This window comes from Candidatus Clostridium stratigraminis, assembly GCF_045310675.1.
Taxonomy (GTDB): Bacteria; Bacillota; Clostridia; order Clostridiales; family Clostridiaceae; genus Clostridium_AT; species Clostridium_AT stratigraminis.
On sequence record NZ_JBJHZZ010000003.1, the window covers coordinates 115344 to 173014 of the forward strand.

Below are 57671 nucleotides of genomic sequence, written 5' to 3' on the forward strand. Positions count from 1 at the left end.
ACAGTCTCTCTCATGAGCTTTATGTCTTCTTCAGTTGCTCCGCCCTTATTAAAGCCTGTAGAAGTTTTTACGAAGTCAGCTCCAGCTTCCTTAGCGAGTTTGCAAGCAGTTACCTTTTCATCTTCTGAAAGCAGACAGGTTTCTAAAATAACCTTTGTTAATGCCTTGCCCTTAGCAGCATCAACTACTGCCTTAATATCAGCTTTTACATAGTCTAAATTCTTATCCTTTAACTTTCCTACATTAATGACCATATCCACTTCTTCGGCACCTTCCTTAATAGCCTCAGTAGCTTCAAAAGCTTTAACTGCCGTTGTGTTTGCCCCTAAAGGGAAGCCAATAACAGTACAAACCTTTACCTGTGAACCTTTTAATAATTCATAAGCAAGGGCAACATGAACAGGGTTTACACAAACTGATGCAAAACCATATTGCTTTGCTTCTTCACATAAAGTTTTGATTTGCTTAGCAGTTGCTTCTGGTTTAAGTAAAGTATGATCAATCATCTTTGCGATTTCTTCTTTTGTCATTTAAATCTCTCCTCGTATAATAAGTTTATAATGATTAAAATCACTGCTATAGACTTATTTATTTTTTTATGTATGCCTTAATATAATCAATAACTCCATCTAATCCCTGACCCTTAGCAGAATTTACTTTGAATATATTAATTGAATCATTAAGTTTCTTTGCATTTTCAATAACTCTATTTTCATCAAAGTTGAAATATTCCTTCATGTCATATTTAGAAATTATGAGAGCATTTGATCTAGTGAACATCAATGGGTATTTCTCTACTTTATCGTCTCCTTCCGGAACACTTAAAAGAGATATTTTCAGATCTTCTCCTATATCAAATTCTGCTGGACAGACTAAGTTTCCTATGTTTTCAATTATAAGCAAATCTAGTTTATCCAAGTCGAAATAAGGAAGCATATTCTTAATAGACATGGCTTCAGTATGACAGGCTCCATCAGTATTAAGCTGAACAACTGGAATTCCCATTTCCTGCATTTTCTCAGCATCAATCTGGCCTGCTATATCAGCCTCTATTACACCTATATTATAATCTGATCTTAAAGCTTCAATAACCCTTGTAATAAATGTAGTTTTTCCACCTCCTGGTGAACCCATAACATTTAATACTAATATTTTTTTCTCATTAAATAACTGCTGAAGCTCTTTATGACAATCTTCATTCCATTCTAGAATTTGTCTTACAACTTTAATCTCCATTTTCGTCTTCCACCTCCATACTATCTATATAAAATTCATTTCCTCCTGCTCGAATAACTTTCGCACTACTGCAAACCGGACACTTGCTATTTATAAAACTGCTAGGTTCACCACTGAAATCACAGCTTGTGCATTTCATGGTAATAGGTATTTTAGTAATTATTATTTTGGCACCTTCTGCAGCGGTTCCTTTACTTGCAAAATCAAAATATTGTTGTATACATTCTGGTACTAAACCAGAAAGTTCTCCAATTTTAAGTCTTATTTCATTAATTTTTCTAATGTTATGTCTTTCTGCTTCCTCAGCTGCAATTCTCACAATACTTTGAGTAATAGGTAATTCATGCATAAAATTCTACCTCTCTAACATATTCTCGGAAGTATATCATAACTAAGCTTATCTAATATTCTTCTTCCACCTAACATACTCTTTAAAAGCACTTTAGAGGGCATGTAATCTACTACTTCACCAATGATGGCAGCATCTTTTCCAAGTTCTGTACCTTTAAGCTCCTTAAGAGCCACATCAACAATTTTCGCATCCACCACTGCTAGTATTTTTCCTTCATTAGCACTATAAAGCGGATCTAATCCAAGTAAATCACAGGCAGTTTTTACATTACTGGCTATAGGAATGGCACTTTCTTCAATTTCAATTGAAAAGTTACTTTTCTCCACAAATTCATTTAAAGTTGTAGCAACTCCGCCTCGAGTTGGATCTCTCAATATTTTAATATTTTCCTTAAATTTTAGTAATGCTCGAGTAGGCTCATTTAAAACTGCACAATCGGATATAATATTTGTATCTAGAAGTTTTTCTCTTTCACAAAGAATAGCAACTCCATGATTACCTACATTTCCAGATACAATAACCTTATCACCCTTATTAATTCTATGTTTTCCAAGCTCTATATTTGGAACTTTCTCACCAATTCCAGCCGTATTAATATAAATACCATGACCATGACCTTTATCTACAACCTTTGTGTCACCAGTTACAACCTTAACCCCGGCACTTAAAGCAGTCTCAGCTATAGACTTTATAATGCTTTCCAAGTCAGAAAGTTTAAGTCCCTCTTCTAAAATTAATCCTAAGCTTATATATTTAGGTATACTTCCACACATTAGTAAATCATTTACGGTTCCGCAAATACTTAGCTTCCCAATATTTCCTCCAGGAAAAAAATATGGATCTATAACAAAACTATCAGTCGAAAATGCTATATCACCGCTTACGTTTAACAGTGCTCCATCACCTAACTCAATTAACTCCTTATTGTTGAAATAAGGTACTATCATTTCATCTATAAGTTTTGAGGTTTTTTTACCTCCATTTCCATGAGATATGGATATAATACCTTCCATTTAAATTCTCCTTTCTGCTTCATATTATGCATTAGCTTAAAGAGAGGGCGCTAGAAGGTGCTGTATTTATAGTATGCTGCACAGCTGCCTTCTCCAGATACCATACACGGCCCAATTGGATTTTCTGGAGTACATACCTTCTCAAATAGCGGACATTCATTGGGTCTTAGTTTCCCTTTAAGGATATCACCACATTTGCAGCCATTATTTCTATTTGTATCTTTTACATTAATTGGATATGTGTTTTCTATATCAAATTGCTTATACTCATTATTAAGCTTTAGCCCGCTTTTAGAAACTGTTCCTATTCCTCTCCAAGGGTCATCTACTTCAATAAAGGTACTATTAATCAGGTCTTTAGCTACTCGATTCCCCTCATGCTTTACCAGTTTAGAATATGGATTCTTTATTTTAAAATTCTTCTCTTTTAAGCTCTTAATAATGAAGAATATTCCTTCTAATACTTCATCCATTTCAAAACCTGCAATTGCAGCTGGACAGTGATATTCTTCTAAGAATTCAAAACCTTTTTCTCCTATCACAACAGCTACATGACCGGGACAAAGAAATCCATTTATTTTTAAGGTTTCATCCTCAAGTAACAGCCTCATTACAGGTTCTACTAATTTATGAATAGAAAGTACAAAGAAATTTTTTAACCCTTTTCCCTTAGCTTCTCTTACTGCAATGGCTGTAGCAGGAGCAGTAGTTTCAAAACCAATTCCTAAAAATACAACTTTTTTTGTAGGATTTTCTTCTGCTATATTTACAGCATCCATACTTGAATAAACCATTTTTACATTTGCTCCCTTTGCCTTTGCATTTTCTAAGGTTAAGCTCGGCAAGGATCCTGGAACTCTAATCATATCCCCATAGGTAGCAATAATAACTTCTTCCTTTAAGGATAAATCATATATATAATCAAGATAAAGATCTGGAGTAACGCATACAGGACAACCTGGCCCTGAAATTAAATTTATATTTTCTCTTAAAGCAGATCTAATACCGAACTTACTTATAGCGTTTGTATGCGTTCCACAGACTTCCATAAGGTTTATCTTTTCATCGAAGCTATTAATATATTCTAAAATTTTATGGATTTCTTCCATGCTTCTCATTTTTTCACCTGCCTATAATAAGTTCCCGCCAAATGGCCGCAATTAGCATAGTGCTATTTGAACCTTTGGTTAAAAAGCTTATTTAATTATTATTAACAGCCTGTTCAAGTTCATTAACTATATCCAAAGTCTCTAAAGCAGAGCTTTCATCAAGCTTTTCTATTGCAAAGCCTGCATGAACCATTACATAATCACCTATTTTTAGATTTTCAATTAAATCTATTCTTACTTTTCTCTTTACTCCATTTAATTCACCAATGGCTTCTTTATTATCAATTTTAACAATTTTTAAAGGTAATCCAAGACACATTATAACGCCTCCTACTTTAATAAAAAGCTATTAAGTACTAAGTTCTATTACATTATAAAAATCAACCTATTTACAATGTTAATAATAGCATAATTTTATTAATTTGTAAGCCGATTTAGAAAAATGAGTAATAGTTTACTATTATTTTTGGTAAAACTATAATTAAAATTAACAATCATATTTTAAAGCAATGTAAAATATGATATAATGTTGAATAAAATGTCCTATATATGTGCATTATTGCAGTGCATATTATCTTAAGAAATGATAATTCATTAAATCAAATATATTTATAAAGGAGTCATACATATGAGTATTAAAGAAAAGTTTTCTAAGTATTACACTGACACATATCTAAAAAGATACGGTGATAGAATTACACAGGTTCAAGGAAACGTAGTTTCAGTAAAGGTTGAAGAAAAAACCATACTTTGGTTATTCCATAAAATAACTGCTACTTTAATAATAAAGCCAGATAGAAGTAAAACAGTTGTTAAATGTGTCTATAAGAAAAATAGATGGTTTAAAAAGCCTGCTTTTATGGTTATTAATCAAGGCAACTTACTTTTAGTTCAAGGGCTTAAGGGTAAAAAAGGCAAAGATAACAGGGAATTGATAACTATAATGAATATAAGAAACTTAACGACTAAGAAAGACTTGATTCCTGTTGAGGGAAAAGTGCAACAAGTTCGAAAGGTTCAAAGGATAAAATAGTTTTTTGTGTATAACCTATAAATATTAAAGAAAGTGCCGCTTTTGTGGCACTTTCTTTTTCAATTTTATAGACATTTATGTTATTTCTATCTATTAATATAAAGGTAAAGACTGTTTATAAAGGCAATAATACCTGAGAAGAAGATTACTATTAACCACTGACCTAAGTCTAAGGCCACTGTATGAAATACCCCCTGTAAAAACGGAGTATAAATAACACTTAGAAGCATTATTATAGAGGTGAGCACTGCCCCAACTAAATAGATATTTGTAAACAGTTTTATTTCAAATATAGAATGTTTCTCTGATCTACATTCAAAAACATGAATTAGTTGTGAAAGTATTAAGGTTCCAAGTGCTAAAGTTCTGCATGTATCTAAGCTGAATTTATAATATTTTCCTACTAAGAAAGATAGTACAGTGCAAATACCTATTAAACTTCCTCTTAATATTATTTTTTCTTTTAAACCTCTTGCAAAAATGTGCTCATTTTTTGGCCTTGGTTTTTGAAACATTATATCCTTATCTGGAGGATCAACACCCAATGCAATTGCAGGAAGTCCATCAGTAACTAAGTTTACAAATAAAATTTGTATAGGCAGCAAAGGTGTTTCTAAGTATAGCAGTGAAGATAAGAACATTGTAAGGACTTCCCCAAGGTTGCAGGATAGTAAATACCTTATAAACTTCCTTATATTTTCATAAATAACTCTACCTTCTTCAACAGCGGCTACAATAGTTGAAAAGTTATCGTCCATCAATATCATTGACGATGCTTCTTTTGTAACATCGGTACCTGAAATACCCATAGATACACCTATATCTGCTTCTTTAACTGCTGGTGCATCATTAACACCGTCCCCTGTCATTGCAACTATGTGATTTTTATTTTTTAAAAGCTTCACAATTCTAAGCTTGTGATTTGGATTTACCCTTGCAAAAACATTAATTTTATCAAGCCTAAAAGATAGCTCTTTATCACTTAATTTATCTAGTTCCTCTCCTGTAATTACTTCACCTTGTTCCCTGCAAATATCAAGTTCTTTTCCTATTGCATAGGCTGTATTTTTATGATCACCTGTAATCATTATTGGCCTTATCCCAGCTGCATTACACTTAAACACTGCATCCTTAACTTCTTTTCTAGGAGGATCAATAATTCCTGCGATACCTAAAAATATTAGATCTCTTTCCAGACTACTATTTTTTGCTAGCCCTGTATCCTTGTAGGCAGCTCCTAAACATCTTAAAGCCTTAAGGGACATATCCTCGATTGCTGTTGTAATTTTATTTTTATAATAAGAGGTAAATAATTTTGTTTCTCCATTTACTAATATGTATTTACATTTTTCTAAAAGCCTTTCTGGTGCACCTTTTACAAAGCAATATTCTTTTATACCTTCTTTTATAATAACAGACATCATTTTTCTATTAGATTCAAATGGAATATCAAATATCCTTTTCCCTTTTGAAACAAAATTTATGTAGGTTTTAGTATCTTTAAAAAAAGCCTTTATTAGAGCAGTTTCTGTGGGATCTCCCATTAGACTCTTTTGCAGCACAGCTTCCTTCTCATTAAAGTTAACGTCATTACAATATGTAAATGCTTTCTTCAAAAGTGTATTTTCTGGTATATCTCTTATATTTAAATCATAGAGTCTTTCATTAATGAAAATAGCCTTAACTGTCATATTGTTTTGAGTTAAAGTACCTGTTTTGTCACTGCATATTATAGAGGTGCAGCCTAAGGTTTCTACAGCTGGAAGCTTGCGAATTAGAGCATTTCTTTTAAGCATTCTTGAAACTCCAAGAGCAAGTGCAACTGTTACTATTGCTGCAAGACCTTCTGGAATTGCAGCAACAGCAAGGCTTACTCCAACTAGAAACATTTGATATTTATCCTGTCCTCTTAAAATTCCCATTAGAGTAACAACAGCACAGATTACTATGCAAATAACAACTAATATCTTTCCAAGTGAATCAAGTCTTAATTTTAGGGGAGATTTTTCATTTTCAATGTCTTGTAGCATATTTGCAATTTTACCCATTTCTGTTTTCATACCAGTATCCATTACCTTTGCAATACACTTACCAGTTAGCAAAACAGTTCCCATGAAAATTTGATTTTCCTTTGTTTTTGTACTTTTATTAACTCCTACAGATTCCCCAGTAAGAAGTGATTCATCCACCATAAGGGAATTGGACTCTAGAACAATACAATCTGCTGGAATCCTATCTCCGCTTTCAAGTAGTGTAATATCCCCGGGCACAATTAATTCAGCGTTTATAACTTGGACCCTTCCATCCCTTACTACTTTAGCTGCAGGAGCTGCCAACTTTTTAAGAGCTTCTAATGATTTCTCTGTCTTATATTCCTGAATAAAACCTAGTATTGAATTCATAATGACTATAATTAATATTGTTATTGCATCTGCTTTTTCTCCCATTATTCCGGAAATAATTGTTGCAGCAAGCAAGACCCAAATAATAAAATCATTGAATTGAGATAAAAATATATTAAAAGGTGAAATTTTTTTGCTGCTCTTTAGTTGATTTAAACCATATAAATTTTGCCTTTTATCTACTTCGTTTTTACTTAATCCTGCGTGGATAAATTCGCTATTAACCATGTTTCCCTCCTGTAATGCTTTATAGTACGCAAAGATTATTAATCTTTGCGCCTCCAATTCTCTTTATAGCACACAAAGATTATTAATCCTTGTACCTCCTGTTATGTTCTGCAGTCCCTCCGCAAAGTTTATTAAAAATACACCTCCTGTAATGCTCTGAAACATGCAAGGATTTTTATTCTTGCGTTTCCTTATTTTCTCCTGCTACTTATAGTAATATATGAGCTTAAATACATTGTTATGAAAAAAAATAAATGTAATTGCCTATTTACAAGGCTGCAAAATAACTTTAAAATTAAGCTATATTTAAATATTCTCAGATGTTTCTATATATTTATGAAAGTTAAGTTTTAATATTATTCAAAATCTAAAAAACACATTAACTTATGATAAAAAATGGAGGGATTCTAAAATGAATGATTTATTATATATAACTGGCCATAAAAATCCTGATACTGATTCAATTTGTGCTGCTATAGCCTATTCAGAATTTAAAAATAAAACCGGAGTACTCCAGGCAGTTCCAGTTAGGCTCGGAGATATTAATAGAGAAACTGAATTTATACTAAATTATTTTGATGTAGAGGTTCCTAAACTCGTTGAAACAGTTAAGGTTCAAGTATCAGACTTACATATAGATAACGTTGCTCCTGTTGCACCAGATATTTCACTTAAAATGGCTTGGAACATAATGAAAAGGAATAATACTAAAACGCTTCCTGTAGTTGATGATAATGATTCCTTAATTGGAATAGCTACTATAACAAATTTATTCACCAGCTTCATAGATTTTTGGGATAACAATATATTATCTAAAAGCTACACAAAATTAGAAAATATTCTTGACACCCTATCAGCCAAATATATTTATGTTAAATCTAGCAATTTAAGTCTAGGTGGTAAGATAGTGACTGCTGCCATGCATCCTGACAGTGCAGAAGAAATTATTGAAGAGGGTGATATAGTTATATGCGGTGATAGAGAAGACACGCAGAACACTATTATTAAATGCAATGCGGCACTAATGATAGTTACTGGGAATCATTTAGTTAGTGATGAAGTAATTGAAATCGCAAAGGAGCAGGGTACCTCTATAATATCCACACCTTTTGATTCTTTTACTGCTTCAAGACTTATAACTCAAAGTATTCCAATAAGCTATGTTATGACGAAAGATAATATTCTTAGCTTTAGTACAGAGGATTTTGTTGATGAAATAAAAGATGTAATGCTTGAAACAAGATATAGAAGCTATCCAGTAGTTGATTTGGAAAACAAAGTTATCGGTACTATATCCAGATATCACCTCATTAGCCAAAACAGAAAAAAGGTAATCTTAGTCGACCATAATGAAAGAACCCAATCAGTGCACGGTTTAGAAGATGCAGAGGTTTTAGAAATAATAGACCACCATAGAATTGCTGATATACAAACTGGAAACCCTATTTATTTCAGAAATGAACCAGTTGGCAGTACTTCAACCATTGTAGCTTCAATATTCTTTGAAAATGGAATCAGACCTTCTAAAAAGGTTGCAGGATTATTATCTGCTGCTATTATATCAGATACCTTACTATTTAAGTCTCCTACTTCTACAAATGTAGATCAATTGATGTTAAAAAGGCTTTCTGAAATAGCATGTATAGATGTTGAAAGTTTCGCTAAGGAAATGTTTAAAGCAGGTACTTCATTAAAAGGAAGGACTGTAGGAGAAATTTTTCATCAGGACTTTAAAACCTTTACCCTTAATGGATTAAAAATTGGAGTATCTCAAATAAGCACCATGGATCTTGAGGGCTTCTCAGAAATGAAAAATGACATGCTTAATTTAATGGATAAAAAAGCATTAGAGAACAATTTTGATCTTTTAGTTTTTATGTTAACAGACATACTAAAAGGCGGATCAGAATTACTAATTGCAGGCGAAGAAAAAGAAATTGTAAACAGAGCCTTTAATGTAAAACTTAACTGCCCAAGTATATACTTACCAGGAATCTTATCAAGAAAAAAGCAAGTGATTCCTCCAATTACTGCTGCTATAACCTCATTAAAATAAGAAGTGGATAATATCCGCTTCTTATTTTATTAATAAAAAGAAAATTATAAAAATAATTAAGCAAATCCCATAGCCGATACTTAAGTAATCCTTAACACAAACATCATCGATTTTTTTTGAGTATTCTCCATAGCTTTTTAAATAACTAGTATTCTTTGAGCTATAGAGGTAATAAAAATTTACAGACTCCACATATGCTCCTAAAATATCTACATTTAATAAAGGTCTCATAATGAAATTTACAAAGAAATCCCCCTTAAAATCGATACCATATCTTTTGTTTTTAAAAAGATAGATAATATAAAGAAATACCTCTGCAATAAATGAAGGTAAAATGGTAAAAATGGTAAATAGAAACTTAAATATAATAAAGTCTTCATCTAATTGATAAACATTGTAAACAAACATATAAATTAAGCTTACTAAATTACCAAAAAAAACTATTAAAAGTAATGGAGCTATAAATCCACCAACCATTGATTTTGAAATAATTGAAATGGAGTCGTAAAATTTAACTTTTTCTCTTTGCCTTAAGTTTTTCTTTTCTGTATTGCTTATATCTATAACTAAGAAGGCAGTTATAAAATTACTAAGCTCAATTATTTTTATTTTGTTTAATAATAAGCAAATTAATAAAATTACAATACAATAAATTAACTGCAGCATTATTTTATTTTTAATTACTTTTTCTAAATTAAGGTTAATTCTAACAAATAAATTTTGCCTATCAAATTTCCACACTATTATGCTTAAAAAACATCCTAAAACATAACCAATCCCCATGATATTCCCCCATTATTCTTCTATTTCTTCTGCAGGTACAATAGTAAAATTGATATTTTCATCATAATTATAGGGCATGGACCTCTGCTTTATGCATAAAAAACACCTTGGGTCAAACATCAAGTTACAGCAAGCTCTCATATCTATGTCATCATTATAAATATTCATATTTTCCATGGCTTACCTCCAATAATAATCTATATAACATTATATGTTTATGTTTAACGGTTTTATGAAATTAAAAAAAGTTTGAAAAGAATTTAGATATAGCATCTGAAAGATCAGTAAAGCCATTAGAATCCAAAAAAAATAATATGTTATAGCAACATATTATTTTAGAAACTTTTATATTATAAATTCATTTACTTAGATCTTAGATTGTTTGTTATACTCCACATTTCATCTGCTGTCTTCATAGCCTTAGAATTCAGTTCAAAAGCTCTTTGAGCTACTATCATATCTGTCATTTCTTTCCCTAAATCAACATTTGAAAGCTCAAGGAAGCCTTGCCTAATAGTAGTATCATTGACTAAATAAGGCTTTTCAACAGGAACATCTACCCCATTTATATTTTTAGTAGCTACTGTATAGAGGTTATTTCCAATAGAAATAAGAGAATCTCCGCTTATTACATTATAGAGACTTATTTTTCCAACAGCCTTCTCTTCTCCATTGACAGTATTAAAAACAGTTCCATCTTCATTTACTTTAAAGCTATCCTTGGTAAAATGATTATCTACTTGAGAATTAGTGTTAAAATCAATTATAAGTTTATTTCCATTTTTGTCTACTATATTTCCTTCACCATCAATGTTAAAGCTGCCTGCTCTGGTATAAGCTGTTTTATAGGTACCATCTGCATTTTTATCTGGAAGTTGAACCATAAAATAACCTTGTCCATCTATTGCTAAATCAGTTTTTGCATCTGTTTGTGAAAGACTTCCTTGAGTATTATCCCTTGACCACACGCCTGTTCTTACGCCTGTGCCATTTAAGCTCTCTCTAGAATTAGGATAGCCTACTCTATTTAAGTTTTCATATACTAAATCTCTAAAACTTACATCAGTCTTCTTATATCCCTCAGTATTTACATTTGCTATATTATTAGATATATTATCTAATTTATCCTGTTCAGCACTCATTCCACTTCTACTGTTCCACAATATTCTTAGCAACTTTTGCGCCCCCTTTATTAAACCTTTCCAACTTCATTAACAGCCTTGCCAAGAGTTTCATCAATAGACTGTACCACCTTTTGGTTCGATTCAAAAGTTCTTAACACGGTCATCATATTAACCATTTCATCCAGTACATTTACATTCGACTTTTCTAAGGAGCCCTGGCTTATTGAAATTTTAGGATTTTGAATCGGGTTTGTTCCTTCATATAGATTGTCTCCAACCTTTTTTAGAGTATTATAATCAGTAAAATCAGCAGCAGCAAGCTTATAATTTAATCCATTCAAACTAAAGCTGCCATCACTTAACAATTTGATTTCATTACTTCCTGCATTAATTTGGGCTGGAGCCCCAATAGGCTGCCCATTAGCATTAACCTCATAAGCAAGCACCTTATCACCGCTATCATTAACTAGAACTCCATCACTATTAACATGGAAGTGTCCATCTCTAGTGTAGTAAGTATTATTAACGCCATTTACATTTCTTGATACTGCAAAGAAGCCTCTCCCGTCAACGGCAAAGTCGCTCCATTTATCAGTCTCTTCAAGTAATCCTTGAGTAAAACTAGTATTAACTCCATCTATTTCACTTCCAAGGCTTAAAGATCCAATAATATTTCTTTCATTTCTTCCATTAGTAATTTTATCATAATTTTGAATAAGCACATCATTAAATTTCTTTATGGCAATATTGTCCCCTTTAAAGCCCACGGTATTTGCGTTAGCCATGTTATTAGTTATAACGTCTTGTTTGGCTTCTTGTGTTATAAGTCCTGAAACCGCTGTATATAGTGATCTAATCATTTACTCACATCCTTATTTATTACTTTAAATTCACTAGGATATTCCATACCAAGTGCTCTGGCCTTATTTTCTATTTCGGTACTGCTTAAGTTGGTATTAATTTTTATAGAAGTCATAACAGCTGTAGCTAAAATTATTCCTATGCCTATACCTAGTAGAATTTTTCTATCACTAAAAAATTCAAAAATAGCCTTTATCGTAGATATAATTCTTTTATTAATAGCACCTCACCCCTGCCTATGCTAAGTTTCTCAGAAATTTCTTCAATAGAAAGTCCTAATGCTAATAACTTATTAATTTCATCTATTTTTATATTATTACTTAATTCATTATCGTCATTTATTATATTTTCTTTAATATTACTTAATTTCTCATTATTATCGATAATTTCAGAATTAAATTCACTTTTGTTTTCTTCTATTATTTTAGTTATTTCGGAAGCTTTATTTTCTTCCATAATTTTAGATTTATCTATGTTATTTAAATAAATATCATTGCCTTCTTTTATTTCACTTTCAATTGTATCATCTATATGTTCTGCTTTAAAATCTTCTGCCCTATTAATAGGCTCATTAATATTCTTGCTGCTATCATAGTCTTCCTTAAGTATAACAATTTCCTTTTGAAGTTCTAATATGGTTTCTGAAAATTCTCTTCTGATTTCAGAAAGCTTAATATCAAATTCCTCCATATCTTCTTCGGTATGTATGAATATATTTTTAAAGGAGCTTTTTTCTTTTTTTATAGCTCTTATATTAAAGATTATAAGTAGTAACCCAATACCTAATAGAATCAATACCATAAAATCACACCTTAAGCTTAATTATATTTTAATTTTGAAAGTTCCTTTCTTAAATGAACAATAGCTCTGCTGTGAAGCTGACAAACTCTAGATTCTGAAACCTCTAGAACCTTACCTATTTCTTTTAAGGTTAAACTTTCATAATAATATAAAGATAAAACAGTTCTATCCTTCTCGTTTAAATTATCTAAAGCCTTTGTTAAATACTCTATTTCTTCTTTTTCCTCTAATAACTTATATGGACTGGGACTTTTTTTATCCTCAATAGTTCCCATAAGCTGCATATCATCGTCTTCAGAAAATACCATATCTTCTAACGATACAACAGATAGATAATTAATATAACCTTGAATTTCCTTAACTTCATCTTTAGTTATATGAAGCTTTTTTGCTATTTCATCATCTGATGGTTCCCTTAATAATTCCATCTGGAGATTTTCCATTGCTGTATTATATTTATTTAGCCTATCCATGGCACCTTTCGGGATTGGGCTGTTTCTTCTTAATTCATCAATCATAGCTCCTTTTATCCTAATAGAGGAATAAGTAGAAAATTTCATACCTCTGCTTTCATCAAATTTGTTTATGGCATCCATAAGCCCAATCATTCCGTAGCTTACCAAATCCTCGTACTCTACATATTTACTTTTTCCGATTATTACCCTTGAAGCGATATATTTAACCAAGGGTATATATTTTAAAACTATTTGTTCTTTTACATCTGTTTTAAGTGCTAAGGCCATAGAACTTCCCCCTTTTAGTAAATACGCTCCTACATTATTTCTTTATTTTCCTTTATTCATTTGCTCACGCATAACCTTGAAAATAAACCTTATAAGCTTTTCTCTTTTCCTCTCATCTAAATCCGTAAAGCTTACACCGCAGATGCTTTTCTTTTTATCCTCATCTTTATCAATTCTTACAACTTCACCTTTTAAAATCAGTTTCTCATTACCTAAAGGAATATGAGTCACTATTTTGCTTCCAAGTTTAACTTCCTCACTAAGTTTAATTTTCATTCCGCCGCCGCTTAAATCTATCATAATTGCCTTGAAAGGTTTTAAAGAAACTGACTTGGTTCTTTCCATAAAGTATTCAATATCACAAATTAAAGGAACCCTGACAAACCTTCTTCTTTGTATTTTTACGACTTCCTTAGGTATTTCAATTAGTATTAGTGGAATTCTGTCTGTTTGCCTGTCTGTTACAACAGAGTAAAATTTATAAATATCATTTTCAAAGTAGTAAAAAACTTCAATCTGTTCACCTATTCTAAGAGGTATATATTTCCCATCCTTTATAGGTATACTTATGTAAATTGATTTATCATCTGTATTTTCAATATTACTTTTGTAATAGTCATCATTCCACGAAATTTCTAATTTACCATTAATAATAAAGGTTAATCCGTCTAACATTATATAAATCTCCTTATGAAAAAATACTGAATAGTTTTTTAAAAAGCCCCTGAACTCCTACCTTTTCTTCTTTTTCATCAGTACCAATTAGTTTTCTTGCAATTGAATTTATATCCTTAGAAGCGTCACAATTGGGATAGGATAAAATAAATGGCTGCTGGCTCCTAACGGCTTGTACCAACTTTTTATCTTCTGCTATGCTCCCTAAATACTCAAGATTTATTTTTAAGAAGTTCGTTACTGCATTATTATATTTATTATAGGTATGAACGGCTTCTTCTTCATCTAATGCTCTATTTATTACAACCTTAGCTTTATTCTTAATTTTAAAGTGCTTAATTGCTTTTAATAGACTATAGGCATCAGTTAAGGAAGTAGGTTCCGGGGTAGTTAAGATTATAAGTTCTTCGCAGCATGCAACAAAGCCTAAAACACTTCTATTTATACCTGCTCCTGTATCCATAATTATGTAATCTAAGCCCTTAAGGTCCTCAAGCTTCTTAATAAAATTAGCTCTCTGCTTATCAGTAAATTCTTCAATTTTTGTAAGTCCTGAACCACCAGGTAAAAGTTTAATTCCACTAGGTCCAGTAACAAGTACATCTTCAATTTCTTTCTCATTAAAGATAACATCAAACACATTATATTTAGGTAAAAAGCCCATTAATACATCGTCATTTCCCATTCCTACATCAGCATCAAAAATCATAACCTTTTTCCCCATTAAAGAAAGTGCAATTGAAAGGTTAACTACAAAATTACTCTTTCCAACTCCCCCCTTGCCAGAGGTTACAGTGATTATTCTGGCTTTATCCATATTTTCATTGTCCGCAGCTAGCTGCCTTAATCTCTGCGCTTGATCTAACATATATTAGCCTCTCCCAAAATAAGATTGGAAACTTCATTAGTTGAAATATGCTTAATATCATCTGGTACATTTTGTCCTGTAGTAATAAAGCTAAGTGGCTTTTTAGCAGCATCTAAAATATTTAAGATAGAGCCATAAGTGCTAGTTTCATCAAGCTTAGTTATTATGACATTGTTATAACTTAGTACCTTAAAGCCTTCTACTATTGAATTTATATCCTTAGCCTTGGTAGTGCTGCTTATAACTAAATGTATATTCTCTGTATTTACACGTTCTATAAAGGCCCTAAGCTCAGATATCTGCATAGAATTTTTACTGCTTCTTCCAGTAGTATCTACTAAAATTACATCACAGTTATTTAATTCATCTATAGCCTTCTCCATCTCTTTTAAAGAAAACACAACTTTAAAAGGAATATTCATAATATCAGCATAGGTTTTTAACTGCTCAACTGCTCCTATTCTGTAAGTATCAATAGTAATAAGCCCGACCTTTTTCTTTTCTATTAAGGAAAGTCTTCCCGCAAGCTTTGCGATGGTAGTAGTTTTTCCAACGCCTGTAGGTCCAACTAAAACTATCCTTCCTTCCATTTTAACCTTTGAAACGGGAATCATAGTTTCTATTGCAAGCTTTACCTTTTGGTCTTCTTCTATTTCCTCATTTATGTCTTTCGTTTTTGTTATAACTTTTTTTACTAACTTTTCATTTAAATCAGAATCCTCAAGCCTTATTTGAAGTTTTGATCTCTTAGCAGACTTTTCAGGTTTTTTTTCTATCATATCATTTATAAGGCTTTTCATTTCTTGCATTTCTTTAATTAAATCACTATTATTTATGTTTTCTAAAGGCCTATTATCTTGGAGAACTTTATCTTTATCTATTGGCTCTTCCTTAGTCATAATATTCTCCTTAGACAAGGATTCACTTTCCGCAGCAAATCTTAATGCTGCTATGCTGTTATTAAGATCTTCTTCGTTCTTTTTAGCATTTTCAATAGCAGCAGTTACTTCTAATATTTTTTTAGAAAAAAACCTTTAATGCCACCTCGTCTAATTTTCCTTTGGGTTATTATAACAGCCTCCTGACCTAGTTCATAACGTATTCTTGTCATAGCTTCATTCATGTTATTAACTAAATACCTTTTTATTATCATTTACACTGTCACAACTCCTTCAGTTCTTATCTCTATGTCGTTTGGTATTTCATTAAGTGATAAGACCATAACACTAGGAAACACCATTTCAATTAATCTCCTAAAGGCAGGTCTAATTTTTGGTGAAACAAGTATTACCGGTTGATTTTCATTAAAGTAAACATTATCAATTACATTTTTTATAGAATTTAGAATCTTACCTGTAGTATCTGGGTCTACTGCTGGGAAAGAACCCTGCATTGATTTTTGAATATTATTTGCTAATTTTTCCTCTACTTCAGGTGAAAGAGTAGCTACTGTAATAGCACCCTTATCATCAACGATTGGATTGCAAATTGTCCTTCCTAATGTAAAGCGGACATATTCAGTTAATAGTTCTAAGTCCTTAGTAGACCTGGAGTTATCTGCAAGTGACTCTAATATAGAAACCATATCTTTAATAGGAACCTTTTCCTTAAGCAAGTTCTGAAGAACCTTTTGAACCTCACCAATAGTCATAAGGTCAGGTATAAGTTCCTCTACAACTGCACTATATTTTTCCTTTACTGCATCAACTATTAATTTTACTTCCTGTCTACCAAGAAGTTCATGTGAATGACTCTTTATAGTTTCAGTTAAGTGAGTTACCATAACTGTAGTTGGATCAACTACGGTAAGTCCTTTTATTTCTGCATCTTCTCTCTGATCCTTATTAATCCAAAAAGCTGGCAAGCCAAAGGATGGTTCTATTGTTTTTATACCTTGAATTTCTAATTCGCCATTAGTAGGATCCATACATAGAAGCATGTTAGGCATTAGTTCACTCTTGGCAGTTACAGTTCCCCTAATTTTTATTATATATTCATTTGTTTTAAGCTGAAGATTGTCTCTAATTCTAATTGGCTGTACTACAATCCCCATTTCTATAGCACATTGTCTTCTTACTGATGATATTCTTTCAAGTAAGTCTCCTCCGGCACTTTCATCTGCAAGTGGGATTAAACCATAACCAATTTCCACTTCCATTGGTTCAACAGTTATTAAGTTCATAACATTCTCAGGTTCTTTTCTTTCTGTTTCTATGATTTGCGCCTGTTCTTGCTCCATTTTTTCTATTACTTGATCCTTCTGATCCTTGAATAATAGATAAGCAATTGTTCCTACACTAAAGGTCAAAATTAAAAATATAACATGTGGTAGTCCTGGTATAAAGGTTAAAAATAAAAGAACAACAGCTGCAATTGCAATTACCTTTGGGAATCCAGTTAATTGATCAGCCACCAGATGTCCAAGATTTGTATCACTTCCAGAACGTGTAACCAATATACCGGAAGCAGTAGAAATTAAAAGGGCCGGAATTTGAGTTACTAGACCATCACCTATTGTTAATCTAACAAAGGTTTGTGCTGAAGTCGTTGCATCCATATTAAGCATTACTACTCCTATTATTATTCCACCTATGGAATTTATAAGAGTAATTATAATTGCAGCTATAGCATCTCCTTTAACGAACTTTGAGGCTCCATCCATGGCTCCATAAAAATCTGCTTCCATCTGAAGATTCTTCCTTTTAACTCTGGCTTGAGCTTCATCTATCATACCAGAGTTTAGGTCTGCATCTATGCTCATTTGTTTACCTGGCATAGCATCTAAGGTAAATCTTGCTGAAACTTCTGCAACTCTGCCAGAACCGTTTGTTATAACTAAAAATTGAATTATCATAATAATGAGGAATATAATTATACCTACTATATAATTTCCACCTACTACAAAGTTTCCAAATGCATCTATAATATGACCTGCATAATGATCTTTTAATATAAGTCTTGTAGAAGATATATTAAGTGCGAGTCTAAATAAGGTAGTAATTAACAGTAAGGTTGGAAAAACTGAAAATTGAAGTACTTCAGTTGTAAACATAGTTAAAAGAATTATTACTACAGCTATAGTTATATTTAAGGCTATTAATATATCTAAAAGCCATGTAGGCAAAGGAATAATTATCATTAAGACAATACCTACTATAACAAAAGCCACAAGTATATCAGAATTTCTTTTTACGTTAAATTTTGAATTTAAACTGCCTTCCACTTTGCCTCCGCCTTTCTACTTTCTCTTTTTCATTTTGTATATTGCCGCTAGTATTTCTGCAACAGCCTGATACATTTCACCAGGTATAGCAGAATCAATTTCTACTTCACTATATATAAGCCTTGCCAAGGCTCTATTTTCCATTATTGGTACTTTATTTTCTTTTGCAATTTCCTTTATTTTAATAGCTATATTATCAGCACCTTTAGCAACAAGCACCGGAGCCGAGTCCTTTCCTTCCTCATATCTAAGCGCGCAGGCAATATGAGTAGGATTAGTAACTACTACAGTAGCATTTGGTACAGCCTGCATCATTCTCCTAGAAGCTAATTCTCTTTGCCTCTGCTTTATTCTTGACTTGATTTGCGGGTCTCCTTCCTGCTGCTTAAATTCTTCTTTTATTTCTTGTTTGGTCATTCTAAGTTCTTTATTATACTTATATTTTTGATATAGAAAGTCTATGGCTGCTATAACTATCATGACAATTGTTATCTTAAAGAAAATTCCTATTACAATTTTGCTGAAAATAGAGGGTAATAATTCTATTCTTGTATTTCCAATGTTTAATAATGTATTATAATTACCTTTTATGTAGGTGTAGCTAATATAGCTTAGAATGCTTATTATTGCCACATCTTTTATAGTTTCAACAAAGGTTCTAAAGGAAAAAATCCTTTTTAATCCATTAATAGGATTAAGCTTAGATAGCTGCATCTTTATAGGCTCTCCGGTGAACATAAAACCCACTTGGATGAAATTTGCGGCTATACCAAAAATCATTATAGGTATAACCACAGGCAAAATTATTATTGCAGCCCGCCAAAGAGCAACTAAAGTTAAATTTTGTACTGTATTATAGTCAATATTTGTAGTTAAATAATTACCTAAAAACATCCTTGTAGTTGAAAGTAAGCTGTTTCCTACATACGCACCCAAAATAACAAGTATCAATGTAGAAGCTACAAGGGTTAGTGCCAAATTTACTTCCTTGCTTCTAGCAACTTGTCCTTTTTTTCTTGCCTCGCTTTTCTTTTTAGGTGTAGCTTCCTCGGTTTTATCCTCTGAAGCAAATATAATAATACATGGAATAATTTTAAAAAGTCCTTTTATAGCTTGTTGGGTATTATCAAAATTTAATACAAAAAGATTCATTATAAGTGGTAAAATTACAACCAAGCTTAGCAGTCCCATAAGTATTTTAATAGGCAGCCCCAATATCATAACATTTAACTGAGGTACTGTTCTGCCAATTAACCCAAGGGTTATATCCACAATAATTACAATTAATACTATTGGAACGGCAATTTTAAAACCTATTATAAAAAACTGAATAAAAGCTGTAAATATGAGGTTAAAGCTCGCCTCTGAAAGAATAAACTTACCAAGACTTATTGAATTAAAACTTTCAATTAAAGCTTTTATTAGCATATGATGACCGTCAATGCTAAAGAATAAAATAACACTGCTCCAGTACATAGCCTGCTCTACTAAAGTAACATTACTGTTTGAATTAGGGTCAAAGGTATTCACCATAGAAAACCCTATTTGAAGATCAATAATATTGCCCGCCATTTTTATGCTGTAAAAGCATAAATTTGTTATATAACCTAGGGTAAGACCTATAATAATTTCACAGAATACTGCAGCAACTAAGCTATAATTGCTGGCCACACTTAAGGTTTTGTAATCTATTCCAGGCATTAACACATAAGCTGTAACTAATGAAAGTGCAATTTTAGCAGCATTTGGCGTGCCTTTAGGGAAAAAAATTGGTACAACTATAAAGAAAGTTAACATCCTTACGAAAATTAAAATGAGAGTTGTAAAATATGCGATATCAATCAAAGCCTATCCCACCTAATGTACTATATTTGAAATAAGTGAAAAAATTCTTTCAGTAAAATTCACTGTTGTATGGAGCATCCAAGGTCCAGCTATAAGCCCAACTACTGCTGCAGCAATAATCTTTGGAACGAAAGTTAGTGTCTGTTCCTGAATTTGGGTAGTTGCCTGAAATATACTGATAACAAGTCCTACCACAATGGCTACCAAAAGTATAGGAGCTGCCACTAGAAGTCCGGTTTGAATCGCATCCTTTAATACAGACATAATCATATTTTCACTCATCTAATATCACTCCTGCTTCTTATCATGAAAAACTCATTATTAATGACTTTACTATTAAATGCCACCCGTCAACCATTACAAAAAGCAGTAATTTAAAAGGCAGTGAAATCATTACAGGTGGAAGCATCATCATACCCATTGATAAAAGTACACTAGCTACGACTAAGTCTATTATTAAAAATGGTATGAATAACAGAAAGCCAATAGTAAATGCTGTCTTAAGTTCACTTATTATAAAGGCTGGTATAACTACATAAAGTGGGACATTATCCTTAGTAATTTCTCCTGGGACCTTTGCTATATCAACAAATAATTTTAAATCAGCTTGTCTAGTTTGTTTTAGCATAAATTCTCTTAATGGTTTTGAACCCTCATCTATAGCCTGCTGCTGGGTAATTGTGTTGTTTAAATAAGGTTGAATAGCTTTGGTATTAATAGTATTAAAAGTTGGTGCCATAATAAATATGGTAAGAAATATTGCTAATCCAGTTAATACCTGATTTGGAGGAGCCTGCTGTGTTCCCATAGCATTTCTTAAAAAAGAAAATACCACTATAATTCTAATAAAGCTTGTCATCATCACAATGATAGATGGCAATAATGTTAATATTGTCAGCATTATAAGAAGCTTAATATTATCTACATATTGCTGAGGTGTATTTGCTGCACCATCAACTGAAATATTTACATTAGGTATTGGTATTGATGCAGGTGCTGCATGGACTTTATACCCTAAAAATAATGAGAAGGTTATAAACGAAATTATCAAAGCTGCATTCTTTTTTCTCATATTTAATCTTCCTTCTTTTTAAATACTTTTTCATATAAATCTTTAAAACTTGTATACTGAGGTAATTCTTTTACAGCTTCAACTTGCGCTAATTCACTAGCTTCTAGCTCTATAAGCTTTTCTATTTTGCCATTACAGGAGGAAAGAACATAGCCCTTTTCACCAATTTTAACTACTAAAAGGCTATTTTCTTTAGAAAGCCCTACCCTCTCTAAAACCTTTATAAACCTTCCATTTTGAAGTGTTTGCAATTTACTGCCGCCAAATTTCATAGAGATATAAAATATTAATAATATAATTGGAAGGAAAATAAATATTTTAAGTAACATAAACCAAAAGCTAGAATCCATAAGTATCTCCTTTACTGTACTAAAATGTCATTTATGTATACACTATTAGCTTTTCCGGATTGAAAAAGTGGGTTAACCTTTGTTAAAATTTCCTTTTTCAAACTATCGATACCCATTTGTGTATCGATATCTGTAGACTTTTTAGATCTAAGTACACTTATTATTGTATCTCTAATATTATCTGTTTTATCCGCTAATTCTTTATCCATATTCTTTTTAGTCTTTGCATCATAACCTAAGGAGAGCTTTATTTTTAAATATTTTTTTCCGCCATCATCAGATAGATTAACTAAAAATTCATCTAAGGAATAGGTATATGGTGAGGCGTCTGAGTTATTTACTGCGGCTACAGTAGTTGAATTATTTATAACTACTGGAGTTTTCTGAGCTGCTAAAAGATATCCTACAAAGCTTAAACTCCCTACAATTAAGACAAGAAGTACTATTAAAATAACTTTAAATAAAGCACCATTGCTTTTACCTTTTTCTTTTACATCTTTTTCTTTTTTCTCTGCCATAACTAGTCTCCTTTGTACACTCTATTACTTCATCCCAAGTCTAAATATCTTGCTTTTATATTCAATAACTCTATTAATAATTTCATCAACTTCTTCATGAACAAGGTATTTATTTCCGTTTATAAGTGTTATTAAACTTTCAGGAACAGCTTCAAGCTTTTCTATGTTGTCTGCATTTATAATAATTTCTTTATTATTTAGTCCAGTAAGCTTTATCAAAATTATCCCTCCTGTTTATTAGGCGAGCCGCGAGAGGCTATGGCCTATCAAATGATGCACTAATATGGTTTTTATTAGTTAAAATATGATAAATGAAACATCCCGCGACTCATATATTTATTATCTCTTTAAGCTTAATATATCTTGAAGTATTTCATCTCCTGTAGTAATTGTTTTTGTGTTAGCTTGGAAAGCTCTGCTAGATACTATCATATCAGTAAATTGCTCTGCAAGATCAACATTTGACATTTCAAGCATACCTTGAAGCATATCGCCATACCCTTTACTGTTGTCTTTTGCTGAACCTATACCAGTTCTAATAGTTGCATCACCAGAGTTTGCCGATTCACTATATAAATTTTTTCCAAGCTTTGTTAAACCAGCAGGATTCTTAAAAGAAGCCATTGCAATTTGTCCTAAAACTGATACGCTGCCATCTTCTAAAACTGCCGATATTTGACCATCCTTACCAATACTAAAAGATTGTATTCTAAGTGATGTAGCTGGCACCCCATTAACTGGATCACCTGGATCTGTAACCACAGAATCAGGTATTACTAATGGAACTAATGTTGGTGCATTCTTATCAACTGAATATGGTTTATTTGCATCAACAAAGTTAACACTTGGAACACCATTTGTATAATCAACAGAATTAGGATCGCCAGCAGTACCAGTACTAACTGCATAGCCCATTACTCTATAACCATCAGATGTTAAAAGATTACCTTGGCTGTCTAGGGTAAAAGAACCATCTCTTGTGTAAGAAATATTCATCCCATTAGTTCCTGTAATACTGCTAAAATTATTTGCATCAAGAGTAACACCTGCAGTATTTGTTTGCGGTACTGGTCCGATTCCAACTACAAAGTATCCATCACCATCAATAGCAGCATCTAAGTTTCTACTGGTTGGCTGCATCATACCTTGAGTTACCATTGTATCTATACCTGCTAATTGAACACCTAAGCCAACTTGTCTTGGGTTTATACCACCTTGATTTACTCCTGCAGAAAGTGCCTGAGATACATTTTGGCTAAGCATATCCTCAAAGCGTACTCTTGCGCTTTTAAATGCAGTAGTTCCTACATTAGCTATATTGTTACCTATTACGTCTAATTTAGTTTGATTAACCTTCATTCCAGATATTCCAGAATATAGTGATCTTAACATATTTATTTAGCCTCCTTTATTAATGTTGTATATTTTTACTTTGCTTCTATCCTTCCGCAAAGCTTGGCTTCCAAAAATGGTCCAGCCATTATATAAGCACCACGCTATCAATATTTGTAAAAACATTTCCTTTACTGCTGTCTTTGTCTATGGCAGTAATAATAGTTCTATTTTTTATACTGGTTACAAGTGCTAGGTCTTTATATAAAATTAATGATTCACTTGAACCCTTTTCCACAGCTTTATTTATTCCTTCATTGATTTTATTCATGTCACTTTCATTTAAAGAAATATTCCTATCCATTAGTCTTTCTGCTGCATGCTTTGAAATTACAAAACTGTCATTTTTATTAATCTCTTTGCTTAGAATATCCTGAAAGGCACTGCCTTCCGCTTTCTTAGGTTTTTCAGATGGAAGTCTTGCAAAATCTTCAATTGAATACAGCTTGCCATTTATTACTCTATAGCTCAAAATTAATATATCCTAACCTGTTACAAGCTGTACATCTGAATATGGAAAATCCATTATTGAAGAAGGGTCATTTGGATTAACCTGTACACTTAATTTTACAGTTCCGCCATCCTTTGTAACTCCTCTTACCAAGCCGTAGTATTGATATCCATTGCTGTCATAATCTGAAAGTACTACTGTTTTACCTAATAAGGCAGATGCTCCAGAAAAGGTCATAGTGCTATTTAAATTTGACATTTGTTCTAGTGATGAAAACTGAGCTAGCTGTGAAATATATTGCGTGGAATCTTTAGCATCATCAGGGTTTTGATTTGACAATTCTGCTGATAATATTCTTAAAAATGCATCCTTATCCATTTCGCTTCCTGTTTTGCTGACTATTTTTGTACCTTTTGATGTCGCTGTTGAAGAAGCACTAATTGAATCAATTGACATAATATTACCTCCTTTTTACTTAAGCTAATAAATTTACTGTGTTATTATCCTCTATGTAATTTTCCTTTTGTAAATCATCTTCTAGATTGTCTACTTTAATGTTGTTTCTACTTTGCTGCCTACCATTTTCACTTGAGCTGCCGTCTCCACTAAACAAGAAATTATCTCCATTATAAAGGCTTAAGCTAAAGTTTTGAATTGTCATATTTTGTTTAGCTAGTTCGCTGTTTATTGCTGGAAGCTGGGAATTTAGCAGATTATAGGTATCTTTATTTGCAGCTGTAATATTAGCCTTCATAACACCATTTTCCATGCTTAGCTTAATAATCACTTCACCTAAATCCTTAGGTATAATCTTGACTGATAGTTCTTTAAGATTATTAAGATCCATAAATTTAACAGCCTTTATAAAGTCCTCATTTAAAGTTGCCTTATTTATAGTTAGATTGGCTTCATTAAGGGGTTGATTGTCCAATTTAAAAGTTTCAAATCTATTTAGAATATTTGTAATTTTATCTGAAACATTATCTTTTGAATCTTTAGAAGTATTATTTTCTGTAAGTTGTTGTAATAGTTTGTCTTCTTTGTCTGAAGAAGTATCCTCAACCTTATTTGCTGCAATAATGTTTTTGCTTCCACTACTTAGTGAATTAAAGGCTTCATCATTGCTTTCATTAGCTTCAGTACTATTCTTAGAAGTAAATCCTGCTGCTAATATATTATCCTTTAAAACTGTTGCAGTACTAATTTTATCTTCAATTAATCCTTTATTAATTGAAGTTGAAGCTTTACTAGAAGAAATGGTTTTTAGCTGATTAATAATAAGCTCTTTTAAGGTACCTTCATTACCAGTAACTGAAGCACCATCACCTTTTTCTAAAAGGCCTGCTGTAATATTTTCACTTAGAGACTTATCTGACATAAGCTTATTTGTTATAACAGCAGCTAATTTTTCTATTGCTTTATTATCAGACCCTTGAAGCTTATTTAAGTCTCCATCTTTGGAATTACTATTTAGCAAAAGTGAATTAAATATTTCATCTAAAGATGGGTTTTCATTATTTCTTTGGTTTAAATCTAAGGAATTCTTAGTTCCCAAATTATCCACTAAAATTTTTGAAATTACATCCTCAATATCCCTTGTATTAGCGGTACCGCCTGTACTTAACAAATTCATTAAGGTTTGATTATTACCTTGAGACAATAAAAGAAGCTGAATCAAATTATTTATATCCTTATCGTCTTTTGTTTCGCCTGCAATAGTGTCCTCCTCAATGGCTTTATTTTTATTCGAAGTATCTGTGCCTTTACTACATGAATCTTCTGTGTATTTTGCAGTATCAGCTTTGTCTTGAATAGTAACATTATTAGCTCTATCATTTACTTCTTTATAAACCTTAGAAAAGCTGTTTCCTTTGTCCTTTACATTAGAAGTTTTAGAGGATACATCATTAAAATTAGAATTCACCTTAAAATTAACATTACCTAGTTCCATGTTCTCACCTCCTTTCATGAGTTCTTATATAACCATAAAGAGCAAATTCGTCATTTGCCTTTTGCTCAGCCATCTGTAGTTCTTTAGTAAAAGCTGCTTTTTTCTTTTCCTTTAAAGTTTCTACAGTTTTTCTATCTATCTGCTTTTGTTTTAATTCTTCTCTTTTCTCATCTAAGGTAATAATTTTATTTTCTAACTCCACTTTAGTTTCAGAAATTGTATTATCTAAACAGTTAAGATATAAATTTCTCAGCTTTTTCAGAGCTACAGTGTCCTCCTCAGGGCATTTCTGATATTTAGTATAATCTTCTTTTAATGAAATAAGCTTACCTTCGGTTTTTTCCTTTTCAAGCTTAGCCTCTTTAAATACTCTTTTACTTTCTTCTTCTTTATCTATCCTAATATCTAAAAGTTTTTGAAGTCTGAACTTATATGTTTCCTCCAAATTTAGCACTTCCTATTAATGTATTTTGTTCCACCCTGTGTCTATATTAATTAAAAATACTTTTTAACTGTAACAAAGCTTCATCAAAACTCATATTTTCATTAATTCCTTGTTTTAAGAATTTGTCTATAACCTCATGATATGCAATAGCTAAGTCTACCTTTTTGTTGCTTCCCTTAACATATGCACCTATATTTATTAAATCTTCGGAATCCTTATAAGCAGCCAATAAGTCCCTAGCTAAAGAAGCAATACTTTTATGCTCTTCATCAGCTATTTCTGGCATAAGTCTACTTATACTACCTAGAATATCGATAGCTAGATAATGATTTTTTGCTGCTAAGTCTCTTGAAAGAATAATGTGTCCATCTAATATACCCCTTACAGCATCTGCAATTGGTTCATTAAAATCGTCCCCATCAACTAAGACTGTGTAGAATGCGGTTATGGAACCTTTATCAGACATACCTGAACGTTCCATAAGCTTTGGAAGCATTGCAAATACAGAAGGAGTATAACCTTTAGTTGCCGGAGGTTCTCCAATTGCTAGTCCAACCTCCCTTTGTGCCATGGCAAATCTAGTTACTGAATCCATCATAAGAATTACTTTCTTGCCTTTATCTCTAAAATACTCTGCTATAGCAGTAGCGGTAAAAGCTCCCTTTAATCTTACAAGCGCTGGCTTATCTGAGGTTGCACAAATAATTACAGATCTTTTGAGCCCTTCTTCACCTAGGTCTCTTTCAATAAAATCAAGAACTTCTCTTCCTCTTTCACCTACGAGAGCAATTACATTTACATCTGCCTGAGCATATTTTGCTATCATACCTAAGGTTGTACTTTTTCCTACACCACTTCCAGCGAATATTCCTACTCTTTGTCCTTCTCCACAGGTTAAAAATCCATCTATTGATTTAACTCCAGTTGGAAGTATATCTTTAATTCTTCTTCTTTTTAATGGATCTGGCGGATTATTATCGAGTCTATAAGGGACTCCATTCTTAATTTCATCACCTTCTAATGGCTTTCCTAGGCCATCTAATACCATACCCAATAAATTCTCGGAGCAATTTACGCTTAAAGGAATACCTTCTGTAACCACTCTGCAGCCTGGAGATATCCCAGTTAGTTCTCCAAGCGGCATCAAAATAACATTATCTTCCTTAAAACCTACTGCCTCACAGGTAATGGCTTCCGCCTTCTCATTATAAATAGTGCAGACTTCTCCAACAAAGGCCCTAATACCCTCAACCTCTATTGTTAAGCCAATTACTTTTTTAACAATTCCTTCAACGTAATATAACTTTTCACTTTGTAACCTTTTCTTAAGAGTATTAAAGTTAATAGGATGCATACTATTCTTTTCCCTCCAATAGTTCTTTAATCCTTTGAAGAGCATAATTTATTCCTACTACAAGCTTGCCATTCCCTTTATTAATGATTGCATTTCCAGCTTCTATTGTATTATCCTTAACTACAAAAATGTCACCATGATATCCTAATTTATCTTTCCAATTTTCTACTTGTTCTTTAAGTTCCGAAATATACATTTCATTGCATCTAATAATATAATTATTGGCATTTTTAGAAGCTTCAAGTGCATCAAATATCATTTTATTAATTGAAGATTTGTCTTTTATTTCATATTTCAAAACAGCCTCCGCTGCACATACAATTAAATCAATTAATTCACTTTTTTTATCTTCAAGATAATTTTCATACTCAACTTTAGCATTAAATAACATTTCTTCAGCTGATGCAATTATAGAATTTTTTTTAATTTCTGCTTCACTTAATGCTTCCTTATAAGCTAAGTTAAAGCCCTGCTCTTTTCCTTCTTCGTATCCATTTTCATAGGCAGTTTTTTTAAGCTTTTCAGCTTCTTTTATTGCATTATCCTCAATCATTGCCGCATCTTCATAAGCCTTAGCAAGTATTTGTTCCTTTTGTCTTCTGGCATTTTCAAGAATTGTACTTACAAGATTGTTATAGCTCTCCATATTACAAGTGCTACCATTATCCTCTGGGTAAGAGGTTATTTGTGGTTTTTCTAAGTTTGTAACAATTTCTCTTAAACCATCATCTTTTACGGAATTATTCTTTATTATCCTATATGATAATTGCATCTTCGCCACCTCTAGAGATAACAATTTCCCCTGCTTCATCAAGTCTTCTTATAATTCCTACAATTCTCTGCTGAGCTTTTTCAACATCCATAAGTCTTACAGGTCCTAAGAATTCCATGTCTTCCTTCAAAGCAGCTGAGGCTCTCTTTGATTGATTTCTGAATATAGAATTAGCAACTTCTTCAGAGCAGCCCTTAAGAGCAAGTGCAAGCTCTTTAGTATCAACTTCCCTAAGAACTCTTTGAATAGATACATCGTCAAGTGAAAGAATGTCTTCAAATACAAACATGGATTCCTTGATTTTTTCTGCTAATTCAGCATTTTCCTTTTCAAGGCCTTCAGTAATATTCTTTTCTGTAGTTCTATCAACTTGATTTAATATATCTACAAGAGTCTGAACTCCACCTATTACTGTCATATCGGATTTAACTACACTAGATAGCTTTATATCTAGTACCTTTTCAATCTCCTTCACTACTGAAGGAGATGTATTGTTCATTGAAGCAATTCTAAAAGCAACTTCTGACTGAACATCCTCTGAGAGAGAAGATAGAATTTGACCTGCCTTATCTGGCTGTAAGTAACAGAGAACAAGAGCAATGGTCTGCGGATGCTCATTAGAAATAATATTAAGAAGTTGATGTGCATCTGCTTTTCTTGCAATAGAAAAAGGCCTGTATTGCTGTGTGGCCTCAGAAACCTTTTCCATAATTTCTTTAGCTCTTTGTGCACCTAAAGCTTTACCTAGAAGTGTCCTTGCATACTCCATTCCACCTTCTAGTATAAAGTCCTTGGCTTTATTAATTTGTATAAACTCATCTAATATTTCATCCTTTATCTCAGAACGAACAGAGGTTATATTAGCTATTTCATAGGTGATCTTTTGTATTTCCGACTCAGGAAATTTTTTAATTATTCCTGAAGCTGCATCTGGGCCTAGAGTTATAAACAATATGGCTGCTTTCTGAACTCCAGACAATTTAGTTTCTTTAGCCATTAACTAATCACCTCTCATCCTCTGCTAACCATGATTTTATTATGTCAGCTACTTGGTCTGGCTTTTCTGAAGCGTATCGCTTAATTTCCTTTTCTATATGCCCTCTTTCAGAGTTCCCCTGATTTTCAAAATCAATAGGCTTAAACTCTACTTGTGGCTCTGAATTATCACCTACTAGAACATCAATTGATTTAGGCGTAATAATTGCATCTAACTGCTCTTCTTCCGAAGTGCTCTTTTTCTTTTTTCTTAAGAATGCAAATAACATAATTAAAAGTACTAAAGCTCCTCCACCTATTGCTATTTCTTTATATAAATTCATCTTTGCTTCCTGGGCCTGAGCTTGCTTCATTTGGTCTAATGCTTGTTTGGCAGCATCTGAATCTGTAGTATCAAATTTAATACCTTCTATTGCTACAGTATCTCCTCTAGTTGTATCTATACCTATAGCAGCAGAAACTAGATCTTGTACTTGTGCCTTTAAAGTATCATCTATAGGACCATCTATTATAACTGAAGCTGTAAGTCTTTTTACTGAACCAGGCGCTTTAATAGTCTTAGTTTCACTTTTTCCAATTTCGTAATTGTTTGTTTCTTCCTGATGTGTTACTGTTTGTCCATTAGTAGTCTGCGTAGTTACAGTGCTATTAGTCATATTGTTGTCCACTGGACTTTGTGATGGTTTTGTAGTCACATTACCGTTTGTATCTCTTATGTACTTATCACTTACAACAGTTCCTTTAGGATCTACTGTAGTGGTATCGCTTTGAACAGCATCGAAATCCAAATCAGCATTTACCTTTACTGTAACCTTGTTCTTAAAAGGTTTAGATAGCTGATCCATGGCCTTTGCTTCAAGCGTCTTCTCATAGTCCTTTTTTAATTGCTGCTGTTTGTCTGTATTACTACTAACAATAGCTGTATTATCATCCTCATATAGCTTATCAGTTAAAAGCCTCATGTTATCATCAACTATTTGAACGTTTTCTTTAGGTAAATTCTTTACAGCACCTGTGAGTAGTGCAACAATTGATTTAACTTGGTCATTACTAAGTGTCTGCCCTTTTTTCATTATGAGAGTTACTGACGCACTTGCTGGTGTTGAATCTTTAACAAAGACGCTGTCATCTGGAAGTACTAAATTAACTTTAGCATTTTCAATTTGAGAAAAGCTTTTAATAGTTTTTTCAAGCTCTCCTTGTAATGCTCTTTGATACATTATTTTCATTTCTGCATCTGTAGTTCCAAAGGTGCTCGAACTATCAAATAATTCAAAGCCTTTACTACCTGAGCTAATCTGTGGTGCAAGTTCTAGTCTAAGCTGATCCACTTGATCTGCAGGTACAAGTATTGAATTTCCTGATACTTTAACATTAGTAACTTTTTTAGCAGATAACTCATCCATAACTATTTTGGCATCATTTGCATCAAGATTATTAAATAGTACACCATATTTTGTAGCCCCTAAGGTTATAGCTAAATAAATACCTATAACAACTATACTAATAGCGGCAACTCCGAGAGCTATCTTTTTTAATTTACTTAAATCTCTAAATTTTCCAATTAAATTTTTTGCTATTTCTGATAGCTTGCCCATTAATCAGCTCTCCTTTTAGTAAGTGAATAAAATTTAGTCTAAATTAATTTTATTTACTGCTATATAAATTATAATTGCATTCTATTTAGTTCCTGATAAGCATCTACAATTTTATTTCTTACTTGAACTGCAAGCTCAAGAGACATTTTAGCTTCTTCTGTAGAAAGCATTACATTATGTATATCTGTATTATCTCCCTCAATAAAAGCCTGAGTGGTATTTTCAGCATCTATTTGCTGATTATTAACCTCATCTAACTTTGACTTTAGCATATCAAAGAAACTATTTGAAGTATCATTGTTAGTTACCTTACTGTCTGAATTAATTTTATCAAAGATGGTACTATCTGGAACAAAAGAATTAATTTTCATTGCTTATTTCCTCCTATTGTCGGAACACTGAGTAATTTAAGATTACTCGCTTCCGCTCGCAAATTACTCGTTAAAGCCCATTTAGGGCTTTAACCTCCTATTTACCTATTTCTAGAGCCTTCATAAACATGCTCTTTTCAGAATTCATTGCACTAACATTTGCCTCATATGCTCTAGTAGACGAAATCATATCTGCCATTTCATTCATTATGTTTACATTTGGCATAGTAACATAACCGTCAGGGCCAGCATCAGGATTAGTGGGATCGTATACTTTTCTAAGAGGTGATGGATCATTCTCGATTCCTACAGCTTTTACCCCCAAAAGATTATCCTCTACTTTCCCAGTCTTAGGATTTAATTCTCTGTCTAAATTCTCCTGAAAAACAGCAATTTTTCTTATGTATGGTTGTCCATTTTCACCTCTTGTAGTTGTAACATTAGCAATATTTGATGCTATTGTATCCATTCTTAGTCTCTCAGCTGATAAACCACTTGCACTGATTCTCAAGGTATTGAATGCATTAATCATCTATTTATCCCCTTCCATCCTTAATAATATATCTTTCTAGCGAAATCCTGCTGTTAACTTGGCTTATGAGAGCGTTGTACATTAAATTATTAGCGGCCTGGTTTGCCATTTGATTATCAACATCTACATTGTTGCCATCTTGATTCATGCTGGAAGTTAAGTCCTGCTCCACATTTATATCACTGCCAGCTTTATCATCTTTGATATGCTTTTCATTTGTTGTTTTAAGTTCTACATCATCAATAGACTTCTTAAGATTATCTTCAAAGGATACATAATACGCCTTATAGTCCTTTGTATTAAGATTAGAAATGTTGTTTGCTATAACCTTGCTTCTAAGTGAAGAAGCGTCTAGACCTTCTTTAATAAGGTCATATACATACTGACTTTTCGACAGATTATTTACATTCACAATATCATCTCCACAGCTATAGATTTATTTTCCAATAATTTTACATAATTCGTGGTAATTATTAATATAATTTTACAATAATTTTTTTTGTTTGTACATTAAAATTTCTTATTTTTATGAATTGCGACAAAATAAAAAAAGAGATATTATCACTTTCATATTAAATAAAAATGATAATACCTCTTTTGTACTTGTTTATAATATTATTTCATATTTTGTAATATCCTTAATACATCCTGAGGAAGTCTATTTGTTTGTACCATTAATGCTGTTCCTGCCTCGGAAAGAATGTTATCCTTTGAATATTCCAGCATTTCCCCAGCAATATCTGCATCCCTAAGATTACTGTCTGCACCTTCCATTCTGTCACTTAATTCATTTAAGTTATTATATGTACTTTCAAAGCGGTTTTCTAGTGCGCCGTATTTGCTGCTTATGGATAGTACTTTATTTAAGGCATCGTCAATTACTGAAAGATCATTATCTGTACTATTATTTATGACATCTATGCTTGTAAGACTGTTAATATTAGATGATGTATCTTTTGTTATACCATCTGATTTATATAAAGCCAGATTATACATTGGAATATCAACCTTATCACCAACATTTGCTCCTGTTGTCATAGGGATCGAAGTTGATGTGTTTGCTAGTAGTTTAACGCCATTAAACTCCATATTTTTAGCTGTATCATCTATAGATTTTAACATCTGATCTATTTCTGTTTTAATAACAGCATTATCCTCTGGAGTGTTTGAACCACTACCAGCTTGAATTGTTAGCTCTCTAATTCTTTGCATGGCTTCAGTTATACTTCCAAGAGCCCCTTCCGCAGTTTGCATCATACTCATACCATCCTGGGCATTTCTACTTGCCATTTGCAGTCCTCTTATCTGCATCCTCAGTCTCTCGCTTTGAGAAATTGCATTTGGATCATCTTTTGCACTAGTTACCTTGACTCCAGAAGAAATTCTACCAAGAGCTATACTTTGCCTTTGCATGGCTTTAGTTTGTTCATTATATATAGTTAAGGATGCCAGATTGTGCATTAATCTCATAAAACCAACTCCATATTAATAATAATATTTACGTATATTATCGAAGAAAGAATAATAAACTTTATACTTTAAAAAAATATAGGTACACCTTAGCTGAAAAATAAGTCCTTGGAAAGAAACCCCTCTAAAAATATTGGATAACTCTCTAGAATAGGTTTATGGAGGTTTTGATAATTAGCCAAAGTTACTTAAGAATATTGCATAAATCAGCGGATCGAAATTGTACTCGAATGCCATGAAAGTGATCAAAGTATAGTCTCATGGTGTAAATATCATAACTAAACCTTTGATTCTACATATTGATTTAGGCTATTTCATGCCTCTTTAAAGAAAGAAGAAGTTAATCTTGTTAGTTATTTTGATTATAATGCAGCTAGGTTAGCGATATTTGAATATACAGAATCCTGGTATAACAGAAAAAGAATACATATTAGTATTAGCTATATACCTCCATAGGAATGTTAATACTTGGCCAAAAGAGCAGCATATAAGTTAAACCTTTTATGTATAATATATAGGCATTTATTCAATTTCACAGATAATTTTATCTATATTTCTACACTATCTTTTTATAAGATCCAGTAAGCTATCCCTAAAACACCTAATTACTCAATTATCTTTAACCTGCTTATAGCGTTCTCATAATTTCCACATAACTTATAGTATTTAATAGCATTTTTTGTATATCCTAAAACTTCATTTATAACCCCAATATTATAATAAGGTAAGAATGTTGTAATACCTTTAACTTTACCAATTTCATAATTTGTGCATTTATCGAAGTAATCTATTGCTTGTGAAAACATTGCATTATTCATATGTATTATCCCCATTAGAAAAAGAAAATCAGGACTATTTTTATAGTAATCAAAATAGTCTTTTATTTGTAATGCTGTATCATATCTTTCATCCTCTATCAAAGAATAACCATAAGTTTCTACTAAATCTTCTACATACTCTAATTTATAATCCAGCTTATAACTTAGAGAATTTTTAAAACAACTGCAAGCTTTTTCAAAATCTTTAATCATATAATAAGATTTGCCCAGCTGATAGAAAAGGTACGGGTCTTGTGGATCATTTTCTATTGCCTTATTTAAAAGATCAATATTTCTATTTAATTTACCTTTTCTAATCATATTATTTTTAAGATAGCCTTCATGTTCAACGCATATATCTACTAAATCTGTGCAATAATTATTACCATTTTTTGAGACAACTTGCTCATGTATTGTTCCATTATAGCAAAAATAATTTTTATTAAAGAGCCTATTGGCTCTTTCCATATAAATTTTTATTCCTTTTATATCATCCATAAAATTAGTTCTTTTAATTCTGCCTACTAATTCATTATTTTTTTCATTGTTAATAAACTTAATAATTTCTTTTATATTAAAATGAGTTACTTCTTCATCAGCATCTAACACTAAAATCCAATCATTTGATGTCTTTGATATAGAAAAATTCCTAGCAGCTGCAAAATCATCAATCCAAGTAAAATCATAAATTTTTTCTGTATATTTAAGGCAAACCTTTTTAGTAGAGTCTAAGGAACCGGTATCAACTATAATTATTTCATCTACAAAATTTTTTACAGCCTCTAGACATTTTTCTATTATATCTTCTTCATTCTTGACTATCATACATAAACTTAACATTGTTACCTTCCTTTTACTAAAATCGTTATTAGTTCTTTAATAATATATTTTTCATATCAATTTTATTAACCTCTCATACCTTTAAGAAGGTTTCTTATAAACATAAATGACACCAATTGTTTTTTATAAATAATTGATGTCATTTTTTTATTACCAAATTGATAATGTTAAATTAGCAACTTTAGTTCCATTATAGGCATAGATTAAACTACCTTCGTTTATTTTATAATAAATATATTTTAAGAGTCCTCAATATATCTATTTCAAAAGCTCAAATCTTTTCCTTTAGCTGCTAAAAAGGAGTCAAAGTTATTAGCCTTGACTCCTTTTTAAAATTTTCTATCATTCAATTATCTTAATAATTGAAGAACTCCTTGAGGTTGTTGATTAGCTTGTGCAAGCATTGCTTGAGCAGCTTGGCTAAGAATGTTGTTCTTAGTGAAGTTCATCATTTCTTTAGCCATATCTACGTCTCTAATTCTTGATTCAGCAGCCTGTAAGTTTTCAGATGAATTATCAAGATTAGCAACTGTATGCTCTAATCTGTTCTGATAAGCACCTAATAATGATCTACCAGAAGATACACTTTCAAGTTCTGTATCAATAGTAGTTATTAATGCAGCTGCTGTTCCAGCATCAGCTACATCTGTAGCACCCAATCCACCAATAGCAGTTTCAGTAGCTGTTAAGTCTATACCTGCAGTAGCGAAATTTAAAGTCATATTCTGATTTTCATTAGCACCTACTTGAAGAATTACAGAACCAGCTCCATCACCAGCTGTTCCGTCTAATAGATTTTGTTTGTTGAATTGAGTTGTATCCTTTATTCTTGTAATTTCTTTTCCTAATTCACCAAGCTCTTGTCCTATAGCATTTCTATCAGCAGTTACGTTTGTATCGTTAGCACCTTGAACAGCAAGCTCTCTCATTCTTTGAATTATTGAATGAACTTCGTTTAAAGCACCTTCTCCAGTTTGGATCATTGAGATCCCATCCTGAGCATTTCTTGAAGCTTGATCTAATCCTCTTATCTGTCCTCTCATTTTTTCAGAAATTGATAGTCCAGCAGCATCGTCTCCAGCTCTGTTAATTCTTAAACCTGAAGAAAGCTTCTCCATTGCCTTACCTGATGCTGATGTATTAGCCATCATCATTCTGTGAGCATTCATAGCATTAAGATTGTGATTAATTATCATAATAAATTCCTCCTTGAATTTAGCTGGGCATCCTTGCCCTATTATTTATAGTTAAGCTTTAAATTATTAGCTTACTATCAAAAGAATTAAGTAATTACTTATACTTCTATATTCGTAGTCCTCTTCATTTACTTTATAGCTTTTTATAAATTTTTTAAATTTTTTTACTAAAAATATTGGATTTTTGAAACGCAGCTTTATTATAGCTGTTAGCTGCAGTTTTATTTATTTCTATAGTATCTATATTCTGTCTTAATTCTAGCATTTTTAACTTAAGCATTTCAGAAAGCTTTTCATCTAAAGCTTGAAGCTCAAATTCCTTAGCAATAGCTTTACAATCTTCTTTAGCAGGTTTCATATTACTAATTGTGTCTAATGTATTCTGCCTTCTTAAGATAAAGTTTTGTGTAGAATCAAAATCATTATTTTGCAAACTAGTTATACAGTCTAATGTATATTCTTTGAATTCCTCAAATCTCTTTATCAAATCCTGTTGCATTAAACTTCTCCATTCACATTATATTAATTTTTAGACCCTCACTAATACAGTGAAGGTCTCTACTTTTTTAATTTCCTGAAAGCATATTAGTCATTTGTGACTGCTGAGCATTAAGTTGATTCATTGCAGTCTCAAGCTTGGAAAACTGCTGATAGTACGCCTCTTGCTTTGCGCTCAACGTGTCATTCATTTTATTTATTAATAGCTGTTGATAATAAATTTGATCAGGTAATGTATTAGAACCAGCACCGCCAGTTATACTATAATCTTCCTGAAAATTGGCATACTTTGTTAATATTGCGCTATTTAATGTAGTTCCAATCATGCCTACATTATCCTTTAATATACTATTAATTCTTTGGAAAATACCAGATTCATTATAATTAACAGTCTTGTCTGTGCTTGTAGAAACGTTATTGAAAAGTTTCATAAGCTGATCTCCATATTGGGCTATAGCATTATTAAGCTTTTTATCATCTACAATTGATATTTTCCCTCCATCTTCATAGTTACTAGAAGTATCTATACCTATAGCTCCAGAACCATAGTTTCCAAAATTCAGGGCAGTTATTTTATTGCCATTGCTATCCTTTAAAGGAGTAGTAAAAGCTTGCCTTAAACTAGTAAGTAAGTTCTGAAGATTTGTATCATTTCGTAATATTCCTTGCTGTGCCTTTGTGTTCCAGGCAGCAATATCGGAATCTTTCATTGAACTTTTTTGCGCATCTGTTAAAGGAGGATAATTCTTATCCTTTTTTTCGCCTAGTTTTGTCTGTATTTCATCAACTATAGCATTATATTTATCTAAAAAGTCTTTAATTTTATCGTGAAGCTTTTGAGTATTTTGTGTAATACTAAAGGTACTATCTGAAGCTGATATAAGATTATAACCAATTCCATCAATAGCAAAATTATTTTGCGAATTTGTATATTTTGTTGGTGTTCCTCCAGGAGGAGTTATATAAACTAGTGCATCTTTAGCTTCTATTTTATATTTATTATCAATAGTATTGTCGGTCATGTCACTAGTTACAGAATTTGTAGTTCCATCTCCAAGATTAAGGGCTTGAAGCAATTTGCTTATATCCATGTCGTTACCATCTGCATCCTTCAAGACATTTCCATTCTGATCTTTTGGAACTTCAATACTTAAGCTAGTTTTTTCACCTGTTTTAGAAGTTTGGATTGAAAAAGCACCAGTAAGTTCACTGTATTTTGCTGTAACAGCATTGCCTGTTGCTGTATTTATTTGTTTTGCAAGATCCGATAAGGTAGTTGAAGCATCTACAGTAATAGTTGCAGCAGATGGCTTTCCATCTCCATTATTGTAGTTTATAGTAAAACTATAGGAATCTGAAATTCCTAAATCTGATAGCCTTGTGTTAGCAGCTGCTTTAGAACCATTACTTCCTAGTATTGGGTCACCACTTTTTACCCCTGCAGCTTGTGCCAAATTTCCATCTTTTACTCCTGTTAAAGGGTTAGTAAAGGAAACTGAGTAGGTTCCAATCTGTGCTCCTATTCCTGCTGAAACTGAAATAGCAGAATTATATACATCTGCCATATTTACATCAAAAGCAGAATAATTACTAGCTGATAAAACACTAGTATTTGTACTAGTTATATCAAAAAATGAGCTTTGCAAATCCTTTATATCTTTAATAATACCCTGATACGCTTCTTGTTTCCATTGAATAAGCTGCTGCTGCTGCTTCAATTTATCTAATTTCGTCTGTTCCGCAGCCATCATTTTCTTTACCATTGCATCAACATCAAGTCCAGTTGCCATTCCTGTTATTCTTAATAACTGACCACCACCGGCACCTGTCATTCCTGATGGTGTACTATAACTCCCTGATACGTCACTCATTAAGTCCACCAACCTTTCTTTAAAATTATTTATTACTTAATATTTTTTGATATGTTGTAGGCTTCATTCCAGGTTTCTCTTATATCTTCTATCAGTGGAATAACTTCATCAATTATTTTAATATCCTTTTTTATATTTGCATCACTAAGTCTCTTTATAATGAACTCATATAGCTCAACTATATCCTTACCCCAGTCTCCTGTATTTGTCAAATCAATAGAAATAATTAATTCATAGAATATGTTTTGTGTTTTAATAAGAAACTCATGCGCTTTTTTTACATCATTATCTGAGATAGCTTGTCTAGCTATTTTTGAAAATCTTACTGCACCGTCAAGGAGCATTAGCAGCAGTTGTTCCTTGGAAGAGTAGTTTACGCTATTATTCTTGTAAACGTTATAAGCATTGCTCCCTACCATTTTTCCACTCCTTTATATACTTCATTATCATTTTTTTACATCTAGTAAGGTTCCCTTTGTTGTTGTTACCTCAGTTTCTTCCTTATAGGCTTCTATTTCTAATTCCTCCGCCTTAGTTGCATCGATTAATAGTTTTTTATTACTGGTAGTTTGGCTACTGCTCTTCCCCGGACTGCTGTCTTCTCTTTCTTTGTTTTTGTATATAGAAATATTCTCATAGCCGTGAATTATACCTTCTTTAGCAGCCTCATTTATTTCTTTTCTGCGCTCTGTGTCTATTTTATTGACTTTATATTCCATGACACATATCTCCTAAATAAAAACTTATGCCTTCTTATCGAATAAAACTCCAACTAATTCACACATTTTCGCTACCATATCTAAAATCTTTTTTGGAGGAAGTTCTTGAATAACATCTCCAGTTTTATCATCGACAATTTTTATCATGACATCTTTAAATTTATCATGTATCTCATATTCTGCATGAGATTTGTTGTCTTCTAGAAACATATTAATTTTATCAATGGCTTTTTCAATTTCTTTTTCATTTGCCCTAATTAAATTATCATTGTTAACTACATTTTTGTCAGCCACTTTTTTGCTGTCTGGGTAAGTAGAAGTATTTTGCTTTGCTGTGTTATCTATCCCATTACTCACGTTTAAAGAAACTTGTCCTCCTTGACCTAACGCCCCAATTTCCATATTAATCCTCCTTGATTTCTTCTACTACACTAAATATTTTTTTGCACTTAGCTTCTAGTAATCCATTAAATGCTTATATAAATCATTGACCCACTTAGCTTCTAATGCATAATCTACATAAAGCTGTTCTTAGCTATTTTAGCTTTTTTAAAATTTCCATATTGAAATTTAGTGCATTTTTATTTTCTTCCTCTACTTCCTTGTAAAGTTCTTTTCTAAGTATGGCAACATTTTTAGGTGCATCTATAGAAAGCTTTACAGAACCTTCTTCTGTTTTAACTACTGTGATTTCTATATCCTCACCTATTAAAATTGATTCTCCTTTTTTTCTAGTAATAACTAACATAAATACTTCCTCCAGATAGATAACTGTATGTTTAGACAATATCTCCTAATTAGACTATCCTTTAAATAGGGGCTGTCTTATAAAATAACTTTCATTATTCAATATTATTTGTTCCCCTAATTTTGCATTTATATTTATAATAAATGGTGCCTTAAGGTTTATAGTTATATTTTCTAATTTAGAACTTAAAGTCACTGTATTTAAAACTAAGACGTCCTCATTTGAAGTAATTCCTAATTCTTTAAGTTTTTCATCTGTTAACTCAAATTCATAATCTTTAAATTGTGTAAAAGGTGATGTTAAAATTAAACCTATTTTATCATCTTCAATGGAGTGAAGTATATTAAACATTTCATTTTCTTCTGCAGAAAACAAAATAAATTTCTTAAGGCCCTCAAAGCCAGGAATGCCCTTGTTAAAGTTGATAACATCATCTTCCTTATATTCTTTAATACCATGGTACTTCGTATTTAGCTTCATTTTATTCACCTTATCTCATATTTATCTTCATATAAATCTTCATCCTCAATTAGGAGAGACTTACATCATTTTACTTTAAGAAGTCCAGCAAGGTAGGCTGTATTACCCTTGCACTTGTTTGCAGAGAAGCCATATATACAGTTTGCATGGTAGCATACTCCATAGTTTTTTGAGTAATGTCTATATCTTCAGTTTTTGAAAGTATAGAAGTTAAATTAAAGTTCTCATCTTGGTTTTTTGAAGCTGAATTTTCCATCCTGTTTTGTTTTGCTCCAACTTGGGATCTAATCTTTAATAAGTTATTTATTGTATCCGTAATACCTTGTAAATCATTGTTAGGGAGTTCTGATGTTGCAGCAGCAGGATCTTGTACCCAATTTGTCCCATCATAAACATTCCCATCAAGATGCTCTGTAATACCTTTTAATATACTCCTAAGATCACAAGCAGCTCCACTTTCATTATTAAACTCTAGAAGGTCTCCTGCAGTAACATTATATTCCATTGTCACACCTTGAGAAATTTCTACAGTCATCTTTTTATTGATTTTGTTAAGTTCAATATTGTAGTTCTGAAGGTCAGTTATATATAGTGGATCAGTAGGGCCAGTATATTTAGGATCAGAGGGATCAGGAGCAGTTGCATTATAATCGATGCCTTTATTAACTAGATTGCCTAAATTATCAGGTATCGCTATAGTTGCAACTGGCTTAGTTGAGGTACTTGTACCTCCAAAAACATATTTACCATCATAATTTGTATTTAATATTTGAGTAAGCTCATCTATTCTTTGGTTAATTTCATCCTTTATAGACTGTCTTTCACTGGAACCATAGGCTGCATTGCCTGCAGAAACAAGTAGCTCCCTTACCTTTTGAAGTACATTCCCAGCTTGGTTAAGTGCTGTATCTGTAGTATCCAGCCAATTTGTTGTATTGTTAATATTTTTATTATACTGCTCATTTGCGCTAATATCAGTTGTAAGCTGCATTGCCCTAGCAACCTTCGCAGGATCGTCAGAAGGTTTATTTATTTCCTTACCGGAAGTCATTTGCTTTTGAAGCTTTTGCATATTTTGTAAGTTTGTATTCATATCAGCTAAGAAACTATTTGAAAGCATTTTATTAGTAACTCTCATATCTTCACCTCAATAGTATATTTGTATTTTATTTCTTCAAACCATTTACTACAACATCCAACAGCTCATCACAGGTTGCTATTATCTTCGCATTAGCTTGATAGGCATGCTGATATTGAATTAAATTAGCCATTTCCTCATCTATAGATACTCCTGAGACAGAATCTCTTCTTTGCTGAAAATCTGCAAGGAGGGTACCTTGATTTTTCACAATTCTTTGAGCCTGGGCTTCTTGTACCCCTAGTCCATCCACCATATCCTTAAAGTAGTCTTCTATTTTTATACCACCTGAACTGCTTACGAAATCAATAGCATTTCCATTTACAGTGATGCTGTTTCCACCTTTAGTTGAATCAAAAATGTCTGCTCTAGTTGTATTTGTGTTAATTGATTGTATTAAAATAAGCTTGTCTTTAAGCTGTGCCACAGCTAAGGCTCTATAACCATCATTAACTCCATCTAAGTTATTTTCCCCTTCAGTTGCAAACATATCATCATTTAGTCTTGTTTTTAGCTGCATAACATTATCTATTAGCTGCTTGCTTACTGAGATATTAGCTGCAGTAATATCTTTTTCACCTGCAAGGGCATTATCTAGATTTGTTGTATCTGAAGGATCATATAATATATTTTTTGAATTACTTTGTGTATATTTTGCTGTATCACTATTTACAAATAAAGGCATATAATCCTTTGTCTGAATATTGACTGTACTTCCATCCGCATTAGTTCTAATTCCACTGCCGTCAGTTACTCCGCTAAGCACTGCATTTACTGAAAAAGCAAGAGCCTTTGCAATACTGTCTAGCTGATCCATGTAACCATCAATGTCTGCTTGAACAGATGAATAGCCTTTTAGTTCTCCATCAGAAGGAGTAAATAATGTGGCATTTGAATATGACCCTGTACCTATTGAATTTCCGGCTGAATCTACTGCTTTTATTTGATTTCCATTTGAGTCAATTGCTATTCCGCTATTATCCGCCCAAATTACCCTATTTTCATCTAATGCCTTGAATTCATCTGGGGATAAAGTAACGCCAGTAATTGTTACTGCATTAGCCTCGGTACTTTTATCGCCAAATTTATAATATTTAATATCATAGGTTATATTTCCTGATGCATCAGTATTTTTAGTTATACTATCCACATAGGACAATCTTCTCTCTTGCTCTGGATTTATAGCTTGAATTAAATTTGAATTAGTAGGAGCAATTGAATTTACAGGGCTAACATCTTGGCCCTCAAAGTTTTTCTTATCTATATTTATGTTGAACTTGCTGCTTAGCTGATCTAGAAGTAAATCCCTTCTATCCATTAAGTCATTTGGCATTTGGCCAGCTACCTTAACGCTTATAATCTGCTGATTAAGCTTATCTATTTGATTTAGTATATCATTTACTTCAAAAACTGTATCCTTAATGGTAGTTTGTGCATTATCTTTAAGCTTTTGAAGTTGAGTTGCTGTATGGTTCAGTTCATCTGCAAGAGCTGAAGCCTGTTGTATAACTATTGTTCTGGAGTTTGAACTTGCAGCATCTGTAGAAAGATTTTGCCAAGACTGAAAGAATTTTCCCATAAGGCTAGATATTCCAGTATCACTAGGTTCATTGAAAATAGTTTCTATTTCGCTTAGAAACTTATCCCTTGCAGTATACTGTCCTTGAGTACTTGTTTCAACTCTTACCTGATAATCAAGAAAACTGTCTCTGATTCTTTGTATGGCCTGTATTTGTGCTCCTGTTCCTAACTGCCCCGGAGCAGCAGCATTATTTACAGAAGGCATACTAAAGGGTCTTGTTGTTTCTATTATAGCCCTTTGTCTTGAATACCCATCTGTATTTGCATTTGCAATATTATGTGAGGTAACGTCAATAGCACCTTGCTGAACTGCCATTCCCCTTGTGCCTATATATAAAGTTGAAAATAATCCTGACATCTCTTCACCCCTTATTATCTTTTCTATTTGTAAACTTTTCCAAAAGAGTTATAGGTTTTTGGACTTCTCGATGGATTCAAAATATTTAAAATCCTATTTGTAAAGCTTAGGCCTTGTTTTATTAAAAGTTCATTTGTATCTTTTTGAAGCTTAGTTTCTTCAATTATTCTTCTAAGTTTTCTATAATTATCTTCTAAGGCTTCCTCCTTAGCTTCATAAATTACTTCACCCATTGACCTACCCTGAGTTATTTCTCTTCGTTTTACTTCCCATTCAGCTACTTTTCTGTTATAGATATCTATTTCCTTAACACAATTCTCGAGAGTAACTGCGTCACTTTCAATTAAACAGACGTGCTGTTTTTCAAGTACCCTTAGAAGTCCTTCCATTGCTTGGAGCTCATTAACTAAAATTATATTTAATTCCTTCTTCAAGTTAAACTCCTCTCCCTTTGATTATATCTATCATCTTCTTAGCAGTTAAGTTTGAATCAGCCTTATAAGTTCCTTGAGAAATCTGATTTCGTAGGCTCTCTATTTTCTCAGGTGAATTCTCGCAGCTGCCATCTACTCCCAAGGTACTTAAGCTTTTACCTAAAGAAGAAATTTGTATTGAATCACTGCTGCTTTTTACAGTACCCTTATCGTTATTTTTTTTGTTATTGCAGTATAAATTCACTACCTTATTTAATGATGCTCCATCTATTTTCATAAATACACTCCTTTTAGAAATAACAATTAGATTTATTGCTTATCTTTAAGATGAACTTTAAATTTATTGTTAATCCATATTTATAAGCCGTAAATCCTTATATATGTAATATCTAATTTTATTATCGTATATAATGAAATAAAATTTATACCTGGATAAAAAAAGAAATAAAGCATACACTTTATTTCTAGTTTGATAATGATTTAACTCTATCTACATTGCTAACTATGTTAGTTATTCTCACGCCAAAATTCTCATCTACTACAATAACTTCACCATAAGCCACAATTTTGCCGTTTACTAATATCTCAACAGGTTCCTCAGCCATTTTATCCAATTCTATTAGAGAACCTGTACTTAGATTCAAAATGTCTTTTATGCTTTTTTTAGTTCTTCCAAGTACAACTGATACTTCAAGTGGAACATCTAAAATTAAATCAATGTTCTTTGGCATCCCTTGTAATGATGATGCAAGAGGCTGAAAGGAAGCTTTTTGAACCTCGAATTCTTTCTCTGCTTTGACTTCTCTTACACCTTGAGGCTCTGTGAAGTTATCAGCCTTTTTAGAAACTGTTTCTTTTATTTGAGTTTCAATTGGCTTTTCTTTTATAGGTGATTCTTTTTCAGCTTCGCTTTCATTTCCCATCATTATTGAAACTATTTTTTTAGCTGTATCTACAGGAAGTAATTGCATTATAGTGCTGTCTACTAAATCTCCAATAGTAAGTCTAAAGGATATTTGTACAATACTATCATTTTCATTAATATTAGTTGTGAGCTCCTTAGTACCTTCATCCCATATTTTTGCATTAGGTGGTGATATATTTACTTCCCTTGCAAACATAGTTGCCATAGATGTTGCTGCGGAGCCAATCATTTGATTCATAGCTTCTAAAACTGCGCTTTCTTCAAGTTCTGATAGCTCCTTTGAATCAGTCTTTCCGTCACCGCCCATCATTAAATTGGCTATTATGGCTGCATCAGTTATCTTCATAACTAAAAGGTTTTCCCCAACTATACCGCTTGTATACTTTACTTCTAAAGCAATATTAGGTACTTCAAAGCTATTTCTTAAGCTTGCTAAAGTGCTGATTGAAACCACAGGAGTAGTTATATTAACCTGTTGATTAATTATGGTAGAAAGAGCTGTAGCTGCTGAGCCCATTGAAATATTTCCAATTTCACCAAGTAGATCCTTTTCTATTACTGAAAGATTTTCCTCATTAATCGGCTTTGAACTTTCCATTCCTCCACTAAGTAGAGAATCTATTTCTTCCTGCGAAAGAAATCCATTACTCATAGCTTTCCACATCCTTATCTATAATATCAAGTATTTGAATTCCAAGATTTTTTCCTATAGTGCCAGGCTGAGTTAAATAATAGTTTTTATCCTCAATAAATAGCTTTATAGGGTTACTGCTTTTATTATCTAAGGCTATTACATCTCCTACAGTTAACTTTAGAAAATCTTCTACGTTTATATGAGTGCTTCCTAAGATTGATGTTAGTGAAACTTTAACTATATTTAGCCTATTTCTAAGTTTTTCTTTAGATTCTAGTAAGAGTTCTTCATTACTTTCTTGTATCCAATAATTAACTACTAACTTATCGAGAACTTTTTCAATGCTTAAATAAGGTATACAAATATTGATAAAGGTATTAGTTTTATTCATTTCTACTGAAAATGTTATAAGCGCTACAGGTTCAGTAGGTGCCATGGTTTGATTAAGTGCCGGATTGGTTTCCAGGCCTTCTATTTCTGGTTCAACAGTCATTACATCTTCCCAGGCAAGCTTCATATTACCTATTAGGCCGCTGTTAAGATGTCTTACTATGTTTTTATCAATATCAGTGAATTCTCTCATTTTATATTTTCCTGTACCAGTACCACCAAGAAGTACATCTATAATTTGAAAAACAAATTGAGGATTTGTTTCAAAAAGGATGGAGCCAGTTAGTGGAGGCATTTTAAAAACAGTTAGTATCGTTGGATTTGGTACAGAATGAATAAATTCTTCATAGGTTATTTGTTCTACAGATTCAATTTTGACCTTTACATTACTCCTTACTTGGGCAGTAAGATAATTAGAAATTATTCTTGCATAATTATCATGAATTAGCTCAAGTGTCCTTATGTGCTCCTTAGAAAATTTTTGCGGACTCCTAAAATCATAAGGTTTTATTTTTTGCTTATCTTCTTCCTTTGGAAGCTCCTCTGGCTTTAATTCCCCAGAAGATAAGGCAGACAGGAGAGCATCTATTTCATTTTGTGATAGTACTTCTGCCATACATTCCCCTCATTTCTTTCTAATTTGAAATAAGCTTATTTATATCTATAAGTGTCACTATTCTATCCTTAAAGTTTAATACGCCTTTTATGTAGGATTTTTTTCGTTCTGATTCAATTTTTTCAATTATGTCTTCTTCAATCTCAAGTACTTCATCAACTTCATCTACTGTCATTCCAACTTGCTCTTCATCAACTTCTAAAATTATGATATTATTTTGCGAGCTATTATTTTTTTCAATATCCACTAATAAATTAATATCTAGAAGTGAAATAATGTTACCTCTTAAATTAATTAGCCCTTTGATGTATTTTGGAGCCTTAGGCACCTTGGTAATCTCCATAATATCATTAATACTTTGAACCTTAGAGGTTTCTACTGCAAACTGTTCATCACCAATTCTAAATATAACTACTTGCACTCGTTTTCCCCCCTTACTTAAAATATCTGACAATACTTACCATGAAAAATCTAAAATTGATTATATAGTGTTTTTTAACCCACAACTTTTCTTATTGCTTCTAAAACTCTATCTGGCTGGAAGGGCTTAACAATAAAGTCTCTAGCTCCTGCTCTAATAGCATCCATTACCATAGTCTGCTGTCCCATGGCACTGCACATAACTACTTTTGCTGCAGGATCAAAAGCTTTTATTTCCTTAACTGCCTCTATTCCATCCATATCTGGCATAGTTATGTCCATAGTTACTATATCTGGTTTTTCCTTTTTGTATAGTTCTACGGCTTTTATGCCATTATTCGCTTCTCCAACAATTTGAAATCCATTTTTCTCTAGAATATCCTTTATCATCATTCTCATAAAAGCAGCATCATCAACAATCAAAACTCTTGAAGCCATTTTATATCCTCCTCATAATACATATAATAAATTATAATTTTAATAAATTCCTAGGGCATTTAAAATTTTATCTAAAGAACCAGGCATTGGAATATAGAAGAAGCTTCCGCTTATTCTCGAACCTGACTCTAAAAACATTGTCTCTATATCAAGTACAAAATCTTCATATTGTCCCGATTCTATATAGGTTGTAGATAGTATTGCACCTAACATATCATTGCTGACAGCAGGTACTGAGGGCATAATTAATAAATTGGTAAATCTAGCAATTGCATTCATAAAAGAGCTGGAAATAATATTTCCTATTTCGCATAGCACTGAATTCCCCATGTCACTTATTTCTTCCTCTTCTATTCCTGTAAGAGTATTAATAATATTTAAGGCTACATCCTTTTCAAATACAAATAATATATTTCCTGGTGTATCGCCAAGTACTCTTACGATTATGCCTATAACTTCTTCCTCTCCTTTTATTTTAGAGAAAATAGATTCAAAGGGCACAATATTTATAGAAGGTACTGTCATATCAACCTTCTTGTTTATAAGCTGTGAAAGGGCTGTTGCTGCATTTCCAGCACCAATGTTGCCTACCTCCTTTAATGCATCTAATTGTACCGGGTTAAAATTAAATAATTCCATTGCTCCTCCTAAATAAGAGCTGCAACGTCTAGTATTAGTGTTACAAGACCGTCTCCTAGAATTGTTGCGCCTATGTATTCTTTTACTCCTTGAAGGGTCTTGCCCAGCGGTTTAATAACAATTTCCTTTTGTCCAAATAAAGAATCAACGAGAAGTCCAACCACCTTTTCTCCAACCTTAACAATAACTACATAATTTTTATTTGTGGATACAGCCTCCATTCCAAGCTTTTTATTTACTCTAATAAGCGGAATTACATTGTCATTATAAATTATAACCTCTGTGTTATTTGTCTTTTTAACCATATCCTCTTTGTAATCAATTACTCTATCTATGTATCCAAGAGATATTGCCATTGTTTCAGTTCCAATCTTAACTAGTAAGGCCTGAATTATCTGAAGAGTAAGCGGTAATCTAATTATAAAGGATGTCCCTTTACCGACCTCACTAATAACATCCACTGTGCCTCCTAAGGCGGATATTTTAGTTTTAACTACATCCATTCCCACTCCCCTGCCAGAAATATCAGTTACGACTTCATTAGTACTAAAGCCCTGAACAAAAATTAGATTTTTAATATCATTATCACTCATCCCATCGGTGTTAATTCCTATTCTTTCTGCCTTAGCTTTAATTGCATTTACATCTAATCCATTGCCATCATCCTCAACCTTAATAACAGCCTTTGTCCCTTCTTGATAAGCTATTAATTTAATTTTTCCGACAGCTTCTTTACCTTCAGCAATTCTTTTTTCTGCATTCTCTATACCATGATCTGCTGCATTTCTGATTAAATGTATTAATGGTTCTCCTATTTCATCTATAACAGTCCTATCTAATTCAGTGTCTTGTCCTCTAATTATAAGTTCAATATCTTTTCCAAGTTCAACAGACAAGTCTCTTACCATTCTTGGGAATCTGTTAAAAACTACATCAAGAGGCATCATTCTTATTTTCATAACTAAATCCTGTAAATCAGAAGTAGTTCTTGCAACCTGCTCTAATGTTTCATTAAGCTCTTGAGCTTTTAAATTATTGCTTATTTGCTCTAATCTTGTTCTGTGAATTACAAGTTCAGAAACCATGTTCATAAATTTGTCTAGTCTTTCCAAATCAACTCTAACAGATTGATGTGCTTTTTTATGAGACGCATTTTCTTTAGATACTGTTTTCAGATCAGCTCCTTCATCTTTCGCTTTACTAGTAGCAGCTTTTGATTTAGTAATACTAGTATTCTCTGCTTGAAGAATAGCCTTTGGTTCTATTTTATTTATCACAGATCCTGCATCAATATTAACAAATTTGATTTCTACCTGTTCAACCTCTGAAATATTAACAAGATTCTCATATATTTCATCTTTGCTTTTATTCGATACATAAATTAAACCAAGTTCAAAATCAAAATTTTCATTTTCAATATCCTCTGCAGCTGGTATGGATTTAATGATTTCACCACTATCTTCAAGGCTCTTAAATATCAAAAATGCTCGTGCTGACTTTAACAAGGTATTCTCACTTAAATGAACTTTAATTTCATAAGTATTGTAACCCTTATAAGATGCCTGTTTTACAATATTAATATCATATTCATTAAGCTCTATATTTAGCGTTGAGGCATCTTTATGAGAGGTTTCAGTATCTGAAATATTATTAGTAACTTCTGTCTGTATCTCTTCTCCTAAAGCAAGTGCTTCTAAATTATTAATTATTTCTCCTATTGGTACCTTCTCATCTTTACCTTCGGATATATTACTAACCATGGTTTCTAATGTATCTAAGCACTGAAATAAAACTGTAACAACTCGCTCAGTTACGCTTAGTTCTCCATTTCTAAATTTTGATAGCACGTCCTCCATTTTATGAGTAAGTTCTGCCATTACATTAAAGCCCATAGTTGCAGCCATTCCCTTTATGGTATGTGCTACTCTGAAGATTTCATTTAACTTATCAATATTTTCTGGTTCTTGTTCAAGTTGCAAAAGTGACTCATTTAAATTCTGAAGATTATCCATTGACTCTTCAAGAAACATCGAAAGGTATTGAGTAGTATCCATTTAATTACCCCCCTGTATATAATCTATAACTTTTTATATATAAATGTAGATGCTTTTTCAAATCCATATTCCTTATAGTTGTAAATACTTTCAGTAGCTCCTACAAATAAAAGTCCACCTTTTTTTAGAGAAGCACTAAATTTCCTATAAATATCATTTTTTACATCTTGATTAAAATAAATAACAACATTCCTGCAAACAATTAAGTCAAAATTATTATCGTAACTGTCAAGTATTAAATCATGCTTCTTAAAAGTAACCATGTTCTTTATATTACTATCAATAACATATTTGTCTCCAAATACTTTAAAGTATTTATCCAAATTTTCTTTTCTTACATTTTTAATTTCAGAATATGAGTACTGACCTGCCTTAGCTTTTTCTAGTATAGTACTGTCTATGTCTGTAGCAATAATATTATGTTTTGACATAGGTGTCAAATTATTTAACATGATTGCTATAGAGTAAGGCTCAGCTCCAATTGAACACGCGGCGCTCCATATTTTTAAATTTTTATTATTTATTAATAAATTTGTTTTAAGCTTTTCACTTAAATCTTCGAAAATTTCTGGATTTCTAAAAAACTCCGTAACATTAATTGTTATAAAATCTAAAAATCTCTGCTTCTGTAAGCTATCACTTTTTAATACTGCTATATATTCTTCTACACTATTTACTCCTACTCTTGACATTAAGCTTAATATTCTTCTATGAAGCTGGTTAGATTTATAAGCTGATAGATTAATATTATACTCTTTCATTACCCACTTTTCAAAATCTAATAAATCCATTTTGTCCCCCTAGTATTCCTATTATGCACGCAATGATTATTAATCCTTGCGCCCCTAAATTATCTTTTTGTAACAATTTTGATAATTTGTGATGCCACCTCATCTAAAGGAACCACTAAATCTACCATACCTGTTTCGAAGGTGGCTTTGGGCATTCCATAAATGGTGCAAGTTGATTTATCCTCTGAAATTGTAACGCCACCACTTCTTTTAATAACCATAGTGCCTTGAGCTCCATCCTTACCCATACCAGTTAAAACAACACTAAGCAAATGAGGACCATATACCTTTGCTGCAGAATTAAACAACTTATCTACTGAAGGTCTAACACCCCAGATAGGAGGTTCTGTATTTAAATGAATCCTATTTTGAGTTAAAACTTCCATATGATATCCTCCTGGTGCTATATATACTACATCTTTTTCAATAAATGCAGCCTCAGAAGCTTCAACTACTTTAATCTTGCTATTTAGATTTAACCTGTCAGCAAACGCCTTAGTAAAGCCTGCTGGCATGTGTTGTACTATAAATATTGGTATCCCTATTTTCTCAGGCAGAGCCGTAATTATAGTATATAATGCTTTTGGTCCGCCAGTGGAAGCTCCTATAACAACTGCATCAATTTTTTCATGTACTGAATTATTATAATGATTACTTTTTTCTATATGAGCATCGATTTTTTCATAAGTATCAATTTCTTTATTTAAAGCAGTTCTTATTTTCAACAAAAGTTCATCTTTTACTTTATTAATATCAAGAGAAATAGCCCCAGATGGTTTTGGTATAAAATCAAAAGCACCAGCCTCAAGGCATTCCATTGTTAGTGAAGTACTACTTTGGGATACGCTGCTAAGCATTATAGTTTTAATATGAATTTGTCTTCTTTTCATTTCCCTTAAGGCAGAAATACCATCCATAATTGGCATTTCAACGTCCAAAGTTATAATGTCAGGATTATGCTTTAATGCCTTTTCCAGCATTTCTTCACCGTTTCTTGCTATATCTATTACTTCCATATCTTGTTCAGAATTAATCATATCTGATATTATTTTTCTCATTAAAGCCGAATCATCTACTACCAAAACTTTGATTTTTATCAAATACATCACTCCATCATATATCTTTAATTCCTTGGCCTACAGTTCTAATTTGGACATCTCCATTAAGAGTGTGAAAAATCATTGTTCTGCCTTTATTGCCTCCGCAGTCTTCACCTATAATAGGGATTGCTAGTTTTCCTAGAGCATCCTTTACAGCATTCATGTTTCTATTGCCAATATCCATCATCATATTTTTATCAGTAAAATTAAACATTGATGCTCCTCCGGCAATTTTTGCTCTTAGATTTCTCTTTAAAGCACCCATGTTTTGAACTTTATCAAGTAAAATTGGAATAGCTAAATCAGCAAATTTTAAAGGATTATTTACAGTGCTAAAGGCTTTGCTGTCAGGAAGCATAATATGAGCCAAACCACCTATATTCTTAGAGCTGTCAAATAATGCAATTCCTATACAAGACCCTAGTCCAACAGTAATCAGCTTATCTGGCGAACTAGCCACATTTAAATCTGCTATACCAACCTTTATTTCATTAATCTCCATATTTACTCCATTAAATTAGTTTCTTTTCTTCCTCTGTCAAAACAGTTCCTAAGTTTAAGAAAATGATTATTTTTTTGTCTATTTTAATAAGACCTTTCATGTATCTCTTTGATATACCAGCTGCTATATCTGGAGGTGTTTCAATTGTTTTTGAATTCACATCCCTTACTTCAGAAACAAGGTCAACAATAATTCCTATTTTGTTACTTGCTTGTTTAGCAACAATAATCTTCGAGTCTTCCTTTATTGCAGAAAAAGGGAGATTGAATTTTTTTGCTAGTGATATTACAGGTAATATGCTGCCTTCATGGTTAATAACACCTTCAACAAACTCTGGTGCATCTGGAAGTTTTGTTGGTTCTTCATACCCCAATATTCTCTCTACCTCCATTATATCAGCAGCATAGTTCTCATCGTTAATACTAAAAATAACAATCTTAATTTGACTATTCTCCATAAAAAACCTCCTATAATCTAAATCTATCCACTATTAATTCTTGACTATCATTAATGTACGCATGAACATCCTTACAAGGATAATCTAGTGTAAATTCCCTATTTCCTATATAAATCATAGTATTTACATATGCTACAGATATTTCTATATGTCCTTTTTCAGATACCATAAGTTTTGTAGTAACTCCACCAAGGCTTCCAACAACTTTACATATAATTTCATTTTCAGCTTTTATGTTACCGCCTCTTACAATACTTTTATCCTGAAGGAAATAAATACTGCCTTGAGAAGTAATAGAAGAAATATATGCTCCCTTACCTGAGAATATAATATCTCCAGTACTTATAATAGTGGAGTCCTGACAATAATTAAGTTTAACATTTACTGGTATAGATTTTTCCATTTTTAGATCATCCAAAAGGCTTTTTAAGATTTCAACAATCTCCAATACTTCGCTATAGTGCTTAATTTTAATTGGATTTAGTCCAATAAGTTTTTCTTTAATTAACCTTACAAGCATTTCGAACTTTACATTTTCATGATTTCTTACCATTATAGATTTAGCAATTACACCCATGCAGGCTGAAGGCATAGCCCTGAATTTACTATCAATTAACACCTTAATAATTTGTCCATCAGAGGTATTATAACCAAGCAAATTGAATTTCTTTATTTCTTCAATAGCTATAACCATTTCGTTTAAAAGCTTATAAAGGACATCAAATTGCTCAATTGCCCTAACTTTTTCATTATCTTCTCCACCTCCAACAATAGTGGAGCTTATAATATTACCATTTATAAATATGTCACCTTTTCCGCTGACTACCGCACTTTCCACGTTTTGAGATATATTAATGGAATTGCCAGAAATAACTTTCATCCCTTCCCTAACACTTCCATTAATTTTTATGTCCCCTAAAAAGCTAATATTTCCAGTACTTATATCTACATCAGTATTTAATTCGTGAACACTAAAGACACTAAAAGTATTGCTCTTCATGCAGGGTTTTCCGTCAATTAATGCAATAATAGTATTATCATCTTTTAGTTCAGCGCCTTGTCCTGCTCTAAACTTGACCTTTTTAACACCTTTTGGCTTTATAACTTCACCAAAAACATCTTTACCCGGAATACCTTCTATGCTATCAATTTTAACAGCAATAACATCGCCCTTAAGTACTGCATTTACGGCACCAATATTTTTGAAATCTACTTTGCCATTGATATCTTCCCTTAATTTTACTATGTCACTGTCCACATCAAATTTGATTTGTATACTTTCATCCTGCCCTTCAATTGCTGTCTCGCCTTTAGCTATAAGAAGTCTTCTAACTCCTTCTTCTAGGGTACACTTTAATAAATTTTCTTCTATAATGCCAGTTGTTATTCCAAAACCTACTAAAGCTTCTCTTATTTCACTAGAAGTATATTTAGGAGCTTTTTTGCCTTCACTATCTAGGAAATATTCAATTGTTATGTACGCCTCTATTTTATTGTTATTAGTATTAATTTTTAAACTCCTGGCAACTTCAATAGGCTTGTCCTTTTTTAAAAGATCTGCATCTTGCACCTATCCCCACCCCTAACAATAATTTGCACAATAATTATTTTTCGTCAATTTCAGAGAAAACTTAACAAGTTTAGGCTTGTTTGTTATTATTTATATAATTATTGATACTTATATTATAAGCGCTCATAATATTTTGTACAATGTAATTTGTTGAAGAAGATAATTTAACGTCATTAATTTTGTCAATTGGTAGAATCTTTGGAGAAGTTCCACTGATAAATGCTGCATCTAATTCCTTTACATCATTATAATTAACCTTTTTCTCTGAGAATCTTATTCCTTCGGCTTTACATAGTTCAATAATTATTGTTCTTGTTATACCTGGAAGAACATCTTCTAAAGGCGCAGTTATTAACCTATCACCCTTAACCATGAATATATTGGATCTGCTTCCTTCAGTAATATCTCCTTGCTTATCAACAAGAATCGCTTCATATACATTATTCTCCTTTATAAGCTTATTAGAATATTCTCTTAGCTCCTTATTAATAATCTTAGCATTAGGATTGCTTCTTTCCATAAAGCAGAAAACTGTATCCACTCCATGTTTATAATCTTCTTCTTTTGGGTAATGACTTTCAATAAAAAAAGCATAAAAATTATCTTTCTCTACTAAATCATTACCCAAGTTATTAAAAATGATTTTAATATTTCCTTCACTATAATTATTAATTTTTATTAGCTTATAGAGTTTACTTTTAAGTTCAGCTTTATTTATCCAGATTTTTTTATTTATTAATGCAGCTGAATTATTAAGTCTTTCTAAATGTCTATCTAAGAATAGAGGTACTTTATCAATTACTCTAATAACCTCATAAAGAGATACCCCTTTATTAATATTTTTGTCATTAAATTCTTCTTTGCTTAAAACCTCTTCATTTTTAATAAAATAAGCACCATAACATTCGCTCATATTAACCCCTCCTTCTAATTTCCGAGGTACATAATGATTATTCAAGTATTATGCCTCCTATTATTTAATGGGTACGTAATGATTAACCATTACTATGCCTCTTATTAATTTTTACAGATGCTCTAATTTGATAGATATATGAAATTTAAGGACCAATTTATTTTATTTCCATTTCAATACCTTTATTTTATTCTGATTTTTTCTATAGTTTATTAAATAGGGATTGCCTACTAAATTAAATAAGGGTAAATCCGAAAGAGAATCTGAAAACATATAAGAGTTTTTAAAATCAACTTCTATATTATCCTTTTTAATTTCCTCCATAAGCCTTCTAACCTTTTCCTCACCTTTATTATTTTCTCCGCTAATTTTAGCTTTATGTATACCTTTTTCACTTAAAAATCTTGTGCCAATAACCTTATCCACTTCCTTAATATTATAAAGTTCATTTAAGTAAAACTCTGCTGAAGCGGATATTAGATATATTCTGCAGCCTTCAGCTTTAAGTTTCTTTATTGTATCAATTGCATCTTTATATAAAATCTTGCTTAATCTCTTCTCATAAAAGTCCTTTACCGAAAACTTCATATCCTCTTCCTTTATGCCATCTATAAATGAAACAAAGCACTCCTTTGTTCTTTTTAAGGGTATAACCTTTAAGGCGTACAATATTCCCGTTAAAATAATCTTAGGCATAAATATTATAAGTTTTGGGTTACTTTTTAGCATAAATTTATAAAATTCAATTAGCGTTTCTCTTTTAGTTAAGGTAAAGTCCACATCAAAAATAGCTAGTTTCTCCATATACCCTCCTGAATTCCTTTTTACTAGGCAAGCAGTACTACCCGATTCCCATTCACCAGTTTATCTATAAAAGTCCATTTAGGATTATTACCTATCCTCATGCAATATTAATTCTAAATTTTCATTTCTTGTCCCTTTTATAAAAATAAAGACCGCATAAGCGGTCTTTGATTTTATTCCTCATCCTGTAGGGATTCTTCATAATACTTGGAAACTTCTTCGAATTCCGCATCCTCTGGAACTACAAGTTCTCCTTCTTCCCCTACAACTTTAAATAGATATACTGAACCATCATCAGGATTCTGAACTAATATATAGTCCTGTTCCTTATAAGTAAAGCCATCTACAACTTCACAGGAAACTACGTTTCCATTTTCATCTTCTAAATCAACAATCATTGGTTCATGATCGTGATCATGACCGCAGCAGCAGCCACCTTCTTCATGCTCATGTTCGCCGCAGCCACATGTATCGTCTTCACAACCACAGTTGTGTAATTTATTTTCTTCCATAACTAATACCTCCTTTAGACATTATAATAACATTGTAACCGTTATTTAACTTTTTTAAAAGAGTTTTTTATAATTTTTTTCTAATGTGGCATAGTGACGTATCTTTTGGCTCATTATAAAATTTCTAATAAAAATGATACTTTAGCCTTGTGCTGTATAAATCAAAAGAGCCTTGAAATAGCACATTACTGCTATTTCAAGGCTTTTTAATTATTAACCCTTAAGAAAAACGTCCTAAGTAAGATTTTTAGTAGCTAGCAAGTCTCTTATAGCCTTCAAGTCTTTCTATAGCATCTCTTTGAGTCTTTTCAAATAATGCATCTGCAGCTTCTGGGAATTGTTTAGCTAGTGAAGAGTATCTTACTTCACCCATTAAGAATTCTCTGAAGTCTCCAGTTGGTTCCTTTGAATCTAAGCTAAATGGATTCTTGCCTTGTTCTTTTAGACTTGGGTTGAATCTGTAATTAGCCCAGTATCCACAATCAACAGCCATCTTACCTTCAGCTTGGCTCTTACCCATACCATTTCTTAATCCATGGTTAATACATGGTGAATATCCGATAATTAAGGATGGTCCTTTGTAAGCTTCAGCTTCAGCAAT

At 32.1% G+C, this 57671-nt stretch carries 65 protein-coding genes and 2 pseudogenes (2 of these 67 cut by a window edge); 3 read left to right on the forward strand and 64 right to left on the reverse strand.

The window, feature by feature from the left end:
• The 6 genes from deoC to ACJDUG_RS07230 all read right to left on the reverse strand — a co-directional run.
• Positions 1-530, reverse strand: the 5' portion of a protein-coding gene (gene deoC / locus ACJDUG_RS07205; protein ID WP_406769215.1) for a deoxyribose-phosphate aldolase. 145 nt of this gene lie to the left of the window's left edge; only the first 530 of its 675 coding nucleotides appear in the window; its start codon is at positions 528-530; its stop codon lies off the left edge, out of view.
• 58 nt (positions 531-588) lie between these two features.
• On the reverse strand, positions 589-1236 hold the full coding sequence (gene hypB, locus ACJDUG_RS07210) for a hydrogenase nickel incorporation protein HypB (protein WP_406769216.1): 648 nt from the start codon (positions 1234-1236) through the stop codon (positions 589-591).
• Positions 1226-1585 carry a hydrogenase maturation nickel metallochaperone HypA gene (gene hypA / locus ACJDUG_RS07215; RefSeq protein ID WP_406769217.1) on the reverse strand — a complete coding sequence of 120 codons (360 nt, stop codon included), beginning with the start codon at positions 1583-1585 and terminating at the stop codon, positions 1226-1228. Before hypA ends, hypB begins: the two co-directional genes overlap by 11 nt.
• A gap of 14 nt (positions 1586-1599) precedes the next feature.
• On the reverse strand, positions 1600-2601 hold the full coding sequence (gene hypE / locus ACJDUG_RS07220; protein ID WP_406769218.1) for a hydrogenase expression/formation protein HypE: 1002 nt from the start codon (positions 2599-2601) through the stop codon (positions 1600-1602).
• Between the two features lie 50 nt (positions 2602-2651).
• Positions 2652-3719, reverse strand: coding sequence for a hydrogenase formation protein HypD (hypD, locus tag ACJDUG_RS07225; RefSeq protein WP_406769219.1), 1068 nt, complete (start codon positions 3717-3719; stop codon positions 2652-2654).
• Positions 3720-3801: 82 nt separating this feature from the next.
• Positions 3802-4029: a HypC/HybG/HupF family hydrogenase formation chaperone gene (locus tag ACJDUG_RS07230; RefSeq protein ID WP_406769220.1), complete on the reverse strand. Its 228-nt coding sequence runs from the start codon at positions 4027-4029 to the stop codon at positions 3802-3804.
• Between the two features lie 309 nt (positions 4030-4338).
• Here ACJDUG_RS07230 and ACJDUG_RS07235 point away from each other — a divergent pair, with 309 nt between their 5' ends.
• Positions 4339-4743 carry a hypothetical protein gene (locus ACJDUG_RS07235; protein ID WP_406769221.1) on the forward strand — a complete coding sequence of 135 codons (405 nt, stop codon included), beginning with the start codon at positions 4339-4341 and terminating at the stop codon, positions 4741-4743.
• Positions 4744-4829: 86 nt separating this feature from the next.
• On the opposite strand, the gene ACJDUG_RS07240 is transcribed toward ACJDUG_RS07235, so the two are convergent.
• The gene (locus tag ACJDUG_RS07240) at positions 4830-7373 is read right to left on the reverse strand and encodes a calcium-translocating P-type ATPase, SERCA-type (RefSeq protein ID WP_406769222.1); all 2544 of its coding nucleotides are present in this window, start codon (positions 7371-7373) and stop codon (positions 4830-4832) included.
• Between the two features lie 412 nt (positions 7374-7785).
• Here ACJDUG_RS07240 and ACJDUG_RS07245 point away from each other — a divergent pair, with 412 nt between their 5' ends.
• Positions 7786-9429 carry a putative manganese-dependent inorganic diphosphatase gene (locus ACJDUG_RS07245; RefSeq protein WP_406769223.1) on the forward strand — a complete coding sequence of 548 codons (1644 nt, stop codon included), beginning with the start codon at positions 7786-7788 and terminating at the stop codon, positions 9427-9429.
• Between the two features lie 21 nt (positions 9430-9450).
• Here ACJDUG_RS07245 and ACJDUG_RS07250 read toward each other — a convergent pair whose 3' ends face one another.
• The 29 genes and pseudogenes from ACJDUG_RS07250 to ACJDUG_RS07390 form a co-directional block, all read right to left on the reverse strand.
• Positions 9451-10212: a hypothetical protein gene (locus tag ACJDUG_RS07250; RefSeq protein WP_406769224.1), complete on the reverse strand. Its 762-nt coding sequence runs from the start codon at positions 10210-10212 to the stop codon at positions 9451-9453.
• A gap of 12 nt (positions 10213-10224) precedes the next feature.
• Positions 10225-10389: a hypothetical protein gene (locus ACJDUG_RS07255; RefSeq protein WP_406769225.1), complete on the reverse strand. Its 165-nt coding sequence runs from the start codon at positions 10387-10389 to the stop codon at positions 10225-10227.
• 185 nt (positions 10390-10574) lie between these two features.
• Entirely contained in the window at positions 10575-11387 is an 813-nt protein-coding gene (locus ACJDUG_RS07260; protein ID WP_406769226.1) for a flagellar hook-basal body complex protein, read from the reverse strand.
• A gap of 17 nt (positions 11388-11404) precedes the next feature.
• Positions 11405-12196, reverse strand: coding sequence for a flagellar hook-basal body complex protein (locus ACJDUG_RS07265; protein WP_406769227.1), 792 nt, complete (start codon positions 12194-12196; stop codon positions 11405-11407).
• 193 nt (positions 12197-12389) lie between these two features.
• On the reverse strand, positions 12390-12998 hold the full coding sequence (locus ACJDUG_RS07270) for a hypothetical protein (protein ID WP_406769228.1): 609 nt from the start codon (positions 12996-12998) through the stop codon (positions 12390-12392).
• A gap of 17 nt (positions 12999-13015) precedes the next feature.
• On the reverse strand, positions 13016-13741 hold the full coding sequence (locus tag ACJDUG_RS07275; protein ID WP_406769229.1) for a FliA/WhiG family RNA polymerase sigma factor: 726 nt from the start codon (positions 13739-13741) through the stop codon (positions 13016-13018).
• Positions 13742-13783: 42 nt separating this feature from the next.
• Positions 13784-14416 (reverse strand): flagellar brake protein, encoded by a 633-nt coding sequence (locus ACJDUG_RS07280; protein WP_406769230.1) that lies wholly within the window; start codon positions 14414-14416, stop codon positions 13784-13786.
• A 13-nt stretch (positions 14417-14429) separates the two neighbouring features.
• Complete coding sequence (locus tag ACJDUG_RS07285) at positions 14430-15284, reverse strand: MinD/ParA family protein (protein ID WP_406769231.1); 855 nt, start codon at positions 15282-15284, stop codon at positions 14430-14432.
• A pseudogene (gene flhF, locus ACJDUG_RS07290) lies at positions 15278-16437 on the reverse strand (flagellar biosynthesis GTPase FlhF). The gene ACJDUG_RS07285 and the pseudogene flhF overlap by 7 nt, the downstream one beginning before the upstream one ends.
• On the reverse strand, positions 16438-18507 hold the full coding sequence (gene flhA / locus ACJDUG_RS07295) for a flagellar biosynthesis protein FlhA (RefSeq protein WP_406769232.1): 2070 nt from the start codon (positions 18505-18507) through the stop codon (positions 16438-16440). It lies immediately after the preceding pseudogene.
• A 15-nt stretch (positions 18508-18522) separates the two neighbouring features.
• A complete protein-coding gene (locus ACJDUG_RS07300) occupies positions 18523-20352 on the reverse strand; it encodes a fused FliR family export protein/FlhB family type III secretion system protein (protein WP_406769233.1) in 1830 nt (609 codons plus the stop codon).
• A gap of 12 nt (positions 20353-20364) precedes the next feature.
• The gene (gene fliQ, locus ACJDUG_RS07305; RefSeq protein WP_406769234.1) at positions 20365-20634 is read right to left on the reverse strand and encodes a flagellar biosynthesis protein FliQ; all 270 of its coding nucleotides are present in this window, start codon (positions 20632-20634) and stop codon (positions 20365-20367) included.
• Between the two features lie 22 nt (positions 20635-20656).
• Positions 20657-21424 carry a flagellar type III secretion system pore protein FliP gene (fliP, locus tag ACJDUG_RS07310; protein WP_406769235.1) on the reverse strand — a complete coding sequence of 256 codons (768 nt, stop codon included), beginning with the start codon at positions 21422-21424 and terminating at the stop codon, positions 20657-20659.
• 2 nt (positions 21425-21426) lie between these two features.
• Positions 21427-21774 carry a flagellar biosynthetic protein FliO gene (gene fliO, locus ACJDUG_RS07315; protein ID WP_406769236.1) on the reverse strand — a complete coding sequence of 116 codons (348 nt, stop codon included), beginning with the start codon at positions 21772-21774 and terminating at the stop codon, positions 21427-21429.
• Positions 21775-21785: 11 nt separating this feature from the next.
• Complete coding sequence (locus ACJDUG_RS07320; protein WP_406769237.1) at positions 21786-22292, reverse strand: flagellar basal body-associated FliL family protein; 507 nt, start codon at positions 22290-22292, stop codon at positions 21786-21788.
• A gap of 24 nt (positions 22293-22316) precedes the next feature.
• Positions 22317-22511 carry a flagellar FlbD family protein gene (locus tag ACJDUG_RS07325; protein WP_406769238.1) on the reverse strand — a complete coding sequence of 65 codons (195 nt, stop codon included), beginning with the start codon at positions 22509-22511 and terminating at the stop codon, positions 22317-22319.
• Between the two features lie 120 nt (positions 22512-22631).
• Positions 22632-23684 (reverse strand): flagellar hook-basal body complex protein, encoded by a 1053-nt coding sequence (locus tag ACJDUG_RS07330; protein WP_406769239.1) that lies wholly within the window; start codon positions 23682-23684, stop codon positions 22632-22634.
• 88 nt (positions 23685-23772) lie between these two features.
• Complete coding sequence (locus ACJDUG_RS07335; protein ID WP_406769240.1) at positions 23773-24156, reverse strand: TIGR02530 family flagellar biosynthesis protein; 384 nt, start codon at positions 24154-24156, stop codon at positions 23773-23775.
• 12 nt (positions 24157-24168) lie between these two features.
• Positions 24169-24591: a flagellar hook assembly protein FlgD gene (locus ACJDUG_RS07340; protein ID WP_406769241.1), complete on the reverse strand. Its 423-nt coding sequence runs from the start codon at positions 24589-24591 to the stop codon at positions 24169-24171.
• 19 nt (positions 24592-24610) lie between these two features.
• Positions 24611-26086, reverse strand: coding sequence for a flagellar hook-length control protein FliK (locus tag ACJDUG_RS07345; protein ID WP_406769242.1), 1476 nt, complete (start codon positions 26084-26086; stop codon positions 24611-24613).
• A 4-nt stretch (positions 26087-26090) separates the two neighbouring features.
• Positions 26091-26531 (reverse strand): flagellar export protein FliJ, encoded by a 441-nt coding sequence (gene fliJ, locus ACJDUG_RS07350; RefSeq protein WP_406769243.1) that lies wholly within the window; start codon positions 26529-26531, stop codon positions 26091-26093.
• Positions 26532-26577: 46 nt separating this feature from the next.
• On the reverse strand, positions 26578-27885 hold the full coding sequence (gene fliI / locus ACJDUG_RS07355; RefSeq protein WP_406769244.1) for a flagellar protein export ATPase FliI: 1308 nt from the start codon (positions 27883-27885) through the stop codon (positions 26578-26580).
• A 1-nt stretch (position 27886) separates the two neighbouring features.
• Positions 27887-28657, reverse strand: coding sequence for a FliH/SctL family protein (locus ACJDUG_RS07360; protein ID WP_406769245.1), 771 nt, complete (start codon positions 28655-28657; stop codon positions 27887-27889).
• A complete protein-coding gene (fliG, locus tag ACJDUG_RS07365) occupies positions 28641-29654 on the reverse strand; it encodes a flagellar motor switch protein FliG (RefSeq protein ID WP_406769246.1) in 1014 nt (337 codons plus the stop codon). The genes ACJDUG_RS07360 and fliG overlap by 17 nt, the downstream gene beginning before the upstream one ends.
• Before the next feature lie 7 nt (positions 29655-29661).
• Positions 29662-31251, reverse strand: a complete 1590-nt coding sequence (gene fliF, locus ACJDUG_RS07370) for a flagellar basal-body MS-ring/collar protein FliF (RefSeq protein ID WP_406769247.1) — start codon at positions 31249-31251, stop codon at positions 29662-29664.
• A 68-nt stretch (positions 31252-31319) separates the two neighbouring features.
• On the reverse strand, positions 31320-31622 hold the full coding sequence (gene fliE / locus ACJDUG_RS07375; protein ID WP_406769248.1) for a flagellar hook-basal body complex protein FliE: 303 nt from the start codon (positions 31620-31622) through the stop codon (positions 31320-31322).
• Between the two features lie 97 nt (positions 31623-31719).
• A complete protein-coding gene (gene flgC / locus ACJDUG_RS07380; protein WP_406769249.1) occupies positions 31720-32154 on the reverse strand; it encodes a flagellar basal body rod protein FlgC in 435 nt (144 codons plus the stop codon).
• A gap of 4 nt (positions 32155-32158) precedes the next feature.
• Positions 32159-32566 carry a flagellar basal body rod protein FlgB gene (gene flgB, locus ACJDUG_RS07385; RefSeq protein ID WP_406769250.1) on the reverse strand — a complete coding sequence of 136 codons (408 nt, stop codon included), beginning with the start codon at positions 32564-32566 and terminating at the stop codon, positions 32159-32161.
• A gap of 203 nt (positions 32567-32769) precedes the next feature.
• Positions 32770-33624, reverse strand: coding sequence for a flagellin N-terminal helical domain-containing protein (locus tag ACJDUG_RS07390; protein WP_406769251.1), 855 nt, complete (start codon positions 33622-33624; stop codon positions 32770-32772).
• 324 nt (positions 33625-33948) lie between these two features.
• On the opposite strand from ACJDUG_RS07390, the pseudogene ACJDUG_RS07395 reads away from it, so the two are divergent.
• Positions 33949-34080: pseudogene (locus ACJDUG_RS07395) on the forward strand (IS3-like element ISCb3 family transposase); the annotation flags it as partial.
• Positions 34081-34229: 149 nt separating this feature from the next.
• Here ACJDUG_RS07395 and ACJDUG_RS07400 read toward each other — a convergent pair.
• The 28 genes from ACJDUG_RS07400 to nifJ all read right to left on the reverse strand — a co-directional run.
• Positions 34230-35282, reverse strand: coding sequence for a glycosyltransferase (locus tag ACJDUG_RS07400; RefSeq protein WP_406769252.1), 1053 nt, complete (start codon positions 35280-35282; stop codon positions 34230-34232).
• A 350-nt stretch (positions 35283-35632) separates the two neighbouring features.
• Positions 35633-36478, reverse strand: coding sequence for a flagellin N-terminal helical domain-containing protein (locus ACJDUG_RS07405; protein WP_406769253.1), 846 nt, complete (start codon positions 36476-36478; stop codon positions 35633-35635).
• A gap of 154 nt (positions 36479-36632) precedes the next feature.
• Complete coding sequence (locus ACJDUG_RS07410; protein WP_406769254.1) at positions 36633-36977, reverse strand: hypothetical protein; 345 nt, start codon at positions 36975-36977, stop codon at positions 36633-36635.
• A gap of 67 nt (positions 36978-37044) precedes the next feature.
• Positions 37045-38847, reverse strand: coding sequence for a flagellar filament capping protein FliD (gene fliD / locus ACJDUG_RS07415; protein WP_406769255.1), 1803 nt, complete (start codon positions 38845-38847; stop codon positions 37045-37047).
• Between the two features lie 32 nt (positions 38848-38879).
• Positions 38880-39266 (reverse strand): flagellar export chaperone FliS, encoded by a 387-nt coding sequence (gene fliS, locus ACJDUG_RS07420; protein ID WP_406769256.1) that lies wholly within the window; start codon positions 39264-39266, stop codon positions 38880-38882.
• Between the two features lie 27 nt (positions 39267-39293).
• Entirely contained in the window at positions 39294-39566 is a 273-nt protein-coding gene (locus ACJDUG_RS07425) for a hypothetical protein (RefSeq protein ID WP_406769257.1), read from the reverse strand.
• Positions 39567-39590: 24 nt separating this feature from the next.
• Complete coding sequence (locus tag ACJDUG_RS07430; RefSeq protein ID WP_406769258.1) at positions 39591-39968, reverse strand: flagellar protein FlaG; 378 nt, start codon at positions 39966-39968, stop codon at positions 39591-39593.
• A gap of 133 nt (positions 39969-40101) precedes the next feature.
• Positions 40102-40314, reverse strand: coding sequence for a carbon storage regulator CsrA (csrA, locus tag ACJDUG_RS07435; protein WP_406769259.1), 213 nt, complete (start codon positions 40312-40314; stop codon positions 40102-40104).
• A 54-nt stretch (positions 40315-40368) separates the two neighbouring features.
• Complete coding sequence (gene fliW, locus ACJDUG_RS07440) at positions 40369-40794, reverse strand: flagellar assembly protein FliW (RefSeq protein WP_406769260.1); 426 nt, start codon at positions 40792-40794, stop codon at positions 40369-40371.
• Between the two features lie 70 nt (positions 40795-40864).
• Entirely contained in the window at positions 40865-41932 is a 1068-nt protein-coding gene (flgL, locus tag ACJDUG_RS07445; RefSeq protein WP_406769261.1) for a flagellar hook-associated protein FlgL, read from the reverse strand.
• Between the two features lie 28 nt (positions 41933-41960).
• Complete coding sequence (gene flgK, locus ACJDUG_RS07450; RefSeq protein ID WP_406769262.1) at positions 41961-43871, reverse strand: flagellar hook-associated protein FlgK; 1911 nt, start codon at positions 43869-43871, stop codon at positions 41961-41963.
• A 23-nt stretch (positions 43872-43894) separates the two neighbouring features.
• The gene (locus ACJDUG_RS07455; protein ID WP_406769263.1) at positions 43895-44305 is read right to left on the reverse strand and encodes a flagellar protein FlgN; all 411 of its coding nucleotides are present in this window, start codon (positions 44303-44305) and stop codon (positions 43895-43897) included.
• A gap of 1 nt (position 44306) precedes the next feature.
• Complete coding sequence (locus tag ACJDUG_RS07460; protein ID WP_406769264.1) at positions 44307-44582, reverse strand: flagellar biosynthesis anti-sigma factor FlgM; 276 nt, start codon at positions 44580-44582, stop codon at positions 44307-44309.
• 187 nt (positions 44583-44769) lie between these two features.
• The gene (fliY, locus tag ACJDUG_RS07465) at positions 44770-45882 is read right to left on the reverse strand and encodes a flagellar motor switch phosphatase FliY (protein WP_406769265.1); all 1113 of its coding nucleotides are present in this window, start codon (positions 45880-45882) and stop codon (positions 44770-44772) included.
• A complete protein-coding gene (fliM, locus tag ACJDUG_RS07470) occupies positions 45875-46870 on the reverse strand; it encodes a flagellar motor switch protein FliM (RefSeq protein ID WP_406769267.1) in 996 nt (331 codons plus the stop codon). Before fliM ends, fliY begins: the two co-directional genes overlap by 8 nt.
• Positions 46871-46889: 19 nt before the next feature.
• A complete protein-coding gene (locus ACJDUG_RS07475) occupies positions 46890-47291 on the reverse strand; it encodes a chemotaxis protein CheW (protein ID WP_406769268.1) in 402 nt (133 codons plus the stop codon).
• Between the two features lie 74 nt (positions 47292-47365).
• Positions 47366-47728, reverse strand: a complete 363-nt coding sequence (locus ACJDUG_RS07480) for a response regulator (RefSeq protein WP_406769269.1) — start codon at positions 47726-47728, stop codon at positions 47366-47368.
• Positions 47729-47767: 39 nt separating this feature from the next.
• Entirely contained in the window at positions 47768-48367 is a 600-nt protein-coding gene (locus ACJDUG_RS07485) for a chemotaxis protein CheC (protein ID WP_406769270.1), read from the reverse strand.
• Positions 48368-48375: 8 nt separating this feature from the next.
• Positions 48376-50421: a chemotaxis protein CheW gene (locus ACJDUG_RS07490; RefSeq protein ID WP_406769271.1), complete on the reverse strand. Its 2046-nt coding sequence runs from the start codon at positions 50419-50421 to the stop codon at positions 48376-48378.
• A gap of 23 nt (positions 50422-50444) precedes the next feature.
• The gene (locus ACJDUG_RS07495; protein ID WP_406769273.1) at positions 50445-51212 is read right to left on the reverse strand and encodes a CheR family methyltransferase; all 768 of its coding nucleotides are present in this window, start codon (positions 51210-51212) and stop codon (positions 50445-50447) included.
• Between the two features lie 59 nt (positions 51213-51271).
• Positions 51272-52312: a protein-glutamate methylesterase/protein-glutamine glutaminase gene (locus ACJDUG_RS07500; RefSeq protein WP_406769274.1), complete on the reverse strand. Its 1041-nt coding sequence runs from the start codon at positions 52310-52312 to the stop codon at positions 51272-51274.
• 13 nt (positions 52313-52325) lie between these two features.
• Positions 52326-52814 carry a chemotaxis protein CheD gene (locus tag ACJDUG_RS07505; protein ID WP_406769275.1) on the reverse strand — a complete coding sequence of 163 codons (489 nt, stop codon included), beginning with the start codon at positions 52812-52814 and terminating at the stop codon, positions 52326-52328.
• Positions 52815-52824: 10 nt separating this feature from the next.
• The gene (locus ACJDUG_RS07510) at positions 52825-53271 is read right to left on the reverse strand and encodes a chemotaxis protein CheW (RefSeq protein ID WP_406769276.1); all 447 of its coding nucleotides are present in this window, start codon (positions 53269-53271) and stop codon (positions 52825-52827) included.
• A gap of 10 nt (positions 53272-53281) precedes the next feature.
• On the reverse strand, positions 53282-54841 hold the full coding sequence (locus tag ACJDUG_RS07515) for a DUF342 domain-containing protein (protein ID WP_406769277.1): 1560 nt from the start codon (positions 54839-54841) through the stop codon (positions 53282-53284).
• A 70-nt stretch (positions 54842-54911) separates the two neighbouring features.
• The gene (locus tag ACJDUG_RS07520) at positions 54912-55754 is read right to left on the reverse strand and encodes an aminotransferase class IV (RefSeq protein WP_406769278.1); all 843 of its coding nucleotides are present in this window, start codon (positions 55752-55754) and stop codon (positions 54912-54914) included.
• A gap of 162 nt (positions 55755-55916) precedes the next feature.
• Positions 55917-56558 carry an HAD-IB family hydrolase gene (locus ACJDUG_RS07525; RefSeq protein WP_406769279.1) on the reverse strand — a complete coding sequence of 214 codons (642 nt, stop codon included), beginning with the start codon at positions 56556-56558 and terminating at the stop codon, positions 55917-55919.
• A gap of 173 nt (positions 56559-56731) precedes the next feature.
• Positions 56732-57070: a DUF1292 domain-containing protein gene (locus ACJDUG_RS07530; RefSeq protein ID WP_406766317.1), complete on the reverse strand. Its 339-nt coding sequence runs from the start codon at positions 57068-57070 to the stop codon at positions 56732-56734.
• Between the two features lie 247 nt (positions 57071-57317).
• Positions 57318-57671: the 3' end of a pyruvate:ferredoxin (flavodoxin) oxidoreductase gene (nifJ, locus tag ACJDUG_RS07535; RefSeq protein ID WP_406769280.1), read on the reverse strand. Its footprint extends 3150 nt past the window's final position; only the last 354 of its 3504 coding nucleotides appear in the window; the start codon falls outside the window, past its right edge; its stop codon occupies positions 57318-57320.

Coding starts and splice junctions, on each gene's coding strand:
- hypB (WP_406769216.1), bottom strand. CDS start 1,236: ATGGAGATTAAAGTTGTAAGACAAATTCTAGAATGGAATGAAGATTGT.
- hypA (WP_406769217.1), bottom strand. CDS start 1,585: ATGCATGAATTACCTATTACTCAAAGTATTGTGAGAATTGCAGCTGAG.
- hypE (WP_406769218.1), bottom strand. CDS start 2,601: ATGGAAGGTATTATATCCATATCTCATGGAAATGGAGGTAAAAAAACC.
- hypD (WP_406769219.1), bottom strand. CDS start 3,719: ATGAGAAGCATGGAAGAAATCCATAAAATTTTAGAATATATTAATAGC.
- ACJDUG_RS07230 (WP_406769220.1), bottom strand. CDS start 4,029: ATGTGTCTTGGATTACCTTTAAAAATTGTTAAAATTGATAATAAAGAA.
- ACJDUG_RS07235 (WP_406769221.1), top strand. CDS start 4,339: ATGAGTATTAAAGAAAAGTTTTCTAAGTATTACACTGACACATATCTA.
- ACJDUG_RS07240 (WP_406769222.1), bottom strand. CDS start 7,373: ATGGTTAATAGCGAATTTATCCACGCAGGATTAAGTAAAAACGAAGTA.
- ACJDUG_RS07245 (WP_406769223.1), top strand. CDS start 7,786: ATGAATGATTTATTATATATAACTGGCCATAAAAATCCTGATACTGAT.
- ACJDUG_RS07250 (WP_406769224.1), bottom strand. CDS start 10,212: ATGGGGATTGGTTATGTTTTAGGATGTTTTTTAAGCATAATAGTGTGG.
- ACJDUG_RS07255 (WP_406769225.1), bottom strand. CDS start 10,389: ATGGAAAATATGAATATTTATAATGATGACATAGATATGAGAGCTTGC.
- ACJDUG_RS07265 (WP_406769227.1), bottom strand. CDS start 12,196: ATGATTAGATCACTATATACAGCGGTTTCAGGACTTATAACACAAGAA.
- ACJDUG_RS07270 (WP_406769228.1), bottom strand. CDS start 12,998: ATGGTATTGATTCTATTAGGTATTGGGTTACTACTTATAATCTTTAAT.
- ACJDUG_RS07275 (WP_406769229.1), bottom strand. CDS start 13,741: ATGGCCTTAGCACTTAAAACAGATGTAAAAGAACAAATAGTTTTAAAA.
- ACJDUG_RS07280 (WP_406769230.1), bottom strand. CDS start 14,416: ATGTTAGACGGATTAACCTTTATTATTAATGGTAAATTAGAAATTTCG.
- ACJDUG_RS07285 (WP_406769231.1), bottom strand. CDS start 15,284: ATGTTAGATCAAGCGCAGAGATTAAGGCAGCTAGCTGCGGACAATGAA.
- fliQ (WP_406769234.1), bottom strand. CDS start 20,634: ATGAGTGAAAATATGATTATGTCTGTATTAAAGGATGCGATTCAAACC.
- fliP (WP_406769235.1), bottom strand. CDS start 21,424: ATGAGAAAAAAGAATGCAGCTTTGATAATTTCGTTTATAACCTTCTCA.
- fliO (WP_406769236.1), bottom strand. CDS start 21,774: ATGGATTCTAGCTTTTGGTTTATGTTACTTAAAATATTTATTTTCCTT.
- ACJDUG_RS07320 (WP_406769237.1), bottom strand. CDS start 22,292: ATGGCAGAGAAAAAAGAAAAAGATGTAAAAGAAAAAGGTAAAAGCAAT.
- ACJDUG_RS07330 (WP_406769239.1), bottom strand. CDS start 23,684: ATGTTAAGATCACTATATTCTGGAATATCTGGAATGAAGGTTAATCAA.
- ACJDUG_RS07340 (WP_406769241.1), bottom strand. CDS start 24,591: ATGTCAATTGATTCAATTAGTGCTTCTTCAACAGCGACATCAAAAGGT.
- ACJDUG_RS07345 (WP_406769242.1), bottom strand. CDS start 26,086: ATGGAACTAGGTAATGTTAATTTTAAGGTGAATTCTAATTTTAATGAT.
- fliI (WP_406769244.1), bottom strand. CDS start 27,885: ATGCATCCTATTAACTTTAATACTCTTAAGAAAAGGTTACAAAGTGAA.
- ACJDUG_RS07360 (WP_406769245.1), bottom strand. CDS start 28,657: ATGCAATTATCATATAGGATAATAAAGAATAATTCCGTAAAAGATGAT.
- fliG (WP_406769246.1), bottom strand. CDS start 29,654: ATGGCTAAAGAAACTAAATTGTCTGGAGTTCAGAAAGCAGCCATATTG.
- fliF (WP_406769247.1), bottom strand. CDS start 31,251: ATGGGCAAGCTATCAGAAATAGCAAAAAATTTAATTGGAAAATTTAGA.
- fliE (WP_406769248.1), bottom strand. CDS start 31,622: ATGAAAATTAATTCTTTTGTTCCAGATAGTACCATCTTTGATAAAATT.
- flgC (WP_406769249.1), bottom strand. CDS start 32,154: ATGATTAATGCATTCAATACCTTGAGAATCAGTGCAAGTGGTTTATCA.
- ACJDUG_RS07390 (WP_406769251.1), bottom strand. CDS start 33,624: ATGAGATTAATGCACAATCTGGCATCCTTAACTATATATAATGAACAA.
- ACJDUG_RS07400 (WP_406769252.1), bottom strand. CDS start 35,282: ATGTTAAGTTTATGTATGATAGTCAAGAATGAAGAAGATATAATAGAA.
- ACJDUG_RS07405 (WP_406769253.1), bottom strand. CDS start 36,478: ATGATAATTAATCACAATCTTAATGCTATGAATGCTCACAGAATGATG.
- ACJDUG_RS07410 (WP_406769254.1), bottom strand. CDS start 36,977: ATGCAACAGGATTTGATAAAGAGATTTGAGGAATTCAAAGAATATACA.
- fliD (WP_406769255.1), bottom strand. CDS start 38,847: ATGAGTGACGTATCAGGGAGTTATAGTACACCATCAGGAATGACAGGT.
- fliS (WP_406769256.1), bottom strand. CDS start 39,266: ATGGTAGGGAGCAATGCTTATAACGTTTACAAGAATAATAGCGTAAAC.
- ACJDUG_RS07425 (WP_406769257.1), bottom strand. CDS start 39,566: ATGGAATATAAAGTCAATAAAATAGACACAGAGCGCAGAAAAGAAATA.
- ACJDUG_RS07430 (WP_406769258.1), bottom strand. CDS start 39,968: ATGGAAATTGGGGCGTTAGGTCAAGGAGGACAAGTTTCTTTAAACGTG.
- csrA (WP_406769259.1), bottom strand. CDS start 40,314: ATGTTAGTTATTACTAGAAAAAAAGGAGAATCAATTTTAATAGGTGAG.
- fliW (WP_406769260.1), bottom strand. CDS start 40,794: ATGAAGCTAAATACGAAGTACCATGGTATTAAAGAATATAAGGAAGAT.
- flgL (WP_406769261.1), bottom strand. CDS start 41,932: ATGAGAGTTACTAATAAAATGCTTTCAAATAGTTTCTTAGCTGATATG.
- flgK (WP_406769262.1), bottom strand. CDS start 43,871: ATGTCAGGATTATTTTCAACTTTATATATAGGCACAAGGGGAATGGCA.
- ACJDUG_RS07460 (WP_406769264.1), bottom strand. CDS start 44,582: ATGAAAATAGATGGAGCATCATTAAATAAGGTAGTGAATTTATACTGC.
- fliY (WP_406769265.1), bottom strand. CDS start 45,882: ATGAGTAATGGATTTCTTTCGCAGGAAGAAATAGATTCTCTACTTAGT.
- fliM (WP_406769267.1), bottom strand. CDS start 46,870: ATGGCAGAAGTACTATCACAAAATGAAATAGATGCTCTCCTGTCTGCC.
- ACJDUG_RS07480 (WP_406769269.1), bottom strand. CDS start 47,728: ATGGCTTCAAGAGTTTTGATTGTTGATGATGCTGCTTTTATGAGAATG.
- ACJDUG_RS07485 (WP_406769270.1), bottom strand. CDS start 48,367: ATGGAATTATTTAATTTTAACCCGGTACAATTAGATGCATTAAAGGAG.
- ACJDUG_RS07490 (WP_406769271.1), bottom strand. CDS start 50,421: ATGGATACTACTCAATACCTTTCGATGTTTCTTGAAGAGTCAATGGAT.
- ACJDUG_RS07495 (WP_406769273.1), bottom strand. CDS start 51,212: ATGGATTTATTAGATTTTGAAAAGTGGGTAATGAAAGAGTATAATATT.
- ACJDUG_RS07505 (WP_406769275.1), bottom strand. CDS start 52,814: ATGGAGATTAATGAAATAAAGGTTGGTATAGCAGATTTAAATGTGGCT.
- ACJDUG_RS07510 (WP_406769276.1), bottom strand. CDS start 53,271: ATGGAGAATAGTCAAATTAAGATTGTTATTTTTAGTATTAACGATGAG.
- ACJDUG_RS07520 (WP_406769278.1), bottom strand. CDS start 55,754: ATGAGCGAATGTTATGGTGCTTATTTTATTAAAAATGAAGAGGTTTTA.
- ACJDUG_RS07525 (WP_406769279.1), bottom strand. CDS start 56,558: ATGGAGAAACTAGCTATTTTTGATGTGGACTTTACCTTAACTAAAAGA.
- ACJDUG_RS07530 (WP_406766317.1), bottom strand. CDS start 57,070: ATGGAAGAAAATAAATTACACAACTGTGGTTGTGAAGACGATACATGT.